General features: G+C 63.0%; 55 protein-coding genes (2 of these 55 only partly in view). 36 read left to right on the forward strand and 19 right to left on the reverse strand.

Going from position 1 to position 55787, the window contains the following annotated elements:
* The 3 genes from ACXAF5_RS05125 to ACXAF5_RS05135 form a co-directional block, all read right to left on the reverse strand.
* On the reverse strand, nt 1–442 hold the 5' portion of the coding sequence (locus ACXAF5_RS05125; protein ID WP_239324799.1) for a 3-oxoacid CoA-transferase subunit B. 185 nt of this gene lie to the left of the window's left edge; the window shows 442 of its 627 coding nt (coding positions 1–442); it begins with the start codon at nt 440–442; its stop codon lies beyond the left edge, outside the window.
* A 3-nt stretch (nt 443–445) separates the two neighbouring features.
* Entirely contained in the window at nt 446–1150 is a 705-nt protein-coding gene (locus tag ACXAF5_RS05130) for a CoA transferase subunit A (RefSeq protein ID WP_005639212.1), read from the reverse strand.
* A gap of 158 nt (nt 1151–1308) precedes the next feature.
* Nucleotides 1309–1734, reverse strand: coding sequence for a VOC family protein (locus ACXAF5_RS05135; protein ID WP_474945774.1), 426 nt, complete (start codon nt 1732–1734; stop codon nt 1309–1311).
* A 62-nt stretch (nt 1735–1796) separates the two neighbouring features.
* Here ACXAF5_RS05135 and ACXAF5_RS05140 point away from each other — a divergent pair, with 62 nt between their 5' ends.
* Nucleotides 1797–2381 (forward strand): TetR/AcrR family transcriptional regulator, encoded by a 585-nt coding sequence (locus tag ACXAF5_RS05140; RefSeq protein ID WP_474945775.1) that lies wholly within the window; start codon nt 1797–1799, stop codon nt 2379–2381.
* Between the two features lie 96 nt (nt 2382–2477).
* Here the strand turns inward: ACXAF5_RS05140 and topA are convergent, their stop codons facing one another.
* The 3 genes from topA to tldD all read right to left on the reverse strand — a co-directional run bounded on the left by topA (nt 2478) and on the right by tldD (nt 8212).
* Nucleotides 2478–5147: a type I DNA topoisomerase gene (gene topA / locus ACXAF5_RS05145; RefSeq protein ID WP_474945776.1), complete on the reverse strand. Its 2670-nt coding sequence runs from the start codon at nt 5145–5147 to the stop codon at nt 2478–2480.
* 140 nt (nt 5148–5287) lie between these two features.
* A complete protein-coding gene (gene dprA, locus ACXAF5_RS05150) occupies nt 5288–6436 on the reverse strand; it encodes a DNA-processing protein DprA (RefSeq protein WP_474945777.1) in 1149 nt (382 codons plus the stop codon).
* 354 nt (nt 6437–6790) lie between these two features.
* Complete coding sequence (gene tldD / locus ACXAF5_RS05155; RefSeq protein WP_474945778.1) at nt 6791–8212, reverse strand: metalloprotease TldD; 1422 nt, start codon at nt 8210–8212, stop codon at nt 6791–6793.
* Nucleotides 8213–8392: 180 nt separating this feature from the next.
* Between tldD and coxB the strand changes: the two genes are divergently transcribed.
* The 13 genes from coxB to ACXAF5_RS05220 all read left to right on the forward strand — a co-directional run bounded on the left by coxB (nt 8393) and on the right by ACXAF5_RS05220 (nt 20554).
* Nucleotides 8393–9313 carry a cytochrome c oxidase subunit II gene (gene coxB, locus ACXAF5_RS05160; protein ID WP_239324790.1) on the forward strand — a complete coding sequence of 307 codons (921 nt, stop codon included), beginning with the start codon at nt 8393–8395 and terminating at the stop codon, nt 9311–9313.
* 116 nt (nt 9314–9429) lie between these two features.
* Nucleotides 9430–10371: a heme o synthase gene (cyoE, locus tag ACXAF5_RS05165; protein ID WP_239324789.1), complete on the forward strand. Its 942-nt coding sequence runs from the start codon at nt 9430–9432 to the stop codon at nt 10369–10371.
* A gap of 1 nt (nt 10372) precedes the next feature.
* Nucleotides 10373–10540, forward strand: a complete 168-nt coding sequence (locus tag ACXAF5_RS05170; protein ID WP_239324788.1) for a cytochrome C oxidase assembly protein — start codon at nt 10373–10375, stop codon at nt 10538–10540.
* Nucleotides 10540–11127: a cytochrome c oxidase assembly protein gene (locus ACXAF5_RS05175; protein ID WP_474945779.1), complete on the forward strand. Its 588-nt coding sequence runs from the start codon at nt 10540–10542 to the stop codon at nt 11125–11127. The genes ACXAF5_RS05170 and ACXAF5_RS05175 overlap by 1 nt, the downstream gene beginning before the upstream one ends.
* A 25-nt stretch (nt 11128–11152) precedes the next feature.
* Nucleotides 11153–11968: a cytochrome c oxidase subunit 3 gene (locus ACXAF5_RS05180; protein WP_474945780.1), complete on the forward strand. Its 816-nt coding sequence runs from the start codon at nt 11153–11155 to the stop codon at nt 11966–11968.
* 139 nt (nt 11969–12107) lie between these two features.
* The gene (locus ACXAF5_RS05185) at nt 12108–12770 is read left to right on the forward strand and encodes an SURF1 family protein (RefSeq protein ID WP_474945781.1); all 663 of its coding nucleotides are present in this window, start codon (nt 12108–12110) and stop codon (nt 12768–12770) included.
* Between the two features lie 14 nt (nt 12771–12784).
* The gene (gene thrC / locus ACXAF5_RS05190) at nt 12785–14176 is read left to right on the forward strand and encodes a threonine synthase (protein ID WP_474945782.1); all 1392 of its coding nucleotides are present in this window, start codon (nt 12785–12787) and stop codon (nt 14174–14176) included.
* Nucleotides 14173–15435: a M16 family metallopeptidase gene (locus ACXAF5_RS05195; RefSeq protein ID WP_474945783.1), complete on the forward strand. Its 1263-nt coding sequence runs from the start codon at nt 14173–14175 to the stop codon at nt 15433–15435. The genes thrC and ACXAF5_RS05195 overlap by 4 nt, the downstream gene beginning before the upstream one ends.
* On the forward strand, nt 15435–16025 hold the full coding sequence (locus ACXAF5_RS05200) for a GNAT family N-acetyltransferase (RefSeq protein ID WP_239324778.1): 591 nt from the start codon (nt 15435–15437) through the stop codon (nt 16023–16025). Before ACXAF5_RS05195 ends, ACXAF5_RS05200 begins: the two co-directional genes overlap by 1 nt.
* 75 nt (nt 16026–16100) lie before the next feature.
* A complete protein-coding gene (locus ACXAF5_RS05205) occupies nt 16101–16925 on the forward strand; it encodes an MBL fold metallo-hydrolase (protein WP_474945784.1) in 825 nt (274 codons plus the stop codon).
* Between the two features lie 49 nt (nt 16926–16974).
* Nucleotides 16975–18390 (forward strand): FAD-binding oxidoreductase, encoded by a 1416-nt coding sequence (locus ACXAF5_RS05210; protein WP_474945785.1) that lies wholly within the window; start codon nt 16975–16977, stop codon nt 18388–18390.
* 122 nt (nt 18391–18512) lie between these two features.
* A complete protein-coding gene (locus ACXAF5_RS05215; protein WP_474945786.1) occupies nt 18513–19388 on the forward strand; it encodes an S-methyl-5'-thioadenosine phosphorylase in 876 nt (291 codons plus the stop codon).
* Nucleotides 19389–19522: 134 nt separating this feature from the next.
* A complete protein-coding gene (locus tag ACXAF5_RS05220) occupies nt 19523–20554 on the forward strand; it encodes a DUF418 domain-containing protein (protein WP_474945787.1) in 1032 nt (343 codons plus the stop codon).
* A gap of 26 nt (nt 20555–20580) precedes the next feature.
* Here ACXAF5_RS05220 and ACXAF5_RS05225 read toward each other — a convergent pair whose 3' ends face one another.
* Nucleotides 20581–20754 carry a hypothetical protein gene (locus ACXAF5_RS05225; protein WP_474945788.1) on the reverse strand — a complete coding sequence of 58 codons (174 nt, stop codon included), beginning with the start codon at nt 20752–20754 and terminating at the stop codon, nt 20581–20583.
* A gap of 394 nt (nt 20755–21148) precedes the next feature.
* Here ACXAF5_RS05225 and ACXAF5_RS05230 point away from each other — a divergent pair, with 394 nt between their 5' ends.
* The 3 genes from ACXAF5_RS05230 to ACXAF5_RS05240 all read left to right on the forward strand — a co-directional run bounded on the left by ACXAF5_RS05230 (nt 21149) and on the right by ACXAF5_RS05240 (nt 24309).
* The gene (locus ACXAF5_RS05230; RefSeq protein ID WP_239324769.1) at nt 21149–21688 is read left to right on the forward strand and encodes an adenine phosphoribosyltransferase; all 540 of its coding nucleotides are present in this window, start codon (nt 21149–21151) and stop codon (nt 21686–21688) included.
* Nucleotides 21689–21903: 215 nt separating this feature from the next.
* Nucleotides 21904–22386 (forward strand): fasciclin domain-containing protein, encoded by a 483-nt coding sequence (locus ACXAF5_RS05235; protein WP_474945789.1) that lies wholly within the window; start codon nt 21904–21906, stop codon nt 22384–22386.
* Between the two features lie 288 nt (nt 22387–22674).
* Nucleotides 22675–24309 carry a SulP family inorganic anion transporter gene (locus ACXAF5_RS05240; protein ID WP_474945790.1) on the forward strand — a complete coding sequence of 545 codons (1635 nt, stop codon included), beginning with the start codon at nt 22675–22677 and terminating at the stop codon, nt 24307–24309.
* 270 nt (nt 24310–24579) lie between these two features.
* On the opposite strand, the gene ACXAF5_RS05245 is transcribed toward ACXAF5_RS05240, so the two are convergent.
* Both ACXAF5_RS05245 and ACXAF5_RS05250 read right to left on the reverse strand, forming a co-directional pair.
* Nucleotides 24580–25221: a CatB-related O-acetyltransferase gene (locus tag ACXAF5_RS05245; protein ID WP_474945791.1), complete on the reverse strand. Its 642-nt coding sequence runs from the start codon at nt 25219–25221 to the stop codon at nt 24580–24582.
* A 1-nt stretch (nt 25222) separates the two neighbouring features.
* Entirely contained in the window at nt 25223–25828 is a 606-nt protein-coding gene (locus ACXAF5_RS05250; protein WP_474945792.1) for a flavin reductase family protein, read from the reverse strand.
* Nucleotides 25829–25939: 111 nt separating this feature from the next.
* Between ACXAF5_RS05250 and ACXAF5_RS05255 the strand changes: the two genes are divergently transcribed.
* From ACXAF5_RS05255 to rpiB, 6 genes are all read left to right on the forward strand, one after another.
* Nucleotides 25940–26440, forward strand: coding sequence for a GNAT family N-acetyltransferase (locus ACXAF5_RS05255; protein WP_474945793.1), 501 nt, complete (start codon nt 25940–25942; stop codon nt 26438–26440).
* Nucleotides 26441–26530: 90 nt separating this feature from the next.
* Nucleotides 26531–27307 carry an EcsC family protein gene (locus ACXAF5_RS05260; RefSeq protein ID WP_474945794.1) on the forward strand — a complete coding sequence of 259 codons (777 nt, stop codon included), beginning with the start codon at nt 26531–26533 and terminating at the stop codon, nt 27305–27307.
* A gap of 220 nt (nt 27308–27527) precedes the next feature.
* A complete protein-coding gene (locus tag ACXAF5_RS05265) occupies nt 27528–27986 on the forward strand; it encodes an NUDIX hydrolase (protein ID WP_474945795.1) in 459 nt (152 codons plus the stop codon).
* Nucleotides 27987–28084: 98 nt separating this feature from the next.
* Nucleotides 28085–28573 (forward strand): DUF1178 family protein, encoded by a 489-nt coding sequence (locus tag ACXAF5_RS05270; protein WP_474945796.1) that lies wholly within the window; start codon nt 28085–28087, stop codon nt 28571–28573.
* 79 nt (nt 28574–28652) lie between these two features.
* Nucleotides 28653–29294: an SDR family NAD(P)-dependent oxidoreductase gene (locus ACXAF5_RS05275; protein WP_474945797.1), complete on the forward strand. Its 642-nt coding sequence runs from the start codon at nt 28653–28655 to the stop codon at nt 29292–29294.
* A gap of 126 nt (nt 29295–29420) precedes the next feature.
* The gene (rpiB, locus tag ACXAF5_RS05280) at nt 29421–29870 is read left to right on the forward strand and encodes a ribose 5-phosphate isomerase B (RefSeq protein ID WP_474945798.1); all 450 of its coding nucleotides are present in this window, start codon (nt 29421–29423) and stop codon (nt 29868–29870) included.
* Between the two features lie 118 nt (nt 29871–29988).
* Here the strand turns inward: rpiB and ACXAF5_RS05285 are convergent, their stop codons facing one another.
* Nucleotides 29989–31755 carry a trypsin-like peptidase domain-containing protein gene (locus tag ACXAF5_RS05285; RefSeq protein ID WP_474945799.1) on the reverse strand — a complete coding sequence of 589 codons (1767 nt, stop codon included), beginning with the start codon at nt 31753–31755 and terminating at the stop codon, nt 29989–29991.
* A gap of 296 nt (nt 31756–32051) precedes the next feature.
* On the opposite strand from ACXAF5_RS05285, the gene ACXAF5_RS05290 reads away from it, so the two are divergent.
* The 8 genes from ACXAF5_RS05290 to glmM all read left to right on the forward strand — a co-directional run bounded on the left by ACXAF5_RS05290 (nt 32052) and on the right by glmM (nt 42821).
* Nucleotides 32052–33002 (forward strand): glycine--tRNA ligase subunit alpha, encoded by a 951-nt coding sequence (locus ACXAF5_RS05290; RefSeq protein WP_239324743.1) that lies wholly within the window; start codon nt 32052–32054, stop codon nt 33000–33002.
* Nucleotides 33003–33024: 22 nt separating this feature from the next.
* Complete coding sequence (locus tag ACXAF5_RS05295) at nt 33025–33552, forward strand: DUF6446 family protein (protein WP_474945800.1); 528 nt, start codon at nt 33025–33027, stop codon at nt 33550–33552.
* 124 nt (nt 33553–33676) lie between these two features.
* A complete protein-coding gene (glyS, locus tag ACXAF5_RS05300; RefSeq protein WP_474947801.1) occupies nt 33677–35809 on the forward strand; it encodes a glycine--tRNA ligase subunit beta in 2133 nt (710 codons plus the stop codon).
* Between the two features lie 161 nt (nt 35810–35970).
* Entirely contained in the window at nt 35971–38535 is a 2565-nt protein-coding gene (locus ACXAF5_RS05305; protein WP_239363397.1) for a putative PEP-binding protein, read from the forward strand.
* 171 nt (nt 38536–38706) lie between these two features.
* Complete coding sequence (locus tag ACXAF5_RS05310; protein WP_239324735.1) at nt 38707–39351, forward strand: cell wall hydrolase; 645 nt, start codon at nt 38707–38709, stop codon at nt 39349–39351.
* Nucleotides 39352–39503: 152 nt separating this feature from the next.
* Nucleotides 39504–40424 carry a dihydroneopterin aldolase gene (locus ACXAF5_RS05315; protein WP_474945801.1) on the forward strand — a complete coding sequence of 307 codons (921 nt, stop codon included), beginning with the start codon at nt 39504–39506 and terminating at the stop codon, nt 40422–40424.
* The gene (folP, locus tag ACXAF5_RS05320; RefSeq protein ID WP_474945802.1) at nt 40421–41416 is read left to right on the forward strand and encodes a dihydropteroate synthase; all 996 of its coding nucleotides are present in this window, start codon (nt 40421–40423) and stop codon (nt 41414–41416) included. The genes ACXAF5_RS05315 and folP overlap by 4 nt, the downstream gene beginning before the upstream one ends.
* Before the next feature lie 61 nt (nt 41417–41477).
* The gene (gene glmM / locus ACXAF5_RS05325; protein WP_474947802.1) at nt 41478–42821 is read left to right on the forward strand and encodes a phosphoglucosamine mutase; all 1344 of its coding nucleotides are present in this window, start codon (nt 41478–41480) and stop codon (nt 42819–42821) included.
* Between the two features lie 150 nt (nt 42822–42971).
* Here the strand turns inward: glmM and ACXAF5_RS05330 are convergent, their stop codons facing one another.
* Both ACXAF5_RS05330 and ilvC read right to left on the reverse strand, forming a co-directional pair.
* Nucleotides 42972–43871: a DMT family transporter gene (locus ACXAF5_RS05330; protein WP_474945803.1), complete on the reverse strand. Its 900-nt coding sequence runs from the start codon at nt 43869–43871 to the stop codon at nt 42972–42974.
* Nucleotides 43872–44065: 194 nt separating this feature from the next.
* A complete protein-coding gene (ilvC, locus tag ACXAF5_RS05335; RefSeq protein WP_474945804.1) occupies nt 44066–45088 on the reverse strand; it encodes a ketol-acid reductoisomerase in 1023 nt (340 codons plus the stop codon).
* A 137-nt stretch (nt 45089–45225) separates the two neighbouring features.
* Between ilvC and ACXAF5_RS05340 the strand changes: the two genes are divergently transcribed.
* From ACXAF5_RS05340 to ACXAF5_RS05350, 3 genes are all read left to right on the forward strand, one after another.
* Entirely contained in the window at nt 45226–45681 is a 456-nt protein-coding gene (locus tag ACXAF5_RS05340) for an Lrp/AsnC family transcriptional regulator (protein ID WP_474945805.1), read from the forward strand.
* Nucleotides 45678–46136: an Lrp/AsnC family transcriptional regulator gene (locus ACXAF5_RS05345; RefSeq protein WP_009176804.1), complete on the forward strand. Its 459-nt coding sequence runs from the start codon at nt 45678–45680 to the stop codon at nt 46134–46136. Before ACXAF5_RS05340 ends, ACXAF5_RS05345 begins: the two co-directional genes overlap by 4 nt.
* Nucleotides 46137–46258: 122 nt before the next feature.
* On the forward strand, nt 46259–47383 hold the full coding sequence (locus ACXAF5_RS05350) for an aminotransferase class V-fold PLP-dependent enzyme (protein ID WP_474945806.1): 1125 nt from the start codon (nt 46259–46261) through the stop codon (nt 47381–47383).
* 69 nt (nt 47384–47452) lie between these two features.
* Here ACXAF5_RS05350 and ACXAF5_RS05355 read toward each other — a convergent pair whose 3' ends face one another.
* From ACXAF5_RS05355 to ACXAF5_RS05365, 3 genes are all read right to left on the reverse strand, one after another.
* Nucleotides 47453–48649, reverse strand: a complete 1197-nt coding sequence (locus ACXAF5_RS05355) for a UbiH/UbiF family hydroxylase (protein WP_474945807.1) — start codon at nt 48647–48649, stop codon at nt 47453–47455.
* 83 nt (nt 48650–48732) lie between these two features.
* Nucleotides 48733–48981: a hypothetical protein gene (locus ACXAF5_RS05360; RefSeq protein WP_239363369.1), complete on the reverse strand. Its 249-nt coding sequence runs from the start codon at nt 48979–48981 to the stop codon at nt 48733–48735.
* 84 nt (nt 48982–49065) lie between these two features.
* Nucleotides 49066–49710: a pyrimidine 5'-nucleotidase gene (locus ACXAF5_RS05365; protein WP_474945808.1), complete on the reverse strand. Its 645-nt coding sequence runs from the start codon at nt 49708–49710 to the stop codon at nt 49066–49068.
* A gap of 121 nt (nt 49711–49831) precedes the next feature.
* Here ACXAF5_RS05365 and ACXAF5_RS05370 point away from each other — a divergent pair, with 121 nt between their 5' ends.
* Complete coding sequence (locus ACXAF5_RS05370) at nt 49832–50482, forward strand: GntR family transcriptional regulator (RefSeq protein WP_239324716.1); 651 nt, start codon at nt 49832–49834, stop codon at nt 50480–50482.
* A 3-nt stretch (nt 50483–50485) separates the two neighbouring features.
* Here ACXAF5_RS05370 and ACXAF5_RS05375 read toward each other — a convergent pair whose 3' ends face one another.
* Nucleotides 50486–52282 carry a glycosyltransferase gene (locus ACXAF5_RS05375; RefSeq protein ID WP_474945809.1) on the reverse strand — a complete coding sequence of 599 codons (1797 nt, stop codon included), beginning with the start codon at nt 52280–52282 and terminating at the stop codon, nt 50486–50488.
* 152 nt (nt 52283–52434) lie between these two features.
* On the reverse strand, nt 52435–53595 hold the full coding sequence (gene carA / locus ACXAF5_RS05380; RefSeq protein ID WP_474945810.1) for a glutamine-hydrolyzing carbamoyl-phosphate synthase small subunit: 1161 nt from the start codon (nt 53593–53595) through the stop codon (nt 52435–52437).
* Nucleotides 53596–53781: 186 nt separating this feature from the next.
* Between carA and ACXAF5_RS05385 the strand changes: the two genes are divergently transcribed.
* The gene (locus tag ACXAF5_RS05385; RefSeq protein ID WP_474945811.1) at nt 53782–54255 is read left to right on the forward strand and encodes a GatB/YqeY domain-containing protein; all 474 of its coding nucleotides are present in this window, start codon (nt 53782–53784) and stop codon (nt 54253–54255) included.
* Between the two features lie 80 nt (nt 54256–54335).
* On the opposite strand, the gene ACXAF5_RS05390 is transcribed toward ACXAF5_RS05385, so the two are convergent.
* Nucleotides 54336–54845, reverse strand: a complete 510-nt coding sequence (locus ACXAF5_RS05390; RefSeq protein WP_474945812.1) for a DUF2244 domain-containing protein — start codon at nt 54843–54845, stop codon at nt 54336–54338.
* A gap of 144 nt (nt 54846–54989) precedes the next feature.
* Nucleotides 54990–55787, reverse strand: partial view of a cytochrome c oxidase subunit I gene (locus ACXAF5_RS05395; protein ID WP_239324706.1) — the 3' portion only. It continues 861 nt past the right edge of the window; only the last 798 of its 1659 coding nucleotides appear in the window; its start codon lies off the right edge, out of view; its stop codon occupies nt 54990–54992.

Here is a 55787-nt window from a genome sequence, read left to right on the forward strand (position 1 = left end):
GCTTGTTGGTGTGATCCATGACCACAACCACGCGTCCCACGCCGGCCACCAGATCCATCGCGCCGCCCATGCCTTTGATCAGCTTGCCGGGGATCATCCAGTTGGCGAGATCGCCGTTTTCGGCCACTTCCATCGCGCCCAGGATCGCGGCGGCGATCTTGCCACCGCGGATCATGCCGAAGGAGGTCGCGCTGTCGAAATACGCCGTGCGGCGCAGCTCGGTGATGGTCTGCTTGCCGGCGTTGATCAGGTCCGGGTCTTCCTCGCCCTCAAAGGGGAAGGGGCCCATGCCCAGCATGCCGTTCTCCGACTGGAGCGTGATGTCCTTGTCGCCCACGTAGTTGGCCACCAGCGTCGGGATGCCGATGCCGAGGTTCACATACATGCCGTCTTCGAGTTCCTGTGCCGCCCGTGCGGCCATCTGGTTGCGGTCCCAAGCCATGGATCAAGCCTCCTCACGCGGGCGGGTGGTCACTTTTTCGATGCGTTTTTCGTGCTCGCCTTGGATCAGGCGGTGCACGTAAACGCCGGGCAGGTGGATGTGATCGGGGTCCAGGCTGCCAGTGGGCACGATCTCTTCTACCTCGACTACGCAGACCTTGCCGCACATGGCCGCAGGCGGGTTGAAGTTGCGGGCAGTCTTGCGGAATACGAGGTTGCCGGTCTCATCGGCCTTCCAGGCCTTCACAATCGACAGATCCGCAAAGATACCGCGTTCAAGAATGTATTCCTCGCCGTCGAAGACCTTTACCTCTTTGCCTTCGGCGATCTGGGTGCCAACGCCGGTCTTTGTATAAAAACCGGGGATACCGCAGCCGCCAGCGCGCATGCGTTCGGCCAGGGTGCCTTGCGGATTGAACTCCAGCTCCAACTCGCCAGACAGGTACTGACGCATGAATTCCGCGTTTTCGCCCACGTAGGACGACATCATCTTCTTGACCTGTTTGGTCTGCAGCAGGATGCCGATGCCAAAGTCATCGACGCCCGCATTGTTGGACGCAAAGGTCAGATCCTTGGTGCCCGCCTGTTTGATCGCCTCAAGCAGCAGTTCGGGAATGCCACAGAGACCAAAGCCGCCGGCCGCGATGGTCATGCCGTCGAACAGCACCCCGTCCAGGGCCTCGGCGGCAGAGCCGTATACCTTTTTCATGGAACTCTCCCTTCCATTTCCTCTGGGTCAAGCTAATCGCCCCAGTCGCGCTGTCGAGTCAACGAATACGGAAGGTTCTGCGTATTTCTACCGATGGTGAAACGGGGCCGGGCGGCCCCGTGCCTCCGGCGGAGGTATTTGGCAAAAAGGTGAAGGGATCAGCCGGGGAGGGCTTCGGCGCTGTATTGTGCGGCGAACGCCGGGCTGGGGGCGATGGGCGTTATGACATCGATCAGAACGCCATTGGGATCTTTGACGATGAAATGACGCTGGCCAAAGTCCTCGTCGCAGAGCGGTTTCACCACCTCCAGGCCGCAGCCCGTCAGGCGGGTGTACTCCGCGTGCGCATCCTCGACCTCGAAATTCAGCAACATATGGCTGGTCAGGCCCCGCCCGGTTTCGGGGATTGTCTCATGCCCGCCGTCGAGAATGGCGAGGTTCACGCCTGGATCGGCATCGCATTGCAGGTGGACATACCAGTCCGACGTAAAGGCGGGCGAGAAGCCAAAGTGCTGTTGGTAAAATTGCGCCGTGGCCGCGACGTTCCGCGTCTGGATGACCGGGTAGAATTGAGTGGGTTTCATCTGTCTCTCTCCGTGAGTAACATACAGGCAGTATGTTTTTGATAAACAAACAGGCTGCATGTATGCAAGAAAAAAGTAAATCCACCCCGAATGCGGAACGCCGCGCGCAAATGCGGGCGCGATTGATGGCGGCGGCGCGCGCGCTTTTTGTGGAAAAAGGCTATGCCGAGGCCAGCACACCAGAAATCGTGCGCGCGGCCGGGGCAACGCGCGGCGCGCTCTATCACCACTTTGAAGACAAGCAGGCCCTGTTCCGGGCGGTGGTGGAAGCCGAGGCAGAGGCCGTCAGTACCGCCATCGACACCGCCGGGGGGCAGGCGGATGAAACGCAGGCATTGGCTGCGGGGAGCCGCGCGTTCTTTGCCGCGATGCAAGGCGAGGGGCGTGCACAGCTTTTGCTGATCGATGGTCCGGCGGTGCTGGGGGCGAGGGAAATGGACAGGATTGATGCCGGCGGTGGCAGGGCGGCCTTGCGGGCGGGGCTTGCCGCGGCACAACCCTCCCTGTCCGAGCCGGAGCTGGAGGCCCGCGCGCTGGTTCTCTCTGCAGCATTTGACCGCGCCGCTCTTGCGATTGCACAGGGGCAGGGGCACGCGGATATCTTTGAGGACGCGATGTCTGCGCTCTTGCGCAATGCACTGATGTAAAACGCCAAACGCCGCGCGTCAGCGCGGCGCCGGGCCCAACGGGAGGGCCTGCATACCCATGCAGGTGCGACGGGCGGGAGCGTCCCCGCCTCGCTGTTACTCGCCGGAGGCCTTGGCCGCTTTCTTTTTCGCGGGCGCTTTCTTCTTCGCAGCGGTCGTCTTGGTCGCCGCTTTTTTCGCCGGGGCTTTCTTCTTGCCGGATTTGGCAGCCTTCTCGTTCAAAAGCTCGACCGCCATGTCCATGGTCACATCCTTGGCCTCGGTGTCCTTGGGCAACGTGGCGTTCACCTTGCCCCATTTGACATAGGGCCCGTAGCGCCCATCCATGATGTTCACCGGCGCCTTGTCATCCGGGTGCTCGCCCAGCTCGCGCAGCGGTTTGGCCGCGGCAGATCGGCCCCGACCGGGATTGGCGCGTTTTTCCGCCAGCAGTTCCACCGCGCGGTTCATGCCGATTTCAAAGACGTCGAGCGTTTCCTTGAGGTTCACATAGACGGGTTTTTCCTCGTCAGGGCGCTGATGCATGATGTAGGGGCCAAAACGACCGAGGTTCGAGGACACGGCGCCCCCGTCCGGATGTGCGCCGATTTCACGCGGCAGCGTCAGCAGGGTCACCGCCTGCTCCAGCGTGATATCGTTAGGCCCCCAGCCCGGCAGGTAGTCCTTACCCTGTTTCGGCAGCGAAGAGCGTGGCGGTTTCTTGTTTTCAGGCGTCGCCTCGCCGCGCTGCACATAGGGGCCGAAGCGACCGGATTTCAGGTGGATCTCATCGCCGTCGTCCTCGCCCAGAACGCGCTCGTAACCTTCGGCGCCTTCACCAGAGATCGGGCGGGTGTAGTTGCACTCGGGGTAGTTGCCACAGCCGACAAAGCCGCCGGTGCGCGAGGTTTTCAGGTGCAGCTGCCCGGCGCCACATTTCGGGCAGAGGCGCGGGTCGCCGCCATCTTCGCGCGGCGGATAAAGCTGGGGGGCAAGTGCTTCGTCCAGCACATCGAGCACCTCGGAAATCCGCAGATCCGAGGTCTCGGAAATCGCGGCCGAGAAGTCGCGCCAGAAACTGTCCAGAAGTTCCTTGTAGTCCTTGCCGCCCGCACTCACGTCATCAAGCTGGTTTTCCAACGCGGCGGTGAAATCATATTCCACGTAGCGTTTGAAGAAGTTCAGCAAAAAGATGGTCACGATCCGCCCCTTGTCCTCGGGGAACAGACGGTTCTTGTCCTTGCGGACATATTCGCGGTCCTGGATCGTGGTGATGACGCTGGCATAGGTCGAGGGGCGACCGATGCCCAATTCTTCCATACGTTTGACCAGCGTGGCCTCAGTATAGCGCGGCGGGGGCTGGGTGTGGTGCTGCAGCGCCAGCGTTGCGCCATCCTGCGACAGCACAGAGCCGTCCTTGCCGGCTTTTTCAGCCTGCGCTGCAAGAGAGCCTGCGAATTTCAGCGCCTCGCCCTGCATGATCTGGGGTAGGCGCTTGTCATCCTCGTCCACCACATCGTCGCGGCCTTCTTCATAGACGCGCATGAAGCCATCAAACATGACGACCTGACCGGTGGCGCGCAGCACCACCTGCTTGTCGTCAGAGCCGATGTCCACTGTGGTGCGCTCCAGACGGGCACCCGCCATCTGGCAGGCCAGCGTGCGCTTCCAGATCAGATCATAAAGCTTGCGCTGATCGTCCTCGGTCACCTTGAGGCTTGCCGCGTCGCGGCTCATGTCGGTGGGGCGGATACATTCGTGTGCCTCTTGAGCGTTCTTGGCCTTGTTCTTGTAGATGCGCGGCTCGCCCGGCACGTATTCGGCGCCATAGCGTTTGGCGATTTCGTCGCGGGCGGCACTGACGGCCTCGGGGGCCATGTCGATCCCATCGGTCCGCATATAGGTGATCAGCCCGGCCTCATAGAGACGCTGCGCTGCATTCATGCATTGCTTTGCGCCCATGCCGAACTTGCGGCTCGCTTCCTGTTGCAGGGTCGAGGTCATGAACGGCGCAGAGGGGTTGCGCGCCGCCGGTTTGGCCTCGACCGACAGCACCGACAGCTTGCGGCTGCTGACCGCCTGTACCGCCAGCTCAGCTGCGGTAGAATTGCCAAGGCTGAATTTGTCGAGCTTCTCGCCGCCGAGCACCGTCAGGCGCGCCTCGAACGATTGGCCGCGCGGGGTGGCCAGATTTGCACGCACCGACCAGTATTCCTGCGGGTTGAACGCCTCGATCTCCATCTCGCGTTCCACGATGAGGCGGAGACAAACCGATTGCACCCGCCCGGCAGAGCGCGCGCCGGGCAGTTTGCGCCACAGCACGGGCGACAGGTTGAAACCCACAAGGTAGTCGAGCGCACGCCGGGCCAGATAGGCCTCCACCAGCGGCATATCGACATCGCGGGGGTTTTTCATCGCTTCGGCGACCGCATCCTTGGTGATGGCGTTGAAGGTCACGCGTTTGACGTCGGTGTCCTTCTTGATCGACCGACGCTTGGTCAGCGCCTCTTGCAGGTGCCAGCTGATTGCTTCGCCTTCGCGATCAGGGTCAGTCGCGAGGATCAGCGCGTTGTCTTCCTTGAGGGCCTCGGCAATGGCGCGCACATGTTTCTTGGAGTCGTTGCCGACCTCCCAGGTCATGGCAAAATCATCATCCGGTTCGACCGATCCGTTCTTGGCCGGCAGGTCGCGCACATGGCCGTAGGATGCCAGAACGGTGTAGTCGGAGCCCAGATATTTATTGATCGTTTTGGCTTTGGCCGGGGATTCGACGACGACGACTGGCATAAAATTGGGCACCTTTCCATACGGGTTCAATCGCGCTCTATGGCGGGGCAAAATGTGTCGCGCAAGGGGAGAATGTCAATCCACGCGAAGAAAACAGCCCGCAAAACACTGGTCGGCGCGGGTGTTTCGAGGGCAGGAATTCAGCGTTTTTTGATGATCACCCCACCCGGTCCGCGACCGATTTCGCCAGAGAGTTCAAGGTCGGTGAGAACAGTGCGCACCTTGCGTGCCGGGCTGTCGAGATCGTCGATCAGCTGGCCCTCGGGGGTGGGCGCGGCGGCAAGCCGGTCGAGGATCTGCTGGTGGAGTGCAGCGGTTTGCCGCATGGTCCGCTTTTCGGGGGGCGGTGGCGGCAGGTCCCGCGCCGCGACGCGGGGGCGGGGGCGCTCCACCTGCAACGGGGGCAGCGCATCGATCACGTCGCGGGCGTCGCGGACCAGCGTTGCGCCATCCCGGATCAGCAGGTTGCCGCCGCTTGCGCGGCCATCGCAGGGGTGGCCGGGCACAGCCATCACATCGCGCCCCAGATCCAGCGCATCCCGTGCTGTAATGAGGCTGCCGGATTTCACGGCGGCCTCGACCACAACCGTGGCAAGGCCGAGGCCTGCGATGATGCGGTTGCGAGGCGGAAAGTGGCGGGCCTGTGGTTGCAATCCCATCGGCTGCTCAGACAGACGCAGGCCGTTTTCTGCGATTGCCGCCGCGAGACGCGCATTTTCTGCCGGGTATATAATGTCCACGCCGCCGCCCTGAACAGCGATGGTCCCGGCGCTGAGCGCGCCCTCATGGGCGCTGGCGTCGATCCCGCGGGCAAGGCCGGAGATCACCACATATCCCGCATCCCCCAGGTCCCGCGCCAGGCCGTAGGTCATGCGCCGCCCCAGGGAGGAGGCGTTGCGCGCCCCCACGATGGATATTGCCGGTCGCGCGAGCAGGTCCGGATTGCCGATCATCCAGAGGGCCGGCGGCGGATGGGGGATATTGGCCAGAACGGCGGGGTAATTCGCATCACCAAAGCACAAAAGCCGCGCATTGGCGGCTTTTGCTGAGGTGAACTCGGCGTCCAGTGCATCTTTTGAGTATGTTTTATACCCTTTGACGCCTGTGGTCGCTGCCACTTCAGGCAGCATTTCAAGCACGTTCTGTGCTGAACCATACTCGGCCAGAAGCCGGTAGAAGGTCACTGTCCCGATTCCACGGGAGCGCAACAGACGAAGCCAGGAATACCTTTGATCTTCCGTGGTGGGTGGGAGTGGGGGGTGAGTGGAAGAATTTGCTTCTCCGGTCATGCCCTCGCCTCGCCTTGTTGCAAGACTAGGTTTACGGCTGCGGAGGTTAACAGGTGGTGAACATCGAGACAGTTTATCGAGATTTTTCGGTACTTTTCGCTATGTCATTGAAAACAAAGGGGTGTGAATCCACCGTGAGCATAGCGCCCCTGCTTCGGGTCTGAGGATTGGGCAAGATTTGTGGTAAACGCGGGTCGATATTGCGGCTGTTTGGCGCGCAAAAAGCCTGGACTGTTAAACAAAGGTGAGAGCCTTGGGTTCCCTTGCGTCACTCCGACGGCTGAGAGGGGCGGCTGAGAGGGCAGGCGACTCGCGCATCTGGCACGAGCCACCATTCGCAGGAGGGGCCCGCGATCAGGTTGCCGAACCGCCGACGGTCAATCCGCCCATCAAGACGCTGGGCTGGCCAACGCCCACCGGCACCCATTGGCCCTGTTTGCCGCAATTGCCCATGCCCGGATCCAGCGCCATGTCGTTGCCGAGGCCGCGGATCTTCTGCAGGGCGGTGGCACCATCGCCGATCAGGGTCGCGCCCTTTACCGGCGCGCCGATCTTGCCATCCTTCACCCGATAGGCCTCGGTGCAGGAAAAGACAAACTTGCCGTTGGTGATGTCCACCTGACCGCCGCCAAAGCCCACCGCCCAGATGCCGTCCTTCATGTCCTTGACCAGATCCTCGGGCGCGGCGTTGCCGCCCAGCATATAGGTGTTGGTCATGCGCGGCATCGGCGCATGGGCATAGCTTTGCCGCCGCCCGTTGCCGGTGGGCTCCACGCCCATCAGGCGCGCATTCTGGCGGTCCTGCATGTAGCCCACAAGGATACCATCCTCGATCAGCGTCGTCTTCTGGCTGGGTGTGCCCTCGTCATCCACACTGATGGAGCCGCGCCGGTCGGGAATCGTGCCGTCATCCAGCACGGTCACACCCGGGGCGGCGATGCGCTGGCCCATCAGCCCGGCAAAGGCGGACGATCCCTTGCGATTAAAATCACCCTCAAGCCCATGACCGATCGCCTCATGCAGCAGGATGCCCGGCCAGCCGGGGCCGAGGACCACGTCCATTTCACCTGCGGGAGCGGGTTCGGCCTCCAGGTTGACCAATGCAATACGCAGCGCCTCGCGCGCTTTGGCCTGCCAGTCTTGCGGTGCGATCAGCCCATCGAGGCCGACGCGCCCGCCACCACCGGCGGTGCCGCTTTCGCGCCGGCCGCCATCCTCGACGATGATCGAGACATTCACCCGTGTCATCGGACGCACGTCCCGCACCCGGGTGCCATCGGCCCGCATAATCTCGATTTCCTGCAAGGAGGCAGCCAGCGTCGCCGACACCTGCACCACGCGCGGGTCCAACTCGCGGGCAAAACTGTCGATCTCGCGCAGCGTCTCCACCTTGACCGGAAAGGCCTGCGCCGCGATCGGGTCGAGATCGTGATAGAGCTTCTGATTGGTGGCTTGCGGGGCAGGGGCCATCGTCCCGCCGCCATCGCCGACCGCCAGCCGTGCGGTTTCTGCCGCCCGTTTCAGGGCCGAGACCGACATGGTGGTGGAATGGGCGTATCCGGCAACCTCTCCGCGCACCGCGCGCAGGCCAAATCCCTCTGCGGCGTCATAGCTGGCGGTCCGCAGTCGACCGTCATCAAACACCAAAGCCTCGGATTTGGTGCGCTCTGCAAAGATCTCGCCATCGTCGGCACCGGCAAGCGCCGCGCGCAGAACCGGCAGGGCCTCATCCTCGGGAAGGGTGGTCTCAAAGGGGCGAAACGCTGTTGTATCCATCAAATGGGCCTCGATTTTTTTGATCTAAGTCAAGAAAGCGACGCTATGACGCGAGCAACCCTCTTTATAACCTCTCAAGAATATGATTTTTAACGGCACCAAAGACAACGGGCGCAGTACGATTTTCCAATCGATTCCGCGAACCCGCCCCATGCAACGATCAAGCGATCAGGAAACGACATGAAGAATGCTTTGACGCTTTCGGGCTTTATCGCCGCTCTCTCGAGCCTTCCAGCAATGGCGCAAGAAGGTCTGGAAACCATTGGTAAGCCGACCGACGGCAACCTTGGCTTCCAGCCGGCGGCCTCCGAACTGGCGGAAGGCATTCACCAGCTGGACCACATGATTCTCATCATCATCACCGCGATCTGCGTGTTCGTGGGCGGTCTGCTGCTCTATGCAATCCTGCGGTTCAACCGTCGCTCCAACCCCGAAGCGGCAAGTTTTACCCACAACACCCCTGTCGAGATCGCATGGACGGTGATTCCGATCGTGATCCTGATCGTCATCGGTTCCTTCTCCCTGCCGGAGCTGCTGCGTCAGCAGGAGATCCCAGAGGGCGACGTGACCATCAAGGTCACCGGCTACCAGTGGTACTGGGGCTATGAGTATGTGGACCATGAGTTTGCATTCGACAGCTACCTGATCGGCCACCCGGCCACCCTGGACGAAAGCGCGCGTCCCGCCGATGCGGATGTGACCCCCTTCGTCTATGACGAGGCGATGAAGCTGAAGCTCGAAGATGCAGGCTATGCAGGTGATGAATTCCTGCTGGCCACCAATACTGCCGTGGTTGTTCCCGTGAACAAGACCATCGTGATGCAGGTGACCGCGGCCGACGTGATCCACTCCTGGGCGCTGCCGGCCTTTGGCGTGAAGCAGGATGGTGTTCCGGGACGTCTGGCGGAACTGTGGTTCAAGCCCACCCAGGAAGGCATCTACTTCGGTCAGTGCTCCGAACTCTGCGGCAAGGACCACGCCTACATGCCGATCACCGTCAAAGTGGTCAGCGAGGAAGCCTATGAGGAATGGCTGCAAGGCGCGATCGACGAATACGCCGATGCCGGCACGCCGCGCGCCTATCAGGTCGCATCGAACTAAGACCGCCTGACACCTGCCCCTCGCACGAGAAACAGGGGGGCAGGGTTGTCGACTTCGTCACAAATTGGCTGGCCACGCCCCGGGCGTGACCGCCGTGTCCAAAGAAGAGCCCGAGCATGAGCGACGCCAGCATTAACGCAAGCATGACCCGCGAAGATGACGCCTCCTTTGGCGACTACTTTGCGCTGCTGAAGCCGCGCGTGATGTCGTTGGTGGTGTTTACCGCCTTTGTGGGTCTGATTGCCGCGCCCATCGGCGTGCACCCGGTTGTCGGCTTCTGTGCCATCCTGTTCATCGCCATCGGCGGTGGCGCGTCCGGTGCGCTCAACATGTGGTGGGACGCCGACATCGACCAGGTGATGAAACGCACCAAGTCGCGCCCCATTCCCGCGGGCAAGGTCGACAAGGGCGAGGCCCTCAGCCTCGGTCTTGGATTGTCAGGCCTTTCGGTCATCATGCTGGCACTGGCCACCAATGTGTTTGCGGGGGCCTTCCTGGCCTTCACCATCTTCTTCTACGTGGTGATCTACACCATGTGGCTGAAACGGGCGACGCCGCAGAACATCGTCATCGGTGGTGCGGCCGGGGCCTTTCCGCCGGTGATCGGCTGGATTGCCGCGACCGGCTCCATGGCGATCGAGCCCTGGCTGATGTTCGCGCTGACCTTCCTGTGGACGCCGCCGCATTTCTGGGCGCTGGCGCTGTTCATGCGCAATGACTACGACATGGCGGATGTGCCGATGCTGACCGTGACCCACGGGCGCCGGTCCACCCGCAACCATATCCTCGTCTACACGGTGATTCTGGCGCTCTTTGCGCTGGCCACCGCCTTTACCGGCGTGGGCGGGCCGATCTATCTGGCGGTTGCATTGGTGCTGAACCTGCTGTTCCTCAAGGGCGCGGTCCGGATCTGGCGCCGCGACGAAGAGTCCTGCGAAGCGGACAACTTCCAGGTCGAACGCTCTTTCTTCAAGCTGTCGCTGCTCTATCTGTTCCTGCACTTCGGCGCGATCCTGATGGAGGCGCTCCTGAAACCCTACGGACTGGGAGGCTGGTAATATGAGCCTGCGCAAGGAACACGAACTCCACAATCGCCGCAAGGGGCGCAACCTCGGTGTGGGCCTGCTGCTGGCCGGTTTTGTCGTGCTGGTGCTGGCACTGACCATGGTCAAGGTGACCTCGGCAGGCTTCACATTCCCGGAAATCGACACCGGAGCGCAGAACTGATGGCAATGAGCGGACCGCAGAAAACGGTGATCCAGCTGGTTGGCGTGGTTTTCGTCATGGGCGGCCTCGCCTGGGCGTCGGTGCCGTTCTACGACTGGTTCTGCCGGGTGACCGGCTTTGGCGGCGTGACCCAGGTGGCGGACGCCGGGTCCGATCAGGTGCTGGAAGACACCATCAAGGTTCGCTTTGACGCCTCCAAGGACCGCGGCATGCCGTGGGAGTTCAAGCCCGTCGAGCGCATCATGGAGCTGAAGATCGGCGAGACCGGTCTTGCTTTCTATGAGGCATACAACCCGACAGACCGTCCGGTCGCGGGGCAGGCCTCCTATAATGTCGCGCCGTATTCGGCGGGCTACTACTTTGAAAAAATTCAGTGTTTCTGCTTTAACGAGCAGGTGCTGCAACCAGGGGAGCGGGTTATGATGCCCGTGACCTTCTTCGTGGACCCCGAGATCGTCGAGGACCCGGAGGCAAAATATGTGCATACGATCACCTTGTCGTATACATTTCACGAGATCGATCTGCCCGAGGGCTATGCCGCCCTCGACACCGGAGGTACATCCGGGGCAGAGACGGAACTGAACTAAGGCCGCTTTGGTGAGGGACACTTAAATGGCGCATGCAAAAAATCACGACTTCCACATCCTGCCGCCGTCGATCTGGCCGCTGCTGAGCTCTGTGGGCGCGTTCATCATGCTCTTCGGGGCGGTTTTGTGGATGAAAGACATCACGGCCTGGCTGTTCTGGGCCGGACTTGTCGCGGTCTGCTATTCCGCATTCTGCTGGTGGGGGGAAACCATCGCCGAAAACAAGGCAGGCGATCACACACCGGTGGTTCTGATCGGCCTGCGCTACGGCTTCATCCTGTTTGTGATGTCCGAAGTGATGTTCTTCTTCGCCTGGTTCTGGTCGTTCTTCAAACACGCCATGTACCCGATGGAACAGTATGTCGGCACCGAATACGTCGCGCCGGAGATCTACCCCGTCGACGCGTTCCACCTGCCGCTCATCAACACGCTGGTGCTGCTGCTGTCCGGTTGTGCCGTCACATGGGCGCACCACGCGCTGGTGCATGAGAATGACCGCAAGGGCCTGGTGAACGGTCTTGCCATCGGTATTGCGCTTGGCGTGTTCTTCACCTTCCTGCAGGGCTACGAGTATGCGCATCTGCTGCACGAAGGCTGGGAGTTCGGCGGCGACGAGTTCTATTCGAACTTCTTCATGGCCACCGGTTTCCACGGTTTCCACGTGATCCTCGGCACCATCTTCCTGACGGTTTGCCTGATCCGCGCGATCAAGGGGGATTTCACCCCGAAATCCCACGCCGGTTTTGAAATGGCCGCTTGGTACTGGCACTTTGTTGACGTCGTCTGGCTGTTCCTCTTCGTGGCCGTCTACATCTGGGGCACCGCCGGTCTGGCGCACTGATCACAATGTAGCGGGTACATGATTGCGGTTTTCCTTTCGGCAATCAGCACGTATCTAACGGGGCGCGCGGGGATCACCTCGCGCGCCTCTTGCATATCTCAGGGGTGAAAATGGCAATCGGGTCAGGAGGGGTCGTTTGATGCGGCGCGTGATCTTTCTCGCAGTGGTCGGGGGCTTGGGCCTCGTGGCGCTTGTGTCGCTGGGCATCTGGCAGATGCAGCGACTGACGTGGAAAGAGAACATCCTCTCTACCATTGAGACGCGCATTGCCGCCGCGCCGGTGCCCTTGCCGGATGCCCCCACGATCGAGGCGGACCGGTATCGCGCTGTGACGCTCTCCGGCGAGATCGAGTCCGAAGAGCTGCACGTCTTCTGGGTCACCGAAGCGCAGGGGGCGGGCTACCGTGTGATTTCCCCCTTTGTGACCGATGCGGGCCGCCGTATTCTTGTGGATCGCGGCTACATCCGGGCCAGCGACAAGGATGGCGCGCGCCCCACTGGGGCAGCAGAGCTTACCGGGAATCTGCTCTGGCCGGATGAGGGCGACTGGTCCACCCCGCCGCCGGAAGAGGATACCAATATCCTCTATGCCCGCGACATTGCCTATATGTCCGACCGTCTGAACACCGAACCGCTGTTGGTCGTGGTGCGTGCGGGGGCCGAAAATCCCACACCGCTGCCGGTCTCCACCGAAGGCATCCCGAACAACCACCTGCAATATGTCATCACATGGTTCTCGCTCGCCCTGATCTGGGCGGCCATGACCGCCGCCTTTCTCTTGCGTACGCGCGCCAAAACCTGACAGGAACTGACGCCATGAAATATATCTCCACCCGCGGCCAAGCGCCTGAACTCACCTTCGAAGAAGCGATGCTGACGGGGCTTGCCCGCGACGGCGGACTTTATGTCCCGGCAGAGATCCCGACGCTCTCGGCTGAGGAAATTGCGGGTTTTGCAGGGCTTCCTTATGAGGAAGTCGCCTATCGCGTGATGTGGCCCTATGTGTCCGGCTCTTTCACCGAAGACGAGTTTAAGGGCATCATCGCCCGTGCCTATGCAGGGTTTGAGCATGCCGCCCGCGCGCCGCTGAAACAGATGGCCCCGAACCATTTCTTGCTGGAGCTGTTCCACGGCCCGACGCTGGCGTTCAAGGATTTCGCCATGCAGCTCATTGGTCAGCTGTTTCAGGTCGCGCTCAAACGCCGGGGCGACAGCGTGACCATCGTCGGCGCGACCTCTGGCGATACGGGGTCGGCGGCGATCGAGGCCTTTCGGGGTCTGGATGCGGTCAACGTCTTTATCATGTACCCGCATGGCCGGGTGTCGGAAGTGCAGCGCCGCCAGATGACCACGCCGGATGACGCGAATGTCCACGCACTCGCCGTGGATGGCGATTTCGACGATTGTCAGGCTGCGGTCAAAGACATGTTCAACGATTTCGATTTCCGCGATTCGGTGCATCTGGCGGGCGTGAACTCGATCAACTTTGCCCGCGTGCTGGCGCAGGTGGTCTATTACTTCACCGCTGCCGTGGCCTTGGGCGCGCCGCATCGCAAGGTGTCCTTCACCGTGCCCACCGGCAACTTCGGTGACATTTTTGCAGGCTTCATTGCGCGTCAAATGGGCCTGCCGATCGAGCAGCTCGTGGTGGCCACCAATCAGAACGACATCCTGCATCGCTGTCTCTCGGGCGAGGGGTACTTCAAAGGTGAAACCATCCCGTCGATTTCGCCCTCGATGGATATTCAGGTGTCTTCGAACTTTGAGCGCGCCTTGTTTTATGCCTACGATCAGGATGGCGCGGCCGTGGCGCAGCTGATGGATGAGCTTAAAACCGGTGGTGGCTTCAACGTGAGCCAGGGCGCAATGCAGGCGCTGAGCGAGATCTACACCTCGGGCCGCGCCTCCGAGGAGGAAACCTCCGCGACCATCAAATCGGAACTGGCCGCGTCGGGCGAGCTGTTGTGCCCCCATGGCGCGGTGGGGGTGAAGGTCGCCAATGAGCACCTTCAGGACGGTATGCCCATGGTCACGCTCGCCACCGCGCATCCGGCGAAGTTCCCGGCAGCGGTCGAAGATGCCTCCGGCGTGCATCCGCCTCTTCCCCCTCGCATGGCAGATCTGTATGAAAGGTCGGAACGGGTGACCCGGATCGCCAATGATCTTGGCACCATCGAAGATCACATCAGAAAGCACATCGCCAATTGACCGTTAAACAAGACACCCTGCCAAACGGGTTTCGTATCGTCACTGAGTATATGCCGGGGCTGCAATCCGCAGCCCTTGGTATCTGGGTTTCGGCAGGGGGCCGCCACGAGCGGCTCGAACAGAATGGGGTGGCCCATTTCCTTGAACACATGGCGTTCAAGGGCACGAAGCGGCGCACCGCACTGCAGATTGCCGAAGCCATCGAGGACGTGGGCGGCTATATCAACGCCTATACCAGTCGCGAGGTCACGGCCTATTACGCGCGCGTGCTGAAGGACGATGTGGACCTCGCGCTCGACGTGATTGGGGACATCGTTCTGAACTCGGTATTCGACGAGCGCGAGATCGAGGTTGAGCGCGGCGTCATCCTGCAAGAGATCGGTCAGGCGCTGGACACGCCGGACGACATTATCTTCGACTGGCTACAGGAAGAAAGCTACCGCGATCAGGCCATTGGCCGCTCGATCCTCGGCCCCGCCGAACGGGTGCGCAGCTTTACCAAGGAAGACCTGCGCCGTTTTGTGGCCGAACACTACGGCCCCGGCCAGATGATCCTGTCGGCAGCCGGTGCGGTTGATCACGACCGGCTGGTCAAGGCCGCGACAGAGATGTTTGGCGATCTGGAGCCCAAACAGCAGGACGTGGTGGAGACGGCCAGCTTTGTCGGCGGCGAGGCCCGGCGCGACAAGGCGCTGGAGCAAGCTCATGTGGCGCTGGCCTTTGAAAGCCCCAGCTACCGCGCCGATGACATCTACACCGCGCAGATCTATGCAGCGGCCCTTGGTGGCGGCATGTCCTCGCGGCTGTTTCAGGAAGTGCGCGAAAAGCGGGGCCTGTGCTACACGATTTTCTCTCAGGCGGGCGCCTATGAGGACACGGGCATGATGACCATTTATGCCGGCACGGCGGGCGAACAGGTCGCCGATCTGGTGGGCATCACCGTCGACGAGCTGAAACGCGCCGCCGACGATATGTCGGATGCCGAGGTCGAGCGCGCACGTGCGCAAATGAAGGCGGGCATGCTGATGGGGCTGGAAAGCCCGTCGAACCGCGCCGAACGTCTGGCCCGTCTTGTGCAGATCTGGGACCGCGTGCCCAGCCTTGAGGCCACGGTCGAGAAGATCGACGCGGTGACCACCACGGACGTGCGCGCCATGGCGGCGCGGATCTCCCGTGATGCCCCTGCGGCCCTTGCTCTTTATGGTCCGGTCGCTGATGCGCCGAGCCTTGAGGAGATCGCCCGGAGGCGCGCTGCCTGATGCTTCTGGCCCGCCGGACGGTGAAACTGGAGACGGAGCGTCTGACGCTCCGCCCGCCGGTGCACGCGGATTTCCGGTACTGGGCCTTTCTGCGTCAGCAGAGCAAAGATCACCTGGTTCCGTGGGAACCGGCTTGGTCGCCCGATCACCTCAGCCGCAAGTCCTTTACCAACCGGGTCTACTGGGCCAAGCGGTCCATTGCACAAGGGTCGGCCCTGCCGCTGTTCCTGATCCGGCGCGAGGATGACCATCTGGTCGGGGCCATCACGCTGGATAATATCCGGCGCGGTCCGGCCATGGCAGGCACCATCGGCTATTGGACCGGCACGCAGTTTTCCCGCCGGGGCTACATGCGCGAGGCCATCGGCGCGGTGGTCCACCATGCCTTTACCCGCCTGGACCTGAGCCGGATCGAGGCCGCCTGCCTGCCGGAGAACGCCGCCTCTCGCGGGCTCTTGGAGCGTTCCGGTTTCAAATACGAAGGTGTGGCGCAGTCCTATCTGCAGATCAACGGGCGCTGGCGCACCCATGTGCTCTATGCCGCGCTGCGCAATGATCGCCGGGGCAAGACCATGGTGGGGCAGGCCTGAGGGCTTTTAGACCCGCACAGCACGTTTTTTGCGTGACCCAGAGCGCAATCGACCTAAACCAGAAGAATGCGAGTGATGTTTTGGTGTGTGCTCACGGCTGGCCTGGCCGTCTTGGCTGGTGCGGTCTCCGCTCAGGAGCGTCGTGCCAGCCATTGTATTGCGCTGGCGGAAGCCGCGCCCGGGATAGACTATCTGCATAAGGCCAGTTGGCAGGATCCGCTGCCCGATAGCGCCTCCGTGCGGATCCATTACATCGACCATGCGTCTTTTCTGATCCAGACCGCCGGTGGGCTGAATGTCGTCACCGATTACACGGGGTTTCTCGGGACCGCGCCGCTGATCCCCGATGTGGTCACCATGAACCACGCCCATGGCACCCATTGGACCGAATTTCCGGACCCTGCGATCCCGCATGTGCTGAGGGGCTGGGGTGCCTTTGGCGAGGGCATCGACCACCATCTGGACCTGGACGAGATGCTGATCCGCAATGTCTCTACCGACATTCGGTCCGGCAGTGGGGTGGAGCCCAATGGCAATTCCATCTTTGTGTTCGAGGTTGCGGGCCTGTGCATCGGCCATCTTGGACATCTGCATCACGTGCCCACACCGGCGCAGTTTGCGGCCCTCGGGCGGCTTGATGTGGTGATGGCGGCGGTCGATGGCGGCACCACCCTGCCATTGCCAGATATGCTCGAAGTGCTGGGGCGGCTGCGGTCCTCGGTGGTGATTCCGATGCATTGGTTTGGCGAGGTCACGCTGGAACGCTTTCTCAGCCGCATCGGAGAAAGCTATGCGATCAAACGGGTGAAGGGCCCGGAGCTTGTGGTCTCTCTGCGCAGCCTGCCGGACCGGCCCACGGTCTATGTTCTGCGGCCCGCGTTTCTGGCCGCCGCGCCGTGATCCCTCCAAGGGACTTGCCTTTGCTGTGCGGATTTCGGATGCAGTGGCTATGACATTGAACCCTGCCGATCCCGACTTTCTTGATGCCCTGTCTGCCCGTCTGCCTGCGGATACGCTCCGCCGACCGGAGGCGCGCTACCTTGAGGAACCGCGTGGTCGCTACACGGGGCACGCGACAGCGGTGGCCTTGCCACGCACCACGCAGGAGGTGGCAGAGATCATCCGGGCCGCGCATGACGCGCATGTCGGGGTGGTGCCCTATGGCGGCGGCACCGGATTGGTTGGCGGGCAGGTGATGCCCGAGGGGCCCGTGCCGCTGCTGTTGTCGCTTGAACGGATGCGGAGCATTCGCGCGGTTTACCCGCAGGAAAACGTGCTCATCGCCGAGGCGGGCGCGGTGCTGGCGGAGGTGCAGGCGGCGGCCTCCGACGCGGGGCGGCTGTTCCCTCTGTCGCTTGCGGCCGAAGGGACGGCCCAGATCGGTGGCAACCTTGCGACCAATGCGGGCGGCGTCAACGTGTTGCGCTACGGCAATGCGCGCGATCTTTGCCTGGGGCTGGAGGCGGTCCTGCCCACGGGCGAGATCTGGCATGGCCTGTCACGGCTGAGGAAAGACAACACCGGCTATGATCTGCGCAATCTGCTGATCGGAGCGGAGGGCACGCTGGGTGTGATTACCGCTGCGGCGCTGAAGCTCTCGCCCATTCCCGCCAATGCCGGCACGGCGATTTTCACCGTGCCCGACCCCTCTGCGGCGGTGGCGCTGCTGGCGCTGGCGCGGGATGCCGTGGGCGAGGCGGTTAGCGCCTTTGAGCTGATCCATCGTCAGGGGCTGGATTTTCTGGCCGAGACACTGCCGGATCTGCGCCAGCCTTTCGATCCCCGCCCGGACTGGTGCGTGCTGATCGAGCTTGGCCTCGGCAAGGGGCAGAACGCCGAGGACGCGCTGGCCGATCTCTTTGGTCTCGCGATGGAGGCGGGCCTTGCCACGGATGGCGTTATCGCGCAGTCAGAAGCGCAGCGTCAGGCGCTTTGGGCCCTGCGTGAGCATATCCCCGAGGCCAACCGGCTGATCGGTTCGGTGTCGAGCCATGACATCTCCGTGCCGATCTCGCGTATCCCGGATTTCATCCCCGCCGGCTGGACGGCCATTGCAGAGCTGGATGCCTCGCTCCGGATCAACTGTTTTGGTCATCTGGGGGATGGCAACCTGCATTACAACGTCTTTCCGGGGGCAGGGAGGCCGCGTGCGGAATACGAGCCCCTGCGCGCAGAGGTCAAACGCATCATCCATGATCTTGTGCATGACTATGGCGGCTCCATGAGCGCGGAACACGGGATCGGGCGCCTCAAGGTCGCGGATTTGGAACGGTATGGCGACCCGGTAAAGCTGGCCGCCATGCGCGCCATCAAAACGGCGCTGGACCCGCATGGCATCATGAATCCCGGCGCGGTGGTTGCCTAGCGCAACACGGCGGCGCGGCGGTGCCCCGCCTGCGGTAAAATCCCTTGCTCGGTGCAACAGCCGCTTGCCAAACCGCGCCCCGCTCGGCCATAGGTCGACAAACACCGGCAGGAGAGATCCAAATGACAGAGACCATGATCGCCGTGATCGGCGGCTCCGGCATCTATGATATCGATGGGCTGGAGGGGGCCGAATGGCGTCGCGTTGACAGCCCCTGGGGCACCGCTTCGGATGACATCCTGATCGGACGCTTCGACGGCGTGAAAATGGCCTTTCTGCCGCGACACGGGCGTGGTCACGTGCATGCGCCGACCGATGTGCCCTACCGCGCCAATATCGACGCGCTCAAGCGGATCGGTGCAACCGACGTGATCTCGGTCTCCGCCTGCGGGTCCTTCCGCGAGGCGATGGCGCCGGGGGATTTTGTGATCGTGGACCAGTTCATCGACCGGACGTTCGCGCGCGACAAAAGCTTCTTCTCCTCAGGCTGCGTCGCCCATGTTTCGGTGGCGCATCCGACCTGTCCCCGGCTGGGGGATGCCTGCGAGGACGCGGCCCGCGCCGCCGGCATCACCGTGCATCGGGGCGGCACCTATCTGGCGATGGAGGGGCCGCAGTTCTCCTCGATGGCGGAATCGAAGATGTACCGCGATGTCTGGGGGGCCGATGTGATCGGCATGACCAATATGCCCGAGGCCAAGCTCGCCCGCGAGGCGGAGCTTTGCTATGCCTCGATCGCCATGGTCACCGACTATGACAGCTGGCACCCGGATCACGGCGCCGTGGACATCACAGAGATCATCGCCACCTTGCAAGGCAACTCCGACAAGGGCCGGGCGCTGGTCAAGGGGCTGCCCGCACGCCTTGGGGCCGACCGTGCCCCCTGTCCGCACGGCTGTGACCGGGCGCTGGAGTATGCCATCATGACGGCACCGGACAAGCGCGACCAGGCGCTGCTGGCCAAGCTCGACGCGGTCGCCGGACGTGTGCTGGGCTGACGCCAACGGGCAACAGTATCGCTCAAGATCCCGGATGGGCAGGAAAAATTTCCGTGCCCATCTTTCATTCCACGCCCCTCGTTCCTTTGTTAAGGACAGGTTGAACTGTTTCCAAACGCAGGGAGGGCGTCGGAATGACCCGCACAGGTGCGCGATTGACCGGGATCGATATGGCACGGTTCCTGGCCTATTGCGGCATGGTGCTGGTGAACTTCCGACTGGCGGCTGAAGTTCAGCCCGCCGCGGACCTGCCCTCGCTGATCACCAACGCGCTGGAAGGGCGCGCGGCGGCCCTGTTTGTTGTGCTGGCGGGCGTTGGATTGGCGCTTGGGCGTCCGGATGCGGCCACGATGGTGAAACGGGCGGCCTTCCTGATGGGGGCAGGCCTGTTGAACCTGTTGATCTTCGAGGCCGACATCCTGCATTTCTACGCGCTCTATTTCCTCTGTGTGCTGCCCTTCCTGCGCGCGTCCGGGCCGGTGATCTGGGGCGTGATCGTTGCCCTGCTGATCGCTAGCGTGGCCATCCACGCCGGGCTTGACTACGACCAGAACTGGGATTGGGACAGTCTGGAGTACACCGGGTTCTGGACCTTCCCCGGTTTCCTGATGCATTCGTTCTTCAACGGTTGGCATCCGGTACTCCCCTGGCTGGCGTTCCTTCTCTTTGGTCTCTGGCTTGGTCGTCTGGATCTGGCCGACCGGCGGGTGCAGCTGCGCATGCTGGGTCTGGGCCTTCTGGCAGCTGGCCTGGGCGCGATCCCGGGGCAACTGGTCTCCGATCCGGAGCTGCTGCCGCTGTTTGACACCGCAATGATCCCGCCGGGTCCGACCTACCTTGTCGCTGCCAGCGGCAGCGCGGCAGCCGCGCTTGGGGCGGTGCTTCTATGTGCCCCCGTGCTGGAGCGCGCCGGGCTGGGCGCATGGCTCACGGCACCGGGGCGGCAGGCGCTCAGCCTCTATATCTTTCACATCCTGTTCGGGATGGGACTGCTGGAGGCGCTGGGCCTCTTGGGGGGCAGCCTGACGACGACGGAGATCCTGATCTACAGTCTCGGGTTCTGTGTCTTGTCGGCGATCTATGCGCGGGTCTGGGCGCTGGCCTTTCGCCATGGCCCGCTGGAGGCGTTGATGCGGTGGAGCACGGATCGCCGACGTCCCGCCTGACCACTGGCGGGGGGCCTGACGCCACGCTAGCCCTTTTTGTTCTTCTTCACGAAGTCCCGCATGAAATGACGGATCTCGCGCGCGGCCGAGGTATCCAGCGCCTTGCACAGTTCCACAAACGCGTCGCGCTCGGCCTTGTCCAGCCGCAGAACCAGCTGGCTGTCCTTCTTCGACGATTTCTCTTTGGATTTCTTGTTCACGGCCGCTCTGGGTCTGGTCCTTGAAATATGTCAAGGAATTGTATATACATTGCATATGCAGTTTTGCACTGCATATCCGAGCATGAGTATTTGTAAACGATAAGGAGAGTTCAACAATGAACCTGCATGTAGCCCGAAATTTGCTGACCACCCGTCGCCACGACTGGCTGCGTCGTCACCTGTCTTGGCTGCCCGAAGGCCTGTACCGGACCTACCTGACCAAGCGGAAATAGGCAGCTGTGCCACAAACGCGGACAAGCGCGGGCCCGTGAGGGGCGTTGACGCTTGCACGGCGGGCGTGCTTCGGTCACACCGCACAGGTCCGGCGGTTTGAGGCGCAGTCCCAGGTCGGATGTGAACCGATCCAGGAAGCCAAGTCAGGGACTACCGCCCCATGAGCACGTCGAAAACCGTCAAGGACTACATCCGCACCATCGTCGATTTCCCGCACGAAGGGATCATGTTTCGCGATGTGACCACCCTGTTTGCCGACCCGCGCGGGTTCCGCATGGCGGTGGACCAGATGCTGCACCCCTATGCCGGTCAGCGCATCGACAAGGTGGTGGGGCTCGAAGCCCGCGGTTTTATCCTCGGCGGCGCCATCGCGCATCAGTTGGGCACCGGGTTTGTGCCCGTGCGCAAGAAGGGCAAACTGCCCGGCGCGACCATCTCGCAGGAATACAAGCTGGAGTATGGCGAGGCGGTGGTGGAGCTGCACAAGGACGCCATTCAGCCCGGTGAGAAAATCCTCGTGGTGGATGACCTGCTGGCCACCGGCGGCACGGCCGGTGCAGGGATCAAGCTGATCGAGAAGCTCGGCGGCGAGATCATCTCCTGTTCCTTTATCATCGATCTGCCGGAACTTGGTGGGCGCACGCATCTCGAAAACCTCGGGATGGACGTGCATGTGCTCTGCGAGTTCGAAGGGCTCTGACGCCCGCAACGCCCCCGGATCACTCACAGGCGATCACAGCTTCACACGCAGGTGTGACTGGATTTCTGAACAGCCCCCGGCTTAGGGGGCTTTTCCTTTGTGTCAAACGGACGGTGGCAAAGATCCGCCAGATCCAGATCGGAGCTTGTTTCGTTGTGCTCTACAGATGTCGCGGTCGCGACGTCCATTGTGACAGAGACAAGAGGAGTTCCACCATGTTCCGCAAGTTTGCACTCGGTACCGTTGCCAGCTTTGCCGTCGCCACTGCCGCCTTCGCGGGCGGTCAGTCCAAGGACATCGTCGATATCGCGTCGGGCAACGACAACTTCGACACCCTCGTCGCGGCCGTGACCGCTGCTGATCTGGTCGATACGCTCAAGGGCGACGGCCCCTTCACCGTCTTTGCGCCGACCGATGCTGCCTTTGAGGCGCTGCCGGAGGGCACCGTCGAGGAGCTGCTGAAGCCCGAAAACAAGGATCAGCTGATCTCCTTGCTGACCTACCACGTGGTGCCGGGCAAGGTGATGTCCTCCGACCTGAGCGACGGCATGAAGGCCGCCACGGTGCAAGGCGCTGAGATCACCGTCGACATCGACGGCGGCGCGATGGTGGATGAGGCCAAGGTCATCCAGGCCGACATCGAGGCTGAGAACGGCATCATCCACGTGATCGACAAGGTCATCATGCCGGGCAGCTAACAGCGCGCCCACCGTTTTCCAATCATGCCACTCACTCACGGCATCGGGGAGCCTTCGGGCTCCCCGAATTTTTTGTGGCGGAGCGGGCATGTGAGCCGGGTGTGGGAGAGGCGGTTCGGCTCGGACGCAGCGCTGGCGGTTTCACCGACGGATCCGCACCCTCGTGCCACTGAACTGCGCAGGGAACATGGTTTCAGGGGGTGATTTCTGGCCATCTCTTGTGTCGCAGGGGCATTGGCGCTAACAGGCGCACAAATCTTCCTTCCCGAATTTACAGGTATTGGTGGCATGACACGCGGCATACTGGGCCTATTGGCCAAGAATATCTCTCCTCCCAATCTTTCCATCATGCAGGACGAGGGCTTTACCGTGGCCCGCGTGCGCACCGAGCTTCTGTCGGGGCTGACCGTGGCGCTGGCGCTGGTGCCGGAAGCGGTTGCCTTTGCCTTTGTTGCTGATGTGCACCCGTTGGTGGGGCTGTATGCGGCGTTCCTGGTGGGACTGATTACGGCGCTGATCGGGGGGCGGCCGGGCATGATCTCTGGTGCGACCGGCGCGCTTGCGGTGGTGATGGTGGCACTGGTGGCCGATCACGGCGTCGAATACCTGTTTGCCGCGGTGGTGCTGATGGGCATCTTCCAGGTGATTGCCGGTGTGATGCATTGGGGCAAGTTCATCCGCCTGGTGCCGCATCCGGTGATGCTGGGCTTTGTGAACGGTCTGGCGATCGTGATCTTCCTGGCGCAGCTCAACCAGTTCAAGGTGCCCGGGAGCGTGGAAAACACCGGCCATGGCGCCGGTGGCGGCGCGTGGCTGGCCGGTCCGCAACTGGCGACCATGCTGGCGTTGGTGGCACTGACCATGGCGATCATCTGGGTGATGCCGCGACTGACCAAGATCATTCCGGCACCGCTGGCTGGCATCGGCATCACCGCGGTGATCGTGATCGCCTTTGGTCTTGATGTGCCGCGGGTCGGCGATCTGGCCTCGATCGAGGGTGGGCTGCCGATGTTCCACATCCCGATGGTGCCGTTGACCTGGGAAACCTTGCAGATCATCCTGCCCTACGCGGTGATCCTGGCGGCGATCGGTCTGATCGAGAGCCTCCTGACCCTGAACCTGGTGGGCGAAATCACCGGCAAGCGCGGCGGCGCAAGCCAGGAGTGCATTGCACAAGGGACCTCCAACATCGTGACCGGCTTCTTTGGCGGCATGGGTGGTTGTGCGATGATCGGTCAGTCGATGATCAATGTGAACTCCGGCGGGCGCACCCGGATCGCGGCGATCGCGGCGGCCTTGTTCCTGCTGGCGTTCATCGTTATCGCCTCGCCCCTGATCGAACAGATCCCGCTGGCCGCCCTGGTCGGGGTGATGTTCATGGTGGTGATCGGGACCTTTGCCTGGAACAGCTTCAAGATCATGACCAAGGTGCCGCTGATGGACGCCTTTGTGATCGTGCTGGTGACGGTGGTGACCGTCATGACCGACCTGGCGATCGCGGTTGTGGTCGGGGTCATCGTGTCGGCGCTGGCCTATGCCTGGAACAACGCCCGCCGCATTCACGCCATCACTCGCGACAGTGTCAGCGAAGCGGGGGCCAAGGTCTATGAAATCCAGGGGCCACTGTTTTTCGGGTCGACGGATGGGTTCATCGAGTTGTTCGACGTGCAAGGCGACCCGGATGTGGTGATCGTGGATTTCGCCGCTTCGCGTGTTGTCGACCAGTCCGCGCTCCAGGCGATCGAGGCGGTGGCCGGGCGCTATGCCGCGGCTGGCAAGACCTTGCAGCTGCGTCATCTGAGCCGGGATTGCCACGAATTGCTGTCCAAGGCTGGCCATCTGATGATCGACAGTGACGATGACCCGGAATACGGTCTGGCGGTCGATTACTCTGTGAAGACAGGTATCCTCGGCGGCCACTGAGCGTGGAGCGTCAGGTCAGTTAAGCGGTCGCGGTCCCATGCGGGACCGCGGCTTTTTTGTGTGTTTCGGAAGCGGCTCGGGTTCACCAAAGCAGCAGTCTGCGCAGCCATCCTCGCCTGACTCCGGCCTGACGGACCGTGCCCCGCCGCGACAAGGAAAATGGCCTTATCCCCGCCCATGCGGGCGCGGAGCCTCGGCAATTTGCCTTGCACGCCGGGCCCCGGCCCATCCGTTCGGGATCAGGCGAGGGTGGCTCCGAAGCAGCAGCTTTCAATCGGGGGCGAGCGCTTCCAGCATGTCGAGGTCGCCGGAGGTGATCGCCGGTTCTGCGCGCAGGATCAGCTCGGCCGGCCAGTCCCACCATTTCAGCGCCAGGAGCCGTGCAATCTGGGGCTTGGGGAACCGATGGCGGGCAATGCTGGCCGGATTGCCTGTCATGATCGCGTAGGGAGGAACCGTGCCGCGCACCACGGCACCCGCGCCGATGATGGCCCCGTCGCCGATGCGCGCGCCGGGCAGGATCAACGCGCCGTAGCCGATCCAGACATCATTGCCGATCACCGTGTCGCGGGTGTCCGGCTGAAACCCGGCCATCTGCGCCGGATCAAAGACCGGGAAGGGGTAACAGCTGAGGCCCTCCTGCGCGTGATTGGCCGAGGCGGTGATGAACTTCACCCCATGGGCGATCTGGCAGAACCGGCCGATCTTGAGCCGCTCGCGCGCCCCCGCAAACAGATAGGGAGCGAGGTGGCTGCCCCAGTCGCGGGGTGGGTCGAAATCCGACGCATAGGTGTAATCGCCGACAATGAAATTCGGGTTGTCGACCGCCTGTGCCAGCTGCGCGGTCCCTGCATGGGGTGTCCCGTCCGGCAGCACAATCGGATGGCGTTGTTTGGGATCAGGAAGCGGCATTTCAGTCGTCCGGGCGCGACAGGGAGAACAGGTCGCTGACCTTGGCATAGTCACGATAGCCAAGGCGCGAGAGCGGCTGGTATTTGGTCACGTCAAAGATCCCGTCCACAAGGCAATCATCGCGCAAATGCACGCCAACCACCTCGCCAAAGGCCACCTTGTTGGCCTCGCCGGGCAGGTCGATGATCTGCGTCAATTTGCACTCCAGAGCAGCGGGCACGCCCGCGACACGGGCGCAGTCGATGGTTTCGCAGTCGACCGCCTCAAGCCCCGCGTGTTCGAACTCGTCGACGCCCTTATCAAGCGCTGCGGAGGATTTGTTCATCTGATCGCGCATGGCATATTCAACGATATTGACGCAAAAGACGCCAGTCTCGCGGATATTGGCCATGGAATCCTTGGTGCCGTCCTGATCCGCTTTGGTCGAGGTGGAGGCAAACATCACCTGCGGCGGCACATAGGCGACGGCGTTGAAAAAGGAATAGGGCGCGAGATTGTTGACGCCTACGCCGGAGCGGGTGGAAATCCAGCCGATCGGGCGGGGGGTCACAACGGCGTTGAAGGGGTTGTGGGGCAGGCCGTGGCCATCCTCAGGGCGGTAGAACATTCTATGTCTCCAAGTGTTTGCCCCAGACTTACGCCCGTGCTAGGGCGAAATCCACCCCCGCGTCGAGTTGGCCCCGTGGTCGCAGAGCGCAACTGACGGAGCCAGAGACACGTGATCACCATCGCGCCGGAGATGCCGGAGGATTCCTGGGAGGTGGAAGCCCTCTATGACCTGTGCTTTGCGCCGGGGCGGACGGCCTTGTCGTCCTATCGGTTGCGCGACGACGTCGCCCCGGTGCGCGCGCTCAGTCAGGTGGCGCGCGACAGTGATGGCATTCTGGCAGGCGCGATCCGGTTCTGGCCGGTGCATGTGGGGGATCGTGACGCGCTGCTGTTGGGGCCGGTGGCGGTCCATCCGACCCGGCAGGGCGAGGGCATCGGTGCCTCGTTGATCCGCGACAGCCTGTGGAAGGCGGAGCACAGCCACTGGCAGCGGGTGATCCTTGTGGGCGATGCGCCCTATTACCGGCGGTTCGGTTTCGAGCGGCTCGAAGGCGTTGAAATGCCGCCTCCGACCAACCCGGAACGGGTGCTGGGGCTCAGCCTCTCGGAGGCGGGGTGGCACGGGGTGCAGGGGCCGGTCACCCGCTGGCACGGTGCGGCGCAGGGGTAACGCTTGTGTCCGGTTGCGATGGCCAGACCTTGAAACCGTGCCCTGGGCTGCTGATCTCTTGTAGCAGGCGCAATGGGGACGAGGTCACATATGGGCGAACTGCCGGGTGAAATTCTGGAACAGAGCGGGCGCAGCCTGACGGTACGGGACGTCGAGGCCGAGCTGACTGCGATTGCCGCGCGCTACCGGGCGGCAGGCAGTTTTGGCATGCGGCTGTTGAATGCGCTGGGCGGGCAGGGCGAAGATCTGATGCGTCGACTGCCCGGCCCCATGCGTGGCGCGGTGGAGGGCGCGGTGTTGCAGGCACTGCATCTGTCGGTGCGCGGGGCGGCGCTCAGTCGGCGGATGCTGCCGGACCAGCCGGCCCAGACCAATCGCTGGGTCAGTACCACAATGGGCCTGGTGGGGGGCGCGGCCGGGTTGCCGGGTGCGCTGGTGGAATTGCCTGCCACCACAACGTTTTTGATGCGCAGCATTCAAGGGGTCGCAGAGGAATACGGCTTTGATCCCGATGCCAAAAGCGTGCGGTTCGACGCGGTCGAGGTCTTTGCCGCTGCCGGTCCCATGGCCCATGACGATGGCGCGGACACCGGGTTCCTGACCCTGCGGCTGGGGTTGTCCGGGGCCGGGCTGTCGCAGTTGATCGCAGTGGTTGCCCCGCGTCTGGCAGTGGCGCTAGGGCCCAAGCTTGCAGCACAGATGGTGCCGGTGCTTGGGGCCGTGGCGGGGGGCAGTGTCAACTACGTCTATTCCGGGTATTATCAGGAAATGGCGCATGTACATTTCGCGCTGCGCCGGCTGGCGATCGAGGCGGATGTGCCGTATCCCGACATGGTGAACCGGCTGCGGCAGAGGCTGTCGCCATGATCCGCGCGCCCCGTGCCCGCTGGTGTCATCCCGATGTCATACAGGGCTGTCAGAGCGGGCGAAATATGCCACCGGCGTGCTGTCATGCGACTTGACCGGAGTGGTGGTAAAAGAATTGTTAACCAATGCAAGGCACGCTCTGGCTGCGGGCCGGGATTTCGGCGCGCCGGGCTGACACCGCTCCGCCGATGCCGCAGGGCGAGAGAGGATGGGACCCGCCATGGTGTTGGTCTTGGATGTGAGTGATCCGCAGGACGATCGGCAGCTGCACCAGCAGGTGGGGGCATTGTGCTATCGGATCACCGCCAAGGGCCGGGTCAAGGTGCTGCTGGTGACCTCGCGGCGGACCGGCCGCTGGATCATCCCCAAGGGCTGGCCAATGGAGGGCAAAACTGCCGCCGAAGCGGCCACGATCGAAGCCTGGGAAGAGGCGGGCGTGCGTGGGCAGGCGCTGGATGGGCGGATCGGCAGGTTTAGCTATGTCAAAACGCGCGAGAACGCGACCGCACTGGCCTGCCGGGTTGATGTTTTTCCGCTCCGCGTGCGCGGTCTCGCGACGCAGTTCCCCGAGCGGGGGGAGCGCAGGCGGGCGTGGATGTCGCTGCGGCGTGCGGCGAAACAGGTGGCCGAACCGGAGCTTGCCGCGCTGCTGAAGTCCTTCGCGCCACCGGGGCCGTGACGTCACCTGCGGCGGCCGAAGCCGTGGAGGATGGCAGGGGGGCCTTGCAAACGCCGCTCAGCCGTATTTAATCGGCGCCTCTGAGGACGAGACAGAACATGATACGTTACGCACTGAAATGCGCCGAAGGGCATGGGTTCGAGAGCTGGTTCCAGTCCGCCGAGGCCTACGAGAAACTGCGCGGCGCGGGCCTGGTTGCCTGCACCGAATGCGGTTCGACCAGCGTCGAGAAGGCTCTGATGGCCCCGAGAGTGCGCCCTGGCCGCGCGGCCACCACCGTCGCCGCCCCCGAAGATCCGGGCGAGACGCAGCCGGCGGTGGCGGGAACGGCGCCGCCCGCGCCGACGTCGCTTGCCGCGCCCGCAAACGAGCTGGAGGCCGCGATCACCGAGCTGAAAAAGCAGGTCGAGGCGAATTCAGACTATGTGGGCACCGATTTTGCCAAACAGGCGCGTGACATGTATCTGGGCGAGACGCCGAAACGCTCGATCCATGGCGAGGCAAAACCCGAAGAGGCCAAAGCCCTGATCGAAGACGGGGTGCCGGTGCTGCCGTTGCCCTTCGCCCCGACACGCAAGACAAATTGAGGCATCTCCGTCCCGCAGATTGGTGGACCCGATCGCTGGCCGGTGTATACAGGCAGAGCAGACAGGAAGGAGACCGCCAATGCATGTGGTCGTGACAGGCAGCAGCCGCGGCATCGGACGCGAGCTGAAAACAAGGCTGACCGCGCGCGGCGACCGGGTGACCGGAACCTCGCGGGATCATTCCTCGGGCACGCGGCTCGATGTGAGCGATCCCGGTCAGCAGGCACGCTTTGCGGCGCAGATCAAGGGCGACCCGGTCGACCTGCTGATCTGCAACGCGGGGGTTTATCTCGATAAATCCATGGCGCTGAATGACTATACTGCCGAAGTCTGGGCAAAGTCTCTGGCGGTCAATGTGACGGGCGTGTTCCTGACCGTGCAGGCGATGCTGCCGAACCTGAAGCTGGCAGAGGCGCCGAAGATCGCGATCATCTCGTCGCAGATGGCCAGCCACGCCCGCGCACCGGGGGGATCCTACGCCTATCGCGCGTCAAAGGCGGCGGCGCTCAATATCGGGCGTAATCTCGCCACCGACCTGAAACCCGAAGGCATCGCCGTGGGCATCTATCACCCGGGCTGGGTGCGTACCGATATGGGCGGGCAGGACGGCGAGATCACGGCGCAGGAGAGCGCGGTGGGGCTGATCCGTGAATTCGACGTGCTGTCGCTTGATACAACGGGGTGTTTCCACACCTGGGACGGGCGCGTCCACGCCTACTGATCGGGCGTGTCGCGGCGGATTGGGGGCTTTGCCCCTGTGTTGAATCCGGGTAAGGGACGGGTGAACCCCACCTGATCCACCTAAACCGGGACCGGGATCGGCCCTGGACCATGGGATGACCGCATCATGACTGCCAGCAACCGCATCGTACTTTCCAGTGATCACGCCGCCATTGCGCTGCGCCAAACCATCGCCAAACACCTGGAGGCGCGTGGCTTCAGCGTGACCGACCTCGGGCCGACCTCTCCGGAAAGCACCCATTACCCGACCCATGGCGAGGCCGCCGCACGTCATGTGGCCGCAGGCGAGAGCGACCTGGGAATTGTCCTCTGTGGCACCGGACAAGGCATCATGATGGCTGCCAACAAGGTCAAGGGCATCCGCTGCGGCGTCTGCTGTGACACCTTTTCCGCTCAGATGATCCGTGCCCACAACAATGCCAACATGCTGTCGATCGGCGCGCGCGTCGTTGGCGAAGGCGTGGCGCTTGAGATCGTCGATGCCTTTGTCGATGCCGAGTTCGAAGGCGGCCGCCACGGCACCCGTGTCGACATGATTACCGCCATCGAAGGCTGATCGCGGCCATAACGGCCGGGGCTGTTCCCGGTCTCTCCGGTGATCGTGCATAAATTCATAAAGAAGAGGCTCCCGAAGATCGCTTCGGGAGCCTCTTTTGTTTTTCTATTGTGTGGGATCAGTCCCAGCAGCTCACAAGGGTGGTGAGGCCGGTGGCCTCTTTTTGCAGCAACGACATCGGCAGCTCGCCGGTGGCCGCGGCCTGGGTGGCCGGCATGCCGACGCCGGCCTTGTCGAGCGCCATGCGGATCACCTCGCCCTTGAGCGCAAAGCGCACGCCCTCGGGCAGGGTCGGCCCGTCCGTAGCTTCGGGCAGCAGCATGCCATGCACGGTCCCGTCCTTGTCCAGCAGCGGCCCGCCGGCATCACCGGGCTGAGCGGTCAGTTCCAGACGGGCCAGGTGGCTCTCGCCCTGAAGGCCGCTGAGGTCGCTGAGCGCGCCCCAGGTAAGGCTTGGAGCACCAAGCACACCACCGTAGGAATAGCCCGATACCGCAAGCGCGCTGCGCAGGCGCGGCGCGGTGGCCGCAAGCGGGGCCGTGGCCATGGGAGTCAGCGCCTGCTGCGGCTTCAGGACTGCGATGCCCGCCTCGGCATCCGCCAGCAGCACATCGGCCGTCACGTCGCGGTCGATGGTGACGCGGCCGCATCCGTTTACGACGTCTGCCGTGGTGACGGCGATCCCGTTTGCAGTCACGAAGAACGCGGAGCGCGACAGGCGCGGCTTGCGCACCTCCAGGCCGGAGACGAGGTCGATCGACTGCGCGTCATCCATGCCGGCGGTCGGGTCGAGAACATTTTCCAGCCGGGTAAAGCTCTGTTGCATGGCCGACAGCACCCGGGTGCGGCGCGCCTCGTCACCGGCGGGCCAGACCAGGGTGAAGCCCTTGATCTCGCCATTGTCCAGACGCGCCTCGGTATAAGAGACGATCTCGTCGTTGCGCCCCTCCAGGGTGAAGCGATCACCGGAGCGTTCTCGCGGACCGTCCAGCGGCACGATTTCCAGTGTCTGCATGATGTCATAGAGACCATAGAGCGTGCGGCGGTTGCCCGGCTGGGATATCAGCAGAACCTGTACGCCGAGGTCTCCGGCGGGTTCGAAATGCGCAAAGGGCGGCTCGTAGCGGCTGAAAGCAACCTCGCCCAGGGGCAGATCCAGTGCGATGCCGGCGCGCGCATCGGTGTGGCGTGCCATCCCGGTGGAAATCAGCGGCGCATTGTATTCATCCATGAGCGCCTGGCGCTGCCCGGTGGTGAGCACGCCGGTCGGCTCATATCCGCGTGCGGCCTGCCAGTCTGACATGGAGGCCCGGGTGCCACGGCCAAAGGCACCGTCGATGCCCGCGGTATAGAAGCCTGCGGCCTTCAGGGCGATTTGCAAATCCATCCGTTCGTCACGGGTGAGTGCGCGTTCGCTCTGGCGGGCCTGTGCCGGGGTTTCATCCGGCACCGTGGTGTCCACGGGCGCGGCCTCGGCAACAGGGGCGGCCTCTTCCTCGGTTGTGGTCAGCGGCGCGGTAGACGGCACCTCTGCCTCGGCCCCGACCGGGTAGAAGCGGGTGCGCAGATTGCCCGAGAAGGTGATGAAACTGTCGCGCGGGATCTGGCCTTCGGCGCGGTAGACGCGCAGCACCTGTTCGGCGTCGGGGCGGGCATAGGGGCCGATGACGATGCCATACCAGCCGCCACCGAGCGCATATCCCGACACATCGGGCAGGCGGGCGGCGAAATCGCGGGCCTCTTCCTGCGCTTCCTGGAGCGAGGGGCGGGCGGCCACCTGGATCCAGACGCCGCCAGCGCCCGACTGTTGGGCCTGCGAAACGCCCGGAAGTGCTGCGAGGCACATCGTCAATGCCCACAACACCGAGGCAATTAGGTTCTTCATTGCTCAACCTCTGTACGAAGAAACGGATTTTGTTCGCCGCGCAGGTAACCACTTTGTGACCCCAAAGGGAACGGCGATGGTCCGCACATTGACGTGTAAAGTGTAAATGTTTCTCATCTTCGACACATCCCCGGGATTTTTCCCCGTGTCATGGTGGCCACAGTGCCCTGCGGCGCACGGGGCCGTTGACCCCGCCGGGGGGCTTGCATAGGAAGACGGTCGAACATTGCACCGTCCGTGCGGGGGCCCTGAGGCCCGGCCAGGGCGGGCGCGCCGATGCCCTAAAGGGAAGAGACATGACCCAGACCACCGCCCCGCGTTCGTTTCAGGAGATCATCCTGCGTTTGCAGACCTATTGGGCCTCCAAGGGCTGCGCCATCCTGCAACCCTATGACATGGAGGTGGGCGCGGGTACCTTTCACCCGGCAACGACGCTGCGCTCGCTCGGCTCCAACGCATGGGCCGCGGCTTACGTGCAGCCCTCGCGCCGCCCCACGGACGGGCGCTACGGTGAAAACCCGAACCGCTTGCAGCATTACTACCAGTATCAGGTGCTGATCAAACCCAGCCCGCCCGACTTGCAGGAGCTGTATCTCGGCTCGCTGGAGGCCATCGGCGTCGATATGGAGCTGCACGACATCCGCTTTGTCGAAGACGACTGGGAAAGCCCGACGCTTGGCGCATGGGGGCTGGGCTGGGAAGTCTGGTGCGACGGTATGGAAGTCAGCCAGTTTACCTATTTCCAGCAGGTTGGCGGCCATGATTGCCACCCGGTCTCGGGCGAGCTGACCTACGGTCTGGAACGACTGGCGATGTATATCCTCGGCATCGATCACGTGATGGACATGCCCTTCAACGATCCGCAGTCGCCACAACCGCTGACATATGGCGATATCTTCAAGCAGACCGAAGAAGAATACGCGCGCTGGAACTTTGACGTGGCCAACACCGAGGTGCTCTTGCGTCATTTCGAGGAGGCCGAGGCCGAATGTGCCGCAATCCTCGCGCAAGAGCATATGGACCCCAAAACCGGCAAGCGCATCATCATGGCGCATCCGGCCTATGACCAATGCATCAAGGCCTCGCATATCTTTAACCTGTTGGATGCGCGCGGTGTGATCTCCGTGACCGAGCGTCAGGCCTACATCGGGCGCGTGCGCACGCTGGCAAAGCAATGCGCCGATGCCTTTGTGCTGACCGAGGCGGGCGGACACACCGGCGAGACTGCGGGCGAAACAGCGGCCTGAGCGGCGCAAGGGAGCATCTGACATGACCGGAAAGATCCTGTCGATCATCCTCGTGGTCTCTGGCCTCGTGGCGGGGATCGCGATGTATTATCTGCAAGTCTACGGCTACTACGACGAGGTCGCCGCGCTGCCCGGGCAGGACGTGGTGTTGATGCCTCTCGGCGGCGAAACCCCGGAGCCCATCGCCTATGGCGATTTTCAGGCCATTGACGCCGACAGTTCCCCGATCCGCTATCGCGCCTGTTTCACCACGCCGCTGAAACCGGCAGAGGTGGCGCAGCTCTATCAGCTGGCGGAGGCGCAGGATCCGCGCAATGCGCCGGGGTGGTTTGACTGTTTTGATGCCGCGGAGATCGGCGCGGCCCTGAAAGACGGGCGCGCGCAGGCGTTTATCTCTGAAAAGAACATCGAATTTGGTGTCGACCGTATCGTGGCCATCACCGAGGATGGCCGGGGTTACGTCTGGCACGAACTGAACAACTGTGGCGAAAAGGCCTATGACGGCACCATTGTGGGCGAGGAATGCCCCAAACGGCCGCAAACCAACTGACGGGCGCAGCCGCGCCTGTTGCCACATCCCTTATTGCCGTGAACGCACGGCAGATCCGAACCGTTGAGGACTCGTAATGGCTGATCTTCTGATCGAACTTTTCTCCGAGGAAATCCCCGCCCGCATGCAGGCGCGCGCGGGCGAAGATTTGAAGAAGCGGATGACCGACGGTCTGGTCGAGGCGGGGCTGACCTATGCCGGCGCACATGCGCTGACCGCGCCGCGCCGCCTGACGCTGGCCATTGAGGGGCTGCTCGATCATTCCCCGACTGTTCAGGCCGAACGCAAGGGGCCGAAAGCGGATGCTCCCTTGCCTGCGTTGAAGGGCTTCATCGGCGGCTGCGGGTTGCCACCACAGGCGCTGTCCATGATCGAAAACGGTGTGAACAACGCGGGCGAGTCTGTGACCGTCGATGGGGTTACCATCGAACTGCGCGAAGTCAAAGGCAAACTCGCCTACTTTGCGATCATCGAAAAGCCGGGCCGCCCGGCGGCAGAGATCATCGCCGAGGTGTTGGAAGACACCATTCGCAACTTCCCATGGCCCAAATCCATGCGCTGGGGTGCTGGGTCGTTGCGCTGGGTGCGGCCCCTGCATTCGATCCTGTGCGTCCTGAGCAAGGACGACGGCAGCGAGGTGGTGCCGCTGGATATCGACGGTATCACATCCGGCGATGCCACATGGGGCCATCGCTTCATGGCGCCTGCGCGGATTTCTGTCACCAGCTTTGAGGACTACGCCGCCAAGCTGAAACGCGCCTTTGTTGTGCTCGACCCCAAGGAACGCGAGGCGGCGATCTGGCAGGATGCCACCAATCAGGCCTTTGCGTCCGGCCTCGAGGTCGTGGACGACAAGGGCCTTCTGGCCGAGGTGGCGGGGCTGGTGGAATGGCCGGTGGTGCTGATGGGCTCGATTGATGCAGAATTCCTCGACCTGCCGCCGGAGGTGCTGCAGACCTCGATGAAGGAACATCAGAAGTTTTTCTCGGTCAAGAATCCCAAGACCGGGCGGATCGAGAAGTTCATCACCGTGGCCAACCGCGAAACCGCCGACAATGGCGCCACCATTCTGGCGGGCAACCAAAAGGTGCTGAGCGCGCGTCTGGCGGATGCGAAGTTCTTCTGGGAGAACGACCTGCGCATCGCGAAATCCGAGGTTGGCATGGAAGGCTGGCTGGAGAGCCTGTCCAATGTGACCTTCCACAACAAGCTCGGCACCCAAGCCGCACGGATTGACCGGATCGCGGCGCTGGCGCGCGAAATCGCCCCCGTCGTGGGCGCGGATGCGGATCTGGCGGAACAGGCGGCGAAGGTTGCCAAGGCGGATCTCAGCTCCGAGATGGTCTATGAGTTTCCCGAGCTTCAGGGCCTGATGGGGCGCTATTACGCTCAGGCCGCAGGGCTGCCGCAAGAGGTCGCCAATGCCTGCCAGCAGCATTATTCGCCCTTGGGCCCCAGCGATGAGGTGCCGACAGAGCCTGTCTCGGTCGCGGTGGCGCTGGCGGACAAGATCGACACGCTGACGGGGTTCTGGGCGATTGATGAAAAGCCCACTGGCTCCAAAGACCCCTATGCGCTGCGTCGTGCCGCGCTTGGTGTGATCCGGCTGGTGCTGGAGAATGATGTGCGGGTGCCTCTGACAGCAATCTTCGCACCGCACTATGAGGAATTGAAACCTAGTTTGCCAGACGACGCAGGAAAGACTGAGCACTGGGATGCGATTATTATGTCTCGCAATTTGATGCTTTTCTTCCACGACCGCCTAAAAGTCTTCCTGCGCGATCAGGGCATTCGTCACGATGTGATCGATGCCTGCATTGCGTTGGAGGGCAATGACGACCTGACGCTTCTGGTGAAACGGGCCCGCGCGTTGGAGGCGTTCATGTCGTCGGAGGATGGCGAGAACCTGTTGCAAGGGTTCAAGCGCGCCAACAACATCCTGTCGCAGGCCGAGGAAAAAGACGGGGTCGAATATTCCTACGGGGCCGACAAGAAATTCATCGAGGATGCGGCAGAGGCCGCCCTGTTTGATGCGCTTGCCGCAAACGAGGGGGCGATCTCCTCAGCCATCGAGGCCGAGGATTTCGCGGCCGCCATGGGCGGCATGGCCGCATTGCGCGCGCCGGTGGATGCGTTTTTCGAGGCGGTGCAGGTCAATTCCGACAATCAGGTGGTGCGCCGCAACCGGCTGAACCTGCTGAGCCAGATCCGCAAGGTCTGCGGTCAGGTTGCCGATCTCAGCCGTATCGAGGGCTGATCCTCCGCGCCTTCTTGCCAGCTTGCGGCCCTCTCCAGTCCTGGTGAGGGCCGTTTTTGTCACAACAGCGGCGCGCTTCCCCCTTGCGGGCGTGCGGGCGCGCCTTATGCTCGGGGGCAGGGAGGATTGCTGCATTGCAGAAGCACACAGGGGACGCACCGATGGATACTACCCCGAAGGCCACTTTGATCACCGCGACCGCGCCGATTGCCAATCAGACCCATGGCGGGCGGGCGAAATGCTTGCAGCGGCTGGTGCGGCTGGACCTGCCGGTGCCGCAGACCGTGGCGCTGTCCTTTGACGCGGTGCATGAAATCGCCGAAGGCTATATGGTCGACGTCAAGGCGATCCTTGCCGATCTGCGCCCCGATGCGCTGCTTTGTGTGCGCCCGTCGTCGGAAGACCCCGATTGGGGGGGGCCCGGTGCGGTGCTGAACATCGGCATGAATGATGCGCGCTATGTGGATCTGAGCGACACGCTTGGCCCCGAGGCGGCGGCGGCGCTTTATCTGCGGTTTGTACAATCCTATGCGGTGCATGTGGCGCGGTTGGATCCGGATGTGTTCGAGGATGTCGAGGACGGCGGCCCGGATGCGCTGAGCGAAATGCTGCAGGCCTATGAGGCCGAAGCCGAAGAGCCGTTCCCGCAGGATCCGGGCGAGCAGCTGGCGGCGGTCCTGCGCACGATGGCGCGGGCCTGGGAGGGCACCTCGGCGCGGCTGTTGCGGGCGGCCAAGGGGGCGCCGGCGGATGCGGGGCTTGGCCTGATCGTGCAGGAAATGGTGCCGGGGCTGGGGCAGGGCGAATGCGGCTCCGGCGTGTTGCAGCTGGTGGATTCGCAAACCGGTCTGCCGCAGATCACGGGGCGCTACCTGAGCCAGAGCCAGGGGCGCGACGCATTGGGCAGCGATGCGGAATCGATCTATCTGGAACGGGACGAACGCGGCCCGTCGCTGGAGGAGCTGGCGCCAGAGGCCTTTGCCGAGCTGAAGGCGCATGCGGCGCTGATGCGGGTCAAGCTGCGCGCCGAGATGCAGGTGGAGTTCGTGATCGAGAACGGGCGCGTGCATATCCTCGACGGGGTGCGGGTGGCGCGGTCGTCGCGGGCGGCGGTTCGGATCGCCGTGCAGCTGGCTGAGGATGGCATCATCCCGCCGGAAGAGGCGGTGATGCGGGTGGATGCCCATTCGATGAACGAGCTGTTGCACCGGCAGGTGGACCCGGAGGCAAAACGCGATGTCATCGGCAGCGGGATCGCCGCCAGCCCCGGTGCGGCGACCGGGCGTCTGGTGTTCACCGCGGCGGAGGCCCAGGCCAGCAAGTCGCGCGGTGAGCCCTGTATCCTGGCGCGGCGGGAGACCTCGCCCGAAGATGTGCGCGGCATGCATGCGGCGGCGGGGGTGCTGACCGAAAAGGGGGGCATGACCAGCCACGCAGCGGTGATCGGGCGCGGGCTTGGCCTGCCGTGTATCGTGGGCGCGTCCAGCCTGCGGTTCGACAGCCGGCGCAAGCAGCTGACCGCTCCGGACGGGCGCGTGTTCAAGGCGGGCGATACGATCACGGTGGACGGGACCTCCGGTCAGGTGCTGGCAGGGGAGCCTGCGATGCTGGAGGCGGCGCAGGACGATGCGTTCCAGACATTGATGGGCTGGGCGGACCAGGCGCGCGACATCGACATCCGCGCCAATGCCGATACGCCGGCGGACGCGCAGACCGCGCGCAATTTCAACGCCCAGGGCATTGGTCTGTGTCGGACCGAGCATATGTTCTTTGATCCCGGTCGTCTAACGGTTATGCGCGAGATGATCTTTGCAGAGACCTCTGCCGGTCGGGCGGCGGTTTTGGCGCGGCTGTTGCCGATGCAGCGCAAGGATTTCCGCGAGCTGTTCCGGATCATGGAGGGCATGCCGGTCTGCATCCGCCTGTTCGATCCGCCGTTGCATGAATTCCTGCCCACCACCAATGCCGGCCAGCGCGAGCTGTCCGAAGCGTTGGGGTTGCCGGTGAGCGATGTGACCCGCCGGGTCGAGGAAATGGGCGAATACAATCCCATGCTGGGCCTGCGCGGCGTGCGCCTGGGGGTGACGGTGCCTGAGATCTACGACATGCAGGCCCGGGCGATTTTCGAGGCCACGCTGGAGGCCTCGCATGAACGCGATCCGGTGGTGCCGGAAATCATGATCCCGCTGGTGTCGGCCAAACGCGAGGTGGAGCTGGTCAAGACCCGCATCGATGCGGTGGCGGCGGCGGTGAAATCCGAGCGTGGCGTTGATTTCACCTATCGGCTGGGGGTGATGGTGGAAACGCCGCGGGCCGCGTTGCGCGCGGATGAGATCGCGGTGCACACGGCGTTCATGAGTTTCGGGACCAACGACCTCACGCAGATGACCTACGGTCTGTCGCGGGACGACGCCGGGCGGTTCATGTCGGCCTATGTGCAGCAGGGCGTGTTCCCCGAGGACCCGTTCCACGTGCTTGACGTGGACGGCGTCGGCGAGCTGTTGCAGCTCGGCGTGCAGCGCGGCCGCATGGCCAAGCCGGAAATCACCCTGTCGATCTGTGGGGAACACGGCGGCAACCCCGAATCGATTGCGTTTTGTCGCGCGGCGGGCTTTGATTACGTTTCCTGTTCCCCGTTTCGGGTGCCTGTTGCACGGCTTGCAGCAGCGCAGCTGGCGATCTCGGACAAAACCGGCCAAATTGCGCCGACATATCTAAAAAGCTAACGATTTCAGGCGCTTTGAAACGCGCTTGGAAGCTCGAGACTCTGGCATGACCCTCGGAGCATAGCGGGTATACCTTCGGCTGACTGGACGTTTTGATACATTTCCGTTACGCGGTGCCGTCGTCTGCGGCCGTTTGGTCGCGGCACGCTGTAGGATCGGGGGTACCCTGAAATGAAACGAACTCTGATGTGGGTCGCTGTGATCGCGGCAGCACTAGGCGGTCGCATGGCCTCTGCGGATGTGGGGCTGGATGCGCTTTTCAAGCAGGAGCAAACCACGCTTCAGGCGGCACCGAAGGAACGCATGCTGCGGTTCCTCGGGGGCAAGCGCCAGGCGCGGACCAAAAACGTGACCAAGGTGCAGTTTACGCGCGCCTTTCTCGACAGCCGGCCCGAGGCCTCGGGCGGTAGCGAATTCGCCTGTCTGGCAGAGGCGCTCTACTTCGAAGCGCGGGGCGAGACCGTGAAGGGGCAGTTTGCGGTGGCCGAAGTGATCCTGAACCGGGTCAAGAGCGCCCAGTTCCCCAATACGGTCTGTGGAGTCATCAACCAGGGCACAGGACGCAAGTACCAGTGCCAGTTCACCTATACCTGCGATGGCCACAAGGAAGTGATCCGCGAGCCGCGTGCCTTTGAGCGGGTGGCCAAGGTGGCGCGGCTGATCCTGGATGGGGTGAACCCGAAACTGACCCAGGGGGCGACGTACTACCACACCACGGCGGTGAAACCGCGTTGGTCGCGTTCGTTCACCAAGACCGCGCGCATTGGCGTGCATCTTTTCTACCGGGACGAGCGGTTCCGCACCGCATCGAACTAAAAGACCGTTTTGGGGTGTGACTGCGGCGTAAATGCGCCGCTTTCCGTCTCTGGCACGGCGACTCTGGGCCTGTTATGCGAATAGAATGCGCATAAACCTGTGACTCCTGACACAGGTCGCCTACGATCCAAAGCCAGCCAAAGGCCACGCCCATGAGTTCCGATATTCACCTCGCCTTCGCACATCCCTCCGAACGGTCGGCTGCAACCGCCCGCCCCGGTCCGCTGGACCGGATCTCGCTGCGGGACCACATTGTCGACGTCGAGATCGGCGCGTTCCAGCAGGAGCGGGGCACCACGCAGCGCGTCTGTTTCAACGTGGTGGTGGAAATTGCGCCTCTGCCGGCGGATCTTGATGACGACGTGGATCGCATCCTTTCCTATGACAAGGTGACAGAGGCGATCGCGCACGAACTGGCGCGCGAACGGCTGGCCCTGCTGGAAACCCTCGCCGAACGGGTGGCCGAACGCATCCTCTGGGAGCCGCAGGCGGTGCGCGCCTTTGTGCGGATCGAGAAGCTGGATCGCGGTCCGGGTGCCCTGGGTGTCGAGATCGTGCGCTCTGCAGATCAGATCTCGCATGAGGTCGAAGAGGACATTCGCCCACATCCCCGACTGATGTTCCTGTCGAATACCGCCATCGACAGTGCCAATCTCACCGGCTGGATCGACCAGATGGAATGCCGGGAACGCCCCCTGATCCTCTGCGTCGGGGCGCATGATCTGGCGCTGCCGCAGACCGGGCACAAATGGACCCAGCGCCGTATCGATCTGCTGGCGATCGAGCAGAACGCCTGGCGTCTGGCGGCGCGGGATGACCGCTGCGTGGTGGTCGCCACCCGCACCGAGCTGGACTGGGCGATGAAGAACGGGCAGATCTGCGTCTGGGCACCGTCCAAGGTCGTGCTGGATGCGGTCGAGGGGCCGAGCGAGCCGCCATCGAATGCGGTTGCACTTGCGGCCTGGTTCGCGTCTACTTTCGAAGCTGAAGAAATGATCGTGATTGGCGCCGATCTGCCGGACAACCCCGGCGTTCCCCTGCGCGCCCATGCTGAGGAGCAACAAACCCTGTGAGTTACTACCGCCCCCTGGTTCGTCACGGTGAAGCACGTCCCGAAGGGGCGCTTCATCTCGCCGGAAGCGCGCTCTGGTTTACCGAGGTCGAAGTTCTGGATCGCAACGGCCCGCCGCGGATCGTGCCCGCGGGCCTGTTGCCCGAAGAGGTCCGGTTTCGCCTGATGAGCCGCCGCGCCGCCATCGCCGGGCTGGACATGACGCAGCCGCATATCATGGGCATCCTCAATGTCACGCCCGACAGTTTCTCGGACGGTGGCAAACACGACGAATTGGCGGCGGCCCGCGATGCAGCCCTGCAGATGGCAGCAGATGGCGCTTCGATCATCGATGTCGGGGGCGAAAGCACGCGCCCGGGCGCGGTTGAAGTCGAAGAAATGGAAGAGATCGCCCGAACTGCGCCGGTGATTGCCGCGATCCGCGAGGCAAGCGATGTGGCGATTTCCATCGACACCCGCAAGGCCACTGTCGGCATGGAAGCACTTGAGGCGGGCGCGTCCCTCATCAATGATGTGTCGGGCTTTACCTTTGATGCCGCGCTGGCGCCGCTGGCGGCACAGGCCGGGGTGCCGGTCTGCGTGATGCATGCGCAGGGGGATCCCAAGACCATGCAGGAAAACCCGCATTACGAGAATGTGGTGCTCGACGTCTATGATTTCCTTGCAGCGCAGGTGGACCAGCTGGAGGCGATCGGTGTTTTGCGTGAGCAGATCGTCATTGATCCGGGTATCGGGTTTGGCAAGAGCGAGGCGCATAATCTTGCGCTGCTGCGCAATCTGAGCCTGTTTCACGGTATTGGCTGTCCGATCCTACTGGGGGGCTCGCGCAAGGGATTCATCGGCGCGATTGGCAAAGAACCGCAGGCCGCACGGCGTGCGCCGGGGTCAATTGCCGTAGGGCTTGCGGGATTTGCCCAAGGCGTGCAATTGCTACGGGTGCATGATGTGGCGGAAACGGCGCAGGCGCTGCGCCTGTGGCAGGCCACGAGATAACGAGATCACGGCAGCTGTTGGACCCTCCTCCGGCGGTGTGCCGGACAGGGGAGCAGCTATGGTGCGCAAACTTTTTGGAACCGATGGGGTGCGTGGCAAGGCCAATCTGCATCCCATGACCGCCGAAATGGCGCTGCGCATCGGGGCGGCTGTCGGGCGCTATTTTCGTCGTGAAAAAGATACCGTGCATCGGGTGGTGATCGGTAAGGACACACGGCTGTCGGGCTATATGTTTGAAAACGCGCTGACGGCGGGGCTGACCTCGACGGGGATGAACGTGCTGCTTCTGGGGCCGGTGCCGACGCCTGCGGTGGGGCTGATGACTCGGTCGATGCGGGCGGATCTGGGGGTGATGATTTCTGCCAGTCATAATCCCGCCGAAGACAATGGCATCAAGTTCTTTGGCCCCGACGGCTACAAGCTGTCCGATAAGGTCGAACTGGAACTGGAAGCGCTGATCGAGGCCGGGGTTGAACCTGCACAGGCGGATAATATCGGTCGGGCCAAGCGGGTGGATGAAGCCAGATATAGGTACGGCGAACGGGTCAAGAGCTCCCTGCCACGCGACATGCGGTTTGACGGATTGAAGGTGGTGATCGATTGCGCCAATGGCGCGGCCCATCGGGCTGCTCCGGAAATATTGTGGGAGCTGGGCGCCGATGTGATCCCGGTGGGGGTGTCACCGGACGGCAAGAACATCAACCGCGGCTGCGGCTCGACCAAGCCCGCTGTCGCCGCTGAAACTGTGGTGGCGCATGGTGCCCATGTGGGGATCTGCCTTGATGGCGATGCGGACCGGGTGGTGGTGATCGACGAAACCGGCACCGTTGCGGATGGTGATCAGCTGATGGCGCTTCTGGCGTACGCGTGGGCCGCGGACGGGCGGTTGAGCGGCGGCGCGCTGGTGGCAACGGTGATGTCCAACCTCGGTCTGGAACGGTTCCTGAATGATCGTGGCATCGGCCTTGAACGCACAGGGGTCGGTGACCGCTATGTGGTGGAGCGGATGCGGCAGGGTGGTTTTAACCTCGGTGGTGAGCAATCCGGCCACATCGTGATGAGCGACTATGCCACAACCGGCGACGGGCTGATGGCGGGGCTGCATTTCCTTGCTGAGATGGTGCGCCGGGAGCAGAAAGCCTCTGAGTTGGCACAGCAGTTTGAACCGGTGCCGCAGTTGTTGAAAAACGTGCGCTTTGAGGCGGGGCAGGTGCCGCTGGAAGCGGATGCGGTGCAGGATGCCATTGCGCAGGCGGAAGGGCAGCTCAATGGGCATGGGCGTCTTTTGATCCGGAAGTCCGGCACTGAGCCGCTGATCCGGGTGATGGCAGAGAGTGAGGATCCCGACCTCCTGAACCGCGCGGTGGATGATGTGGTCGCGGCTGTCGAGGCGGCGACGCGTTGAGGTTTTTCCGCCCAGGCGTCCGGGCGGACGCGCGCGCCGAGCCCTGGCTCGGCGCGCGAGAGGGGGCGCTGCCCCCTCGGGCGAAGCCCTCACCCCCGAGATATTTCTGAAAAGCTGAATGAGTGGGAGTTGTGCGTTTGTACCTGAGCCTCAGGCCAGGCCAAACAGGCGTTTTAAGGCGCCGTATTGGCTGAGTGCGACCCCCGCGAGGATCAGGGCCAAGGCCCACAGAAGCGTGCCGGGCAGGGCTTCGCTGAGGAACACCGCGCCAAAGAACACGGCGCAGACGGGGACCAGATAATTGGTGAGGCTCATGAAGGTCGGTCCGGCGCCGCGAATGACCAGGACGCGCAACAGGTTTGCTCCGGCGGTTGGGATCAGACCCAGAATTGCCAACCACATCCAGGTTTCTGACGAGATGACGGGCGGCGGGCCTTCGACCACCCAGGCGGCGGGGATGATGCCAAGGGCACCGATCAGCAGGAGCACTGCGGCAAGGCCAACGGAGTCGACCTCCGGCAGGCGGCGAACAGAGATCGAAGAGACCGAATAGCAGGCCGCGGCACCGAGGCAGGCAAGACGGCCGGCCCATTCCAGATCGGAGCCGTTGCTTTCAAAGGCCTGGCCTCCGATCAGCAGGGCGACCCCGAAAAAGCCGATGACCACGCCGATCAGGCGACGCAGGGTCAGGGGTTCTGAGGCGAAGAAATGCGCCAGCGGCAGAACCATAAGCGGGATGGCCGACATGCTGACCCCTGCAAAACCGGAGGTCACATGCTGCAGACCCCAGCTGATCAGGATGAACGGCAGCGTGGAGCTGAGAATACCCACGTAGATCACGACGGGCCAGTTGGAGCGCCCTTCAAACAGGCGAAACCCGCGCAGGCCCCAGATCGCGGTGAGCAACAGCGCCGCAAAGCCGATCCGCCCGGCCGCGAGCCAAAACGGGGTGATCCCGCGCAGTGCCAGTTCGACCACCATGAAGGTCCCGCCCCAAGTGAGACCCAATGCGGCCACCATGGCCCAGTAACGGGGGGCGATTTCCGGCATGTTTTTCTCCTGAAGAGGGGCACCGGCTGAACGCGGGTGCCGTGCGGGCAGATGACCTCTGCTGCGAGGGCAGGTCAATGCGGCATGCTTCGTTCCAGAACGACGCGTGTGACACCGTGAAAAAGGCGCCCCGGTGTCCCGAGGCGCCCTGCAGAGGTCCGGGCTGCGGAGCCTTGGCTCCGCAAACGGGGTCCTTAGTTTTTGGACTTGTCGACCATCTTGCCGGCAGAGATCCAGGGCATCATTTCACGCAGTTTGGCGCCGGTGGCCTCGATCGCGTGCTCGTCGTTGGCACGACGGGACGCTTTGATGGTCGGCTGACCCACGGCGTTTTCCAGCATGAAGTCGCGCACGAATTTGCCTTGCTGGATGTCGGCGAGGACTTCTTTCATGCGGGCTTTGGTTTCGTCGTACTTCAGGATGCGCGGACCGGTGACATACTGGCCGTATTCTGCAGTGTTGGAGATCGAGTAATCCATGTTGGCGATACCGCCTTCGTAGATCAGGTCCACGATCAGCTTCACTTCGTGCAGGCACTCGAAATAGGCCATTTCCGGCGCGTAGCCTGCCTCAACAAGGGTTTCAAACCCGCAACGGATCAGTTCAACCAGACCGCCGCAGAGAACGGCTTGTTCGCCGAACAGGTCGGTTTCGCATTCTTCGCGGAAGTTGGTCTCGATGATGCCGGAGCGGCCGCCACCGATGGCGGAGCAATAGGACAGCGCGGTTTCCAGCGCGGAGCCGGATGCGTCGTTGTGAACCGCCACGAGGCAGGGCACGCCGCCGCCTTTGGTGTATTCGCCGCGCACGGTGTGGCCGGGGCCTTTGGGGGCCATCATGATGACGTCGACGCCTTCTTTGGGCTCGATCAGGCCGAAGTGCACGTTCAGGCCGTGGGCGAATGCGATCGCCGCACCTGGCTTGATGTTGTCATGCACGTATTTCTTGTAGGTCTCTGCCTGAAGCTCGTCGGGCATGGTGAACATGATCACGTCACACCAGGCCGCCGCTTCGGCGATGCCCATGACTTGCAGGCCTTCGCCTTCGGCTTTCTTGGCGGAGGGGGAACCTTCGCGCAGGGCGATCACGAGGTTCTTGGCGCCGGAATCACGCAGGTTCAGCGCGTGCGCGTGACCTTGCGAGCCATAGCCGAGGATGGCGACTTTCTTTTCCTTGATGAGGTTCACGTCGCAGTCGCGGTCGTAGTACACACGCATCGGATCAATCCTTTGACCTGAGTTTCTATCTGTCAGCGATCATAGGCGGCAGGGCAGGAGATGCGAGTGCGATTGGTGTATGAATTCACCAATTTTCGCGGTATCTATTCGTCATAATGTAGATTATCTTAGTAATCATGCTTGATGATCTCGACAGGCGCATATTGCGCAACCTTCAGGAGGACCCGACCCAATCGCTGCCGGATCTGGCAGACCGGCTGGGACTCACCGCCTCGCGCCTGTCACGCAGGCTGGAGAAGCTGCGTGAGGGCGGTGTCGTAAAGGGCACGCGGGCGGTCATCGACTGGCAGGCTCTGGGCTACGCGGTTGAGGTCTCACTGCGGGTGACACTTGATAAGACCAATCCGCGCGCTTTTGATGAATTCGTCCCCGCCGCGCGTGAAATCCCGGAGGTGCTGGAGATCCAGACCTTCCTCGGGCAGGTTGATGTGCGCCTCAGCGTGATTGCGCGGGATATGGCCCATTATCAGGCGCTGTATCGGGATCGCATCCTGCAACTGCCGAACATCACCGACATCGAGGCGCTGATGCATGTGGCGCGGATCACCACACGGACGGCGCTGCCGCTATGACAGAATTGGACGAAATTGATCTGGCACTCCTGCGGGCCCTGTCGGAGGACGCAACCCAGACCGCAGGCGCGCTTGGCCGCGCGCTTGGCCTTAGCCAGCCTGCCACATGGCGACGGATCAAGCGGCTGGAGGAAGCAGGGATACTGTCGCATCGGGTGCTGGACCTCGATCTGGAGAAACTGGGGTTCGGTGTCACCGTTTTTGTCGGCGTCAAACTGGCCACCAAAGGGCGTGTCAGCCTTGATGACTTTGAACGCGCGGTTTCGGCGATCCCGGAGGTGCAGACGGTGGAGCATGTACTGGGGTTTTATGATTATCGCCTGCGGGTGGTGGCCCGCGACATTGCCGATTTCGAACGTGTCCTGCGGCGGCGGATCATGACCTTGCCGGGGGCGGGCAATGTGGATGCCAATGTGCTCCTGTCCGAAGAACGCCGCCCCGGCCCCTTGGGCTGAACCGTATTAAACGGCTTTTGCGACAAGAGCTGTAGCCACGTGGCGCTTGAGCCAGCAGTGCGGCTCTGCCATGACAGAGACAACCGGCCCCAGCCGACCCTATTGCAGCAAGGAGATTTCTCATGGCCCTCTTGGATACAGTCGACCCTGATGGTCTGGATGAGTTCTCGGTGGTGTTCACCGACCGGTCCCTCAATCACATGTCAAAGGAATTCCAGCAGGTGATGCTGGACATCAACGCCATGCTGAAAGAGGTCTACAACGCGGATGCGACCGCGCTGGTGCCCGGTGGCGGCACCTATGCGATGGAGGCTGTTGCGCGCCAGTTTGCCCGCGATCAGGACACGCTGGTGGTGCGCAATGGCTGGTTCTCCTATCGCTGGAGCCAGATTTTTGAAACAGGCGGCCTTACCAAAACTGCCAGTGTCATGAAGGCGCGCCAGACCGGCAATGCTGCGCAATCACCCTTTGCTCCGGCCCCGATCGAAGAGGTCACCAAGGCGATCCGCGACCAAAAACCCGCCGTCGTTTTTGCGCCCCATGTGGAAACCGCGGCCGGTGTGATCCTGCCGGATGATTACGTGACCCAGATGGCCACAGCCGCCCATGAGGTCGGCGCGCTGATGGTGCTGGACTGCATTGCCTCTGGCTGCGCTTGGGTCGATATGAAGGCCACCGGTGTCGATGTGCTGATTTCCGCCCCGCAAAAAGGCTGGAGCGCATCGCCGTCGGCGGGGCTGGTGATGCTCTCCAAACGCGCGCTTGCGAGACTGGACGAGACCACCTCCGACAGCTTCGCCCTCGATCTCAAGAAATGGCGCGCGATCATGCAAGCCTATGAGGACGGCGGCCACGCCTATCACGCCACCATGCCCACGGATGCGCTGCGCATGTTCCGTGATACCATGGCGGAGACCAAAGAATATGGTTTCAAACGCTTGCGCGAGGCGCAGTGGAAACTGGGCAATGGCGTGCGTGAAATGCTCGCGAAAAAAGGCGTCACTTCCGTCGCGGCCGAAGGCTATGGCGCGCCGGGTGTGGTGGTCAGCTTCACCGATGATCCGCAGATCCAGAATGGCAAGAAATTCGCCGACCAAGGCATGCAGATCGCCGCAGGCGTACCGCTTGCGGTAGATGAGCCTGAGGGGTTTATGACCTTCCGCCTTGGCCTCTTTGGTCTTGATAAGCTCTATGATGTCAACGGCACGCTGTCGCGGCTGAAAACCGTGCTCGACCAAGTGCTCTGACACCGCTTCATCTTTTCAAAAATACCTTCGCCGGAGGCACGGGTCTGTCCCATAGGACAGGCCCGTTTTCTATCGCACGCCAAGCCCCATCTGCATCAGCATCTTGCGCACCTGTGGCAGGGAATACAGCGCGTTCAGCCCACCGGCCCGCAAATCCCTGAGCGGACGGGCCTCGATCATCGACGCGCGATTCAACATATCAATGCCGCTGACCCGCAATTTGATGTCGCTGTGGCGGGCTTTTTCATAGGCATCCAGCATCACCTGATCGCCCAGCCCCTCGGGGCGCGCCTCCACCAGATCCATCAGCACCCGCAAATCCGCCAGCGACATATTAAGCCCCTGCGCCCCAATGGGCGGGACCACATGTGCTGCTTCGGCCATCAATGCCAGACGCTCGCCCACCAGACGTTCGGCGCGCTGGCTGATGATGGGCCAAAGGGTGCGGCGCGAGGCCAGTTTCAGCGACCCCAGAACCCCGCAAGAGCGGATGTTCATCTCGCCTTCAAATGCAGCTTCATCAAGGGCTGCGAGCCGGTCGGCGTTGGCACTGGTCTCCATCCAGACAATCGCCGATGAGGGCCGCCCGTCCAGATCCGGCAGGGGCACCAGCGTAAAGGGGCCTCCGGTGCGGTGAATTTCGGTCGACACATTCTCATGCGGCAGATCATGGGTGACTGCAAAGGCCAGCGCCTTTTGTCCGTAGCGGGTGGTCTGCACGTCGATCCCTGCCGCCTCGCGCATGGGGGAGGCGCGCCCATCACAGGCCAGCACCAGTTTGCACCTCACACGCGCGCCATCACTCAGGGTCACACGGGCCTCTCCCGTGCGGGTGAACAGGCTCTGGGTGCCAACGCCGGGGCGAAACTCCGCATTGGCCAGCTCGTTGATGCGCGACAGCATTTCGCGGCGCAGCAGCCAGTTGGGCAGGTTCCAGCCAAAAGGCAGTTCGGAAATCTCTGCGGCATTGAACTCCCGCACCACACGCGGTTCGGGTTCAGCGCCGCCCGCATCAATGATGCGCATGATCTGCAAAGGTGCGGCATAAGGCGCTAACCGCGCCCAGAGGCCTGCATCCTCCAGCAGTGATTTTGCCGGTTGCAGAAACGCCGTGGTGCGCAGATCCGCGCCCGCATCCTCGCGCGCCGTGACAGGGGCCGTCGGGTCCACGCAGATCACGGAGAATCCGCGCGCTGCAAACGTCGCCGCAGCCGTCAGCCCGGCAATGCCGCCCCCGGAAATCAGGATGTCACATGTCTCGCTCATCACCTCGGCCCCGCGCTGTTCCTATGGGAGGAGACATAGGGCGCGGGGCGGACGAATGACAAGCGGCTCTGTGCCGCAGGGGATCAGCCGCGCGAAATCAGGATCAAAATGATCCACATCACCGGCACCAGAGCGAGTGCGGGCAAATAGAGACCGGGCAGGCCAAACAGCATGATGGAAATGCCCCAGAGGCTGATGAACGTGGCAATCGCGTAGTAGACATTGCCCTCATCGCCATAGCTCACCTCTTTCCAGATGCGCCCCAAGAGAGGCACGCGAAAGATGATGCGCTCAAAGGTGGTGAGCTTCGGTGGCAGGGTATAGGCGGTCATGTCAGGCTCCGTGATATCGTCTTAACCGGCGATATAGGGTGCGAAACATGACTGTGACATGTGCATTTTGGTCGCTGCGACAGGCTATCGCAGCTGGCCCAGGAACTCTGTCAGATCCATGGTGTGATGGTGGATATGATCGCCGGCAAAGGCTTCGGGCGCGACGTGCACCGTACGCATGCCCATTGCATGCGGCGCGGTCAAATTGCGCGGATCATCCTCGAACATCGCCGCCTTGGTGGTTTCGACACCGGCCTGCGCAAACACCCGTTCAAACGCGCTGCGCTCTGGCTTCGGGCGGTACTCTGCGTGTTCCACGCCGTAGATACCGTCAAACAGCCCGGACAGCCCCCGCGCGGCGAGGACGCGCTCCGCATAGGGGGCAGAGCCATTGGTGTAGACGATCTTGCGCCCCGGCAAGGCCTCGATATGGCCGGCCAACATCTGATCGGGCTCCAGATGGTCAAGCGAAATGTCATGCACCGCCACCAGAAACGGATCGGGGTCGATGTTGTGCTCCTGCATCAATCCCGCCAGCGTGGTGCCGTGGTTGCGCCAATAGTCGCCGCGCAGCTTGTCCGCCGCGCCATGATCCACCCCGAGCGTGTCCATCACATAGGCGATCATCTTCGCCTCGATCTGATCGAAGAGGCGGGCGGAGGGGTGATAGAGCGTATTGTCGAGATCGAACACCCAGTGTTCGACATGAGAGAAAGACTGCTTGACCATGGCGCGAGACCTAGGCCGCAATGCCCCGATTTGCAATGGGGCAGGGGTGGAAACGCCGCAGGCTTGATCGGGGGCGAGGGGCGGCGTAGACAGATGCGATGCGAGGGAGGTCACAGCCGCAATGAACCAGACGAAGAGCAGCACGCAGAAGGATGCCTACGGGCTGATCCTCGACGCGATCGACGTGGGCATGTTCAAGCCCGGCGACCGGTTGGTGGAAAGCGATCTCGCGGATCGCTTCGGCGTGTCGCGCACGCCGATCCGCGAGGCCCTGCAACGGCTGGAAACCCAGAGCCTGCTGGAGCGCGATGGCCGATCGCTGATCGTGGCCTCGCTCGATCACAACCAGATGGCCGAGCTTTACGTGGTGCGGCGCGAACTCGAAGGGCTGGCGGCGGCGCTGGCGGCGCGGCATGCCACCGAGGAAGAAATCCAGGTCCTGCGCGACATGGTGGCGGCGGATGATGCGCTGGTGGACAATCCGGTCGAACTGGCAAAGGCCAACCGGAGGTTTCACCAGCAGATCCACCTGGCGTCACACAACCGTTATCTGGTGCAGCAACTGGATCTGGTGCATCGCTCGATGGCGCTGATGGCGACCACCTCGCTGGCGGCGGAGGGGCGCGGGCGCATCGCCCAGACCGAGCACAAGCAGATCGTGGCAGCCATTGCCGACCGCGATGAAGCGGCTGCGGGGCAGGCGCTGAAGGATCATATCTCGGTGGCGTTCACCACGCGTCTGAAGCAGGACGCCGGCACCCGCGGGGGGTGAGGTTCAGCTGTCGCTGATGCCGCCGTGTTCGCCATGTGAGGTCTTGTCCCAAAAGAAGGGCGCGACAAACACCTCCCAAAGCGCCTTGTAGGCGGCCAGAGATCCCAGCATGAAATAGATCGGCATCACCGGTGCCCAGAGCGCCAGTCGCGCGCGCCCGGCGGCGCGGGCGCCGAATATCCAGACGCAGATGTTCAGGGCCTCGAAGAGGATCAGACTGGCGGTGGCCATCAGCACGACCTGTTGCGGTATGACCGTGGCCGCAGGGTGCGGCAGTCCCAGTGCCACCAGCCAGAAGCTCCACACCACCGGCGCCAGCAGGAATTGTCCCAGCGTTCCGAGAAAGAACGCCTGAAAGCCGAGGAAGCGGCGCCAGCCCAGATGCTTGAACAGATCGCGGGGCGCCCGCATGTGGACCAGGTAGGTCATCATGAACCCCTTGAGCCACCGGGAGCGCTGTTTGATCCATGGGACAATGCGGCTGTTGGCTTCCTCGTAGGTCGCGGTGGGCATCATCTCGGTCCGGTAGCCGGCGCGGGCCAGACGGACCCCGAGATCGGCATCCTCGGTCACGTTGTGGGCGTCCCAGGCGCCAAGCTGTTCCAGTGCAGCGCGCCGGATGAACAGGGTGGTCCCGCCCAAGGGCACCACCAGGCGCAGCCCCGCGATGCCTTGCAGGAGCACCCGGAACCAGCCTGCGTATTCCAGGGTGAAACAGCGGGAGATCCAGTTTCGGGTGGGATTGTAGAAATCCAGCACCCCTTGCAGGCAGACCACATCCGGCGGTGCCTGGTCAAAGGTGCGGGCGACCACATTCAACTGGTCGGGCTCCGGGGCGTCTTCGGCATCCCAGACGCCGATGATCTCACCGCGACAGAAATTGAGCGCATAGTTCATTGCGCGCGGTTTGGTGGTCAGGGGGCCGTCATGGGGCACTTCGACCACGCGGAACCAGTCCGGCAGGTCGGCGCAGTTCACAGCCTGCCGCGTGACGTCGTCGGCTTCCTCCAGCACCAGAAGGACTTCCATTCGATCACGCGGATAGGTCAGGCGGCACAGGCGGCGCAGCAGGTGACGGCCGATTTCCGCTTCGCGATACAAAGGGACCATCACCGAAATCATCGGCAGTGTCGCCGGCGTCGGGGCGCGGTGGCGCGGGGGCGCACGCTGGCGCAGGGCGGCGGCCAGGCCAGCCACGCGCAACAGGGTGAACAGCAGCAGCGTGACCAGCGCAAGCGCGCCGAGCCCCACCAGTGTCGCGCCCGGGGCCAGCACGCCCAGCATCACCAGCAAGGCCGCGACCAGGGTCGCCGGGGCGCGGGCGCGCTGGCTGTCAAAGCTGCGGCAGCTCAGTCGGGCCGGGACGCAGCGCGCCGCATTACGGGTCATTTGGGGGCTGAGCTGCCGGACAAGACTGGTTTCGAGCCCCTCGGCGGGGGCAGGCACCGGGATCACCTCGTCAAAGTGATCAGAGAGGCTGGCTTGCACCTCCGCATGCCGGTCGGGCTCGGCCATCAGCATCATCACCGTGCGTCCCAGCCTGTCGATCGGCGCCGCGCGGTGCCGCAGCCAGAACCCGGGCGGACGCAGCGACAGGATGCTTGTATGAGGCGTGTGGGCGGCAGCAATCCGGGTGGCGGCGGATCTGATCGCATCGAGCCGGGCCAGGTTGTCCAGATGATCCTGATGCAGCTGGTCGAGGTCAAACACATCGAGGGACCGCCGTCCGGCTGGCACGCGGGACGGGCGTCGGAACAGAACGCGGCTGCTCCGGTGCAGATCGGGGTGATCCTTGCCCATATGTTATGGCTAGCAGCGCTGGGCCAAGGCACCAAGTAAATCGCCCGTAAGCGGAGCCGGACCAACAACAAACCCCCGGCGCGATATTAAGCGCCGGGGGTAAGGATCAGTTCAGGGTTCCCCGATTTCAGCCGAGGGATTGTCCGGGCTGTTCAGGCTTTGCGCGCGCTCATGGCGTCTGCAAAACGCTCAAACAGGTAGAAGCTGTCCTGCGGACCGGGGCTGGCTTCGGGGTGGTGCTGCACTGAATACACCGGGCGATCCTTCATGCGGATGCCGCAGTTGGAGCCATCAAACAACGAGACATGCGTCTCTTCCACACCCTCGGGCAGGGTTTGTGCATCGACCGCAAAGCCGTGGTTCATCGAGGTGATCTCGACCTTGCCGGTGCCGTGTTCCTTGACCGGGTGGTTGGCGCCGTGGTGACCGTGGTTCATCTTGGTGGTCTTTGCCCCCAACGCCAGTGCAAGCATCTGGTGGCCAAGGCAGATCCCAAAGACCGGGAGGTCGGTCTTATCAAGGATGTCCTTGATCATCGGCACCGCATATTCACCGGTTGCTGCCGGGTCGCCGGGGCCGTTGGAAAGGAACACACCATCCGGGTTATGCGCCAGCACCTCCTCGGAGGTCGCCGTGGCGGGCAGCACGGTAACGTCACATCCGGCAGAGGCAAGGCAGCGCAGGATGTTGCGTTTGGCGCCATAGTCGATGGCGACCACCTTGTGCTTGGGGTCCTCCTGACGGCTGTAGCCATCGGGCCAGGCCCACCGCATCTCGTCCCAGCGGTAGGATTGCGCGCAGGTCACGTCCTTGGCGAGGTCCATGCCCTCAAGGCCGGGCCATGCACGCGCAGCGGCGACCAGCGCTTCGAGGTCAAAATTCCCGTCCGGGTTATGCTCCATCGCCACATGCGGTGCGCCTTGCTGGCGGATGGCGCGGGTCAGGCGGCGGGTGTCGATGCCGCCGACAGCGATACGGCCGGTGCGGGTGAGCCATGACTTCAGCTCTTCGGTGGCGCGCCAGTTCGACGCCAGCGTCGGGTCCCATTTCACCACCATGCCAGCGGCGACGGGGTCGGCGGTCTCGTCATCCTCCGGGGTGACGCCGGTGTTGCCGATGTGGGGGAAGGTGAAGGTGACGACCTGGCCCGCATAGGAGGGATCGGTCATGATCTCCTGATAGCCGGTCATCGCGGTGTTGAAGCACAGCTCGGCCACGCATCGTCCGGTGGCGCCAAACCCGTGCCCGTAGAACACGGTGCCATCAGCAAGGGCCAGGCAGGCGGTTGGCTTCGGCGAAACGGTATCGACCATGACTCGACTCTCCATGCGGGCAAAATTCGCGCATCAATAAGACCGGGACCGCGTCGGGTCAAGCGCTGAACGGTGTCCCGGCTTGACAAGGTCGGACGCGGCGGCACGCGCGGCCGGGGATCTTGAAACCACCCCGCAGTTTGATTAATACTGCGCCTTCTTGTTCCACATGGACGAAGAGAGCACATGGATACGCGAACCCGGGTCAACGAGGCCCTCAAGCAGGCAATGAAGGACAAGGCGACGGACCGCCTCTGTACGCTGCGCCTGATCAACGCCGCCATCAAGGACCGCGAAATCGCGGCACGCGGAGACGGTGAAGAGGGCGGCATCGGCGACGAGGAAATTCTTGCAATCCTTGGCAAGATGACCAAGCAGCGCAAGGAAAGCGTGCGCGCTTATGAGGAGGGCGGGCGGCTCGACCTCGCGGAGCGCGAGATGGGTGAGATCGCCATCATCGAAGAGTTCCTGCCCAAGCAGCTGTCTGAGGATGAGGTGTCCAACGCGGTGAAGGCTGCGGTGGATGAAACCGGCGCCGAATCGATTCGCGACATGGGCAAGGTCATGGGCGCGCTCAAGTCGAAATACACCGGCCAGATGGATTTCGGCAAAGTCGGCCCCATGGTCAAGGATCAGCTCTGCTCCGCTGGCGGGTGCTGACCGCGGCACCTGCGGTGTGAACTGACGATAAGGATACAGACGCCCCGGTTCGAGCATCGAGCCGGGGCTTTTTGGTCGCCTCAGTCGGGAGCTGGCGCGGTGGCAGAGGTCTGACGAATGGCGACGCGCAAGTCATCATAGAGCGCTTTGCGCTCGTCCTCGGACAGGAATGCGCCGATTTCCACCTCGCGCCCCGCGCCGCGCAGGGTCACGTAATTGGGGACGGGGCCGCGATCCGGATGCAGGGCGACCTGTGTCCAGTGCCGGTTGCAACACCAGCTCTGTGCCGCGCCGCGCCCGTCGGAGCGGATCAGTTCCGCGTTTTCGGGGCCGAGGCGCAGCACTTCGAGCACCTGCGCATTGCGACGGTTCTGATCGAGGGCGTATTTCATCCCGAATACTGCCAGCGTCAGAAACGGGATCAGCCCCCAGAACAGCGGCGTGCCCATCAGTGGCAGCAACGGCACCGTGATCAACGCAGCTGTCACCCCCAGAAAGCGTACATAGCCTTCGGGTTTGAGCGATTGATGCGGCCACAGGTGCAGCTCTCCATCCACATCGCTGGGAGGGCGTGTCCAGTCATAGGGCATGAGGTGTATTTTATCGCGTCCGCACGAGCTGTCGAGGGCGCGGCCAGCACATTTCGGTGTGTGGAGGCAGGGGAGGCGGCACGCCAAAAGAAAACGCCCCGAAGCCTGTGGCTCCGGGGCGTCTTGTTTCAGGTCAGGCGCGCCTTAGTGGCTGTGGCCTTTGTCCCAGTCTTCCTGCTTGGGCAGGATTTCAAAGGTGTGCTCCGGCGGCGGAGAGGGCAGGGTCCACTCCAGCGTGTCGGCGTATTCGTTCCAGTAGTTGTTCTGGGTCACACGCGCCCCACGCAGCAGCGAATAGATCACCACACCGAAGAAGAAGATGAAGGAAGCAAAGGACAGGAACGCGCCGTAGGACGAGATCTTGTTCCAGTATGCAAAGCCTTCCGGATAGTCGATGTAGCGACGCGGCATGCCCTGACGGCCCAGGAAGTGCTGCGGGAAGAACGTCAGGTTTGCGCCGATGAAGAACATCCAGAAGTGGATCTGCGCGCCCAGCTCGGAATACTGACGGCCGGTCATCTTGCCGAAGTAGAAGTAGATCCCCGAGAAGATCGCAAAGACCGCACCAAGGCTCATCACGTAGTGGAAGTGTGCCACCACGTAATAGGTGTCGTGATAGGCGCGGTCGACCGCAGCCTGCGACAGCACCACACCGGTCACACCACCGACGGTGAACAGGAACAGGAAGCCGAAGGCAAATACCATCGGTGCCTTGAACTCGATGGAGCCGCCCCACATGGTCGCGATCCAGGAGAACACCTTCACCCCGGTGGGCACCGCGATCACCATTGTGGCGATCATGAAGTAGGCCTGCTGGTTGAGGCTCATGCCGACGGTGTACATGTGGTGCGCCCAGACGATGAAGCCCAGAACGCCGATCGCGATGATCGCCCAGACCATCGGCAGGTAGCCGAAGACGGGCTTGCGCGAGAAGGTGGCGAT

It is taken from the genome of Epibacterium sp. ABV4_022, assembly GCF_056159345.1.

Coding starts and splice junctions, on each gene's coding strand:
- ACXAF5_RS05180 (WP_474945780.1), top strand. CDS start 11,153: ATGGCGCATGCAAAAAATCACGACTTCCACATCCTGCCGCCGTCGATC.
- ACXAF5_RS05220 (WP_474945787.1), top strand. CDS start 19,523: ATGACCCGCACAGGTGCGCGATTGACCGGGATCGATATGGCACGGTTC.
- topA (WP_474945776.1), bottom strand. CDS start 5,147: ATGCCAGTCGTCGTCGTCGAATCCCCGGCCAAAGCCAAAACGATCAAT.
- ACXAF5_RS05370 (WP_239324716.1), top strand. CDS start 49,832: ATGAACCAGACGAAGAGCAGCACGCAGAAGGATGCCTACGGGCTGATC.
- ACXAF5_RS05290 (WP_239324743.1), top strand. CDS start 32,052: ATGACCCAGACCACCGCCCCGCGTTCGTTTCAGGAGATCATCCTGCGT.
- ACXAF5_RS05250 (WP_474945792.1), bottom strand. CDS start 25,828: ATGTTCTACCGCCCTGAGGATGGCCACGGCCTGCCCCACAACCCCTTC.
- ACXAF5_RS05365 (WP_474945808.1), bottom strand. CDS start 49,710: ATGGTCAAGCAGTCTTTCTCTCATGTCGAACACTGGGTGTTCGATCTC.
- ACXAF5_RS05360 (WP_239363369.1), bottom strand. CDS start 48,981: ATGACCGCCTATACCCTGCCACCGAAGCTCACCACCTTTGAGCGCATC.
- ACXAF5_RS05345 (WP_009176804.1), top strand. CDS start 45,678: ATGACAGAATTGGACGAAATTGATCTGGCACTCCTGCGGGCCCTGTCG.
- ACXAF5_RS05200 (WP_239324778.1), top strand. CDS start 15,435: ATGCTTCTGGCCCGCCGGACGGTGAAACTGGAGACGGAGCGTCTGACG.
- ACXAF5_RS05130 (WP_005639212.1), bottom strand. CDS start 1,150: ATGAAAAAGGTATACGGCTCTGCCGCCGAGGCCCTGGACGGGGTGCTG.
- ACXAF5_RS05215 (WP_474945786.1), top strand. CDS start 18,513: ATGACAGAGACCATGATCGCCGTGATCGGCGGCTCCGGCATCTATGAT.
- ACXAF5_RS05355 (WP_474945807.1), bottom strand. CDS start 48,649: ATGAGCGAGACATGTGACATCCTGATTTCCGGGGGCGGCATTGCCGGG.
- glyS (WP_474947801.1), top strand. CDS start 33,677: ATGCAGGCGCGCGCGGGCGAAGATTTGAAGAAGCGGATGACCGACGGT.
- ACXAF5_RS05260 (WP_474945794.1), top strand. CDS start 26,531: ATGGGCGAACTGCCGGGTGAAATTCTGGAACAGAGCGGGCGCAGCCTG.
- ACXAF5_RS05330 (WP_474945803.1), bottom strand. CDS start 43,871: ATGCCGGAAATCGCCCCCCGTTACTGGGCCATGGTGGCCGCATTGGGT.
- ACXAF5_RS05230 (WP_239324769.1), top strand. CDS start 21,149: ATGAGCACGTCGAAAACCGTCAAGGACTACATCCGCACCATCGTCGAT.
- cyoE (WP_239324789.1), top strand. CDS start 9,430: ATGAGCGACGCCAGCATTAACGCAAGCATGACCCGCGAAGATGACGCC.
- ACXAF5_RS05350 (WP_474945806.1), top strand. CDS start 46,259: ATGGCCCTCTTGGATACAGTCGACCCTGATGGTCTGGATGAGTTCTCG.
- tldD (WP_474945778.1), bottom strand. CDS start 8,212: ATGGATACAACAGCGTTTCGCCCCTTTGAGACCACCCTTCCCGAGGAT.
- ACXAF5_RS05340 (WP_474945805.1), top strand. CDS start 45,226: ATGCTTGATGATCTCGACAGGCGCATATTGCGCAACCTTCAGGAGGAC.
- ACXAF5_RS05385 (WP_474945811.1), top strand. CDS start 53,782: ATGGATACGCGAACCCGGGTCAACGAGGCCCTCAAGCAGGCAATGAAG.
- ACXAF5_RS05310 (WP_239324735.1), top strand. CDS start 38,707: ATGAAACGAACTCTGATGTGGGTCGCTGTGATCGCGGCAGCACTAGGC.
- dprA (WP_474945777.1), bottom strand. CDS start 6,436: ATGACCGGAGAAGCAAATTCTTCCACTCACCCCCCACTCCCACCCACC.
- rpiB (WP_474945798.1), top strand. CDS start 29,421: ATGACTGCCAGCAACCGCATCGTACTTTCCAGTGATCACGCCGCCATT.
- coxB (WP_239324790.1), top strand. CDS start 8,393: ATGAAGAATGCTTTGACGCTTTCGGGCTTTATCGCCGCTCTCTCGAGC.
- ACXAF5_RS05185 (WP_474945781.1), top strand. CDS start 12,108: ATGCGGCGCGTGATCTTTCTCGCAGTGGTCGGGGGCTTGGGCCTCGTG.
- carA (WP_474945810.1), bottom strand. CDS start 53,595: ATGGTCGATACCGTTTCGCCGAAGCCAACCGCCTGCCTGGCCCTTGCT.
- ACXAF5_RS05240 (WP_474945790.1), top strand. CDS start 22,675: ATGACACGCGGCATACTGGGCCTATTGGCCAAGAATATCTCTCCTCCC.
- ACXAF5_RS05275 (WP_474945797.1), top strand. CDS start 28,653: ATGCATGTGGTCGTGACAGGCAGCAGCCGCGGCATCGGACGCGAGCTG.
- ACXAF5_RS05295 (WP_474945800.1), top strand. CDS start 33,025: ATGACCGGAAAGATCCTGTCGATCATCCTCGTGGTCTCTGGCCTCGTG.
- ACXAF5_RS05270 (WP_474945796.1), top strand. CDS start 28,085: ATGATACGTTACGCACTGAAATGCGCCGAAGGGCATGGGTTCGAGAGC.
- ACXAF5_RS05140 (WP_474945775.1), top strand. CDS start 1,797: ATGCAAGAAAAAAGTAAATCCACCCCGAATGCGGAACGCCGCGCGCAA.
- ACXAF5_RS05135 (WP_474945774.1), bottom strand. CDS start 1,734: ATGAAACCCACTCAATTCTACCCGGTCATCCAGACGCGGAACGTCGCG.
- ACXAF5_RS05205 (WP_474945784.1), top strand. CDS start 16,101: ATGTTTTGGTGTGTGCTCACGGCTGGCCTGGCCGTCTTGGCTGGTGCG.
- ACXAF5_RS05375 (WP_474945809.1), bottom strand. CDS start 52,282: ATGGGCAAGGATCACCCCGATCTGCACCGGAGCAGCCGCGTTCTGTTC.
- ACXAF5_RS05390 (WP_474945812.1), bottom strand. CDS start 54,845: ATGCCCTATGACTGGACACGCCCTCCCAGCGATGTGGATGGAGAGCTG.
- ACXAF5_RS05235 (WP_474945789.1), top strand. CDS start 21,904: ATGTTCCGCAAGTTTGCACTCGGTACCGTTGCCAGCTTTGCCGTCGCC.
- ACXAF5_RS05210 (WP_474945785.1), top strand. CDS start 16,975: ATGACATTGAACCCTGCCGATCCCGACTTTCTTGATGCCCTGTCTGCC.
- thrC (WP_474945782.1), top strand. CDS start 12,785: ATGAAATATATCTCCACCCGCGGCCAAGCGCCTGAACTCACCTTCGAA.
- ilvC (WP_474945804.1), bottom strand. CDS start 45,088: ATGCGTGTGTACTACGACCGCGACTGCGACGTGAACCTCATCAAGGAA.
- ACXAF5_RS05315 (WP_474945801.1), top strand. CDS start 39,504: ATGAGTTCCGATATTCACCTCGCCTTCGCACATCCCTCCGAACGGTCG.
- ACXAF5_RS05305 (WP_239363397.1), top strand. CDS start 35,971: ATGGATACTACCCCGAAGGCCACTTTGATCACCGCGACCGCGCCGATT.
- ACXAF5_RS05245 (WP_474945791.1), bottom strand. CDS start 25,221: ATGCCGCTTCCTGATCCCAAACAACGCCATCCGATTGTGCTGCCGGAC.
- ACXAF5_RS05285 (WP_474945799.1), bottom strand. CDS start 31,755: ATGAAGAACCTAATTGCCTCGGTGTTGTGGGCATTGACGATGTGCCTC.
- ACXAF5_RS05170 (WP_239324788.1), top strand. CDS start 10,373: ATGAGCCTGCGCAAGGAACACGAACTCCACAATCGCCGCAAGGGGCGC.
- ACXAF5_RS05265 (WP_474945795.1), top strand. CDS start 27,528: ATGGTGTTGGTCTTGGATGTGAGTGATCCGCAGGACGATCGGCAGCTG.
- ACXAF5_RS05175 (WP_474945779.1), top strand. CDS start 10,540: ATGGCAATGAGCGGACCGCAGAAAACGGTGATCCAGCTGGTTGGCGTG.